Source organism: Streptomyces sp. NPDC050738 (assembly GCF_040654175.1).
In the GTDB taxonomy this organism is placed as follows: Bacteria; Actinomycetota; Actinomycetes; order Streptomycetales; family Streptomycetaceae; genus Streptomyces.
This window is the reverse complement of sequence record NZ_JBFAHN010000021.1, coordinates 56,468-113,220: the sequence shown is the minus strand read 5'-3', so window position 1 is coordinate 113,220 and position 56,753 is coordinate 56,468. Positions and strand designations below refer to the sequence as shown.

Genomic DNA, 56,753 nt, shown 5'->3' with positions numbered 1-56,753 from the left:
TACCGCAGCATCGACACCGCCGCGATCTACGGCAACGAGCGGGGCGTCGGCCAGGCGCTCGCCCAGTCCGGCATCGCCCGCGACGAGCTGTTCATCACCACCAAGCTGTGGAACGCGGACCAGGGTTACGACGCCACCCTCGCCGCCTTCGACGCCTCGCTGGAGAAGCTGGGCCTCGATTACGTCGACCTGTACCTGATCCACTGGCCGACCCCGGCCCGCGACCTGTACCTCGACACCTGGCGCGCCCTGGAGAAGCTCCTCGCCGACGGCCGCACCCGTGCGATCGGCGTCTCCAATTTCCAGCCCGCGCACCTGGAGCGGCTGATCGAGAGCTCCTCGGTCGTCCCGGCCGTCAACCAGATCGAGCTCCACCCGGGCCTCCAGCAGCAGGAGCTGCGCGCGTTCCACGCGAAGCACGGCATCGTCACCGAGGCCTGGAGCCCGCTCGCCCAGGGCGCCGTCCTGGGGGACGAGGCCGTCACCTCCCTCGCCGCCAAGCACGGCAGGAGCCCGGCCCAGGTCGTCCTGCGCTGGCACCTGCAGACCGGCAACGTGGTCATCCCCAAGTCGGTCACCGAGGCCCGTATCCGCGAGAACCTCGACGTTTTCGGCTTCGAGCTGAGCGCCGCGGACCTCGATGCCCTCACGGCACTCGACCGTGGCCTGCGCACCGGCCCGGACCCCGACACCCTCAACTGACCCCACCCCTCCCCCCACGTGATCGAGGCACCACCATGAGCATCCGCAACCTCCTCCCCGGCCGCATCGGCTTCGGCACCGCACCCCTCGGCAACATGTTCCGCGCCATCCCCGACGAAGAGGCCGCTGCCACCGTGCAGGCCGCCTGGGACCAGGGCATCCGCTACTTCGACACCGCCCCGCTGTACGGCGCGGGCCTCGCGGAGATCCGCCTCGGCGACGTACTCGCCGACAAGCCCCGTGACGCGTACGTCCTGTCCAGCAAGGTCGGCCGCGTCATCCTCGACGAGGTCGAGGACCCCGCGGCCCGCCAACTCGGCGAGAAGGGCGCCCTGTTCGAGCACGGCCGCCCCAACAAGATCGTCCACGACTACACCGCCGACGCGACGATGCGCTCCGTCGAGGACAGCCTGAAGCGCCTGCGGACGGACCGTCTCGACATCGTCTACGTCCACGACATCGCCCAGGACTTCTACGGCGACGACTGGGTGGCCAAGTACGAGGAGGCCCGCACCGGCGCCTTCCGTGTCCTGACCCGGCTGCGCGACGAAGGCGTCATCAAGGCGTGGGGCATCGGCGTCAACAAGGTCGAGCCCCTGGAGATGACCCTCGACCTGGACGAGCCGCGCCCCGACGCGTTCCTGCTCGCCGGCCGCTACACGCTCCTCGACCATGCCCGCGCCCTCCAGCGCCTGCTCCCCACGGCGGCCGAGCAGGGCGTCGACATCGTCGTCGGCGGCCCCTACAGCTCCGGCATCCTGGCCGGCGGCAGCCACTTCGAGTACGGCGACGCACCCGCGCACATCGTCGACAAGGTCGGCCGGATCAAGGGCCTGACGCAGGAGCACGGCATCGGCATCAAGTCCGCCGCCCTCCAGTTCGTGCTCGCCCACCCGGCCGTCGCCGCGGCCATCCCCGGCGCGACCCGGCCCAGCCGGATCGCCGAGGACCTCGGCGCCCTCACGGAGGACGTTCCGTACGCCTTCTGGAAGTCCCTGCGCGACCAGAAGATCATCGCCCACGACGCGCCGGTCCCGGTCAAGGACGCCTCATGAGCTCCACCACCGTCACCCTCGACGTCCCGACCCCCGCCGGCCAGGTCTGGCAGCTCATCGGCGGCTTCGGCTCCCTGCCGGACTGGCTGCCGTACATCACGGAGAGCCGGCTCGGCGAGGGCGGCCGGGTGCGCACCCTGACGAACGAGGACGGCGGCGTGATCGTCGAACGCCTGGAGTCCTTCGACGAATCGGCGCACAGCTACGTCTACTCCATCGCCCGTGCGCCCTTCCCGGTCACCGGCTACCGCTCCACGCTCAAGGTCGTCGACCTCGGCGCGGACGGCTCCCGGGTGGAGTGGTCGGGCACGTTCACCCCGGACGGCGTGACCGACGCCGAGGCGACCGCCCTGTTCGAGGGCATCTACCGCGACGGACTCGCCGCGCTGGAGAAGACCCTGGACGTCTGACCGAATGAACCCGGAGCATGCCCGGGTGCCCGCGAAAGGACGACCGCGCTGGTCCGCGACGGCCGGAGCTCATAAGCTCCGGCCGTCGCGCCGTACCGCTGAAAGGAACAACGCCGTGATCGTCGTCGCCGGTGAGGCTCTGATCGACCTGGTGCCACAGGCCCGCGGTGACGTGCTCTCGCCGCTGCTGCCCGCACGCGGCGGCGGCCCGTACAACACCGCCGTCGCGCTCGGCCGGCTCGGAGCGGAGGTCGGCTTCTGCTCGCGTATCTCCTCCGACGGATTCGGCGGCTCCCTCGTCGCGCGGCTGCAGGAGGAGAAGGTCGCGGTGGGGCTCGTACAGCGCGGCCCGGAGCCGACCACGCTGGCCGTCGCGTCGCTCGACGCGGGCGGATCGGCCGCGTACAGCTTCTATGTCGAGGGCAGCGCGGACCGGCTCTTCGAGGTGCCCGGCGAACTGCCGCCCGGGGCGCGGGCCCTGTCGCTCGGCACCTGCTCGCTGGTGCTGGAGCCGGGGGCGAGCGCGTACGAGGAGCTCATGCGGCGAGAGGCGGGGCGCGGCGTGTTCATCGCGCTCGACCCCAATATCCGGGCCGGGCTGATCCCTGACGCGGACGCCTACCGGGCGCGGTTCAGGAGCTGGCTGCGCCATGTCTCGCTGCTGAAGCTCAGCGAGGAGGATGCCGGGTGGCTCGGGACGGATGTCCCCGGATGGCTGGCCGCAGGGCCTGCCGCTGTCGTGATCACCCGCGGCGGCGACGGGCTCACGGTCTTCACCCGGGGCGGCGGGGAGATCTCCGTGCCCGGCGAGAAGGTGGAGATCGTCGACACGATCGGCGCCGGTGACACGGTGAACGCGGCGCTGCTGCACGCCCTCGCCCTGCGCGATCTGCTGGCGCCCGGCGCTCTGGACACCCTGGACGGCGAAGGCTGGTCCGAGGTGCTCGGCTTCGCCGCCCGGGCCGCGGCCGTCACGTGTTCACGCGCGGGCGCCGAGCCGCCGTACGCCGATGAACTGCCACCGCCGACCGCGAAGGGGTGACCCTGAGGCGGCCTTGGGGCCATATGCCCCGCCGGGCTCCCCGGCATCGGCACCCGCCTCAACCCCGACAAGAAGCAGCGGCTCAGACTGACCGCGGGCGACTGCGTCATCGTCCTGGCCGAGAGCTGAACCGCTGCACCGCTTGCGCGGTATCAGCCGTTGGGCAGGATGACCGCCCGGCCGTTGATCTTCCCGGCGTGCAGTCGCTCGTACGCGAGCGGCGCGTCGTCCAGCGAGTACGTCTCCACATGGACGTCGAGGGCCCCGGCGCGCGCCAGGTCGAGCACCTCGGTCAGTTCGGCCCTGGAACCCCAGTAGGGGGCGGTGACGGACACTTCGTACGGCAGTACACCGAAGCCGACGGGAAGGGTGCCCCCGCCGATGCCGACGATGGTGACATCGCCCTCGACTGCCGCACAGGCGCCCGCGATCGCGGTGGTGGGCGGGGCGCCGACGAAGTCGAAGACCGCCTCCGCGCCGCGTCCGCCGGTCAGTTCACGTACCCGGGCCGCCGCCTTTTCGTCGGAGAGGACGGCCTCGTGCGCACCGACCTCGCGGGCCAGGGCGAGCTTCTCCTCGGTGACGTCGAGCGCGATGATCCGCGCCGTGCTCATGGCGCGCAGCAACTGGACGGCGACATGGCCGAGTCCGCCGGTGCCGATGACGACGGCGGTGGATCCGGGCACCAGCTTGGGCAGCGAGCGCTTGATCGCGTGGTACGGGGTGAGCCCGGCGTCCGTGAGCGGCACGCTCTTGACCGGGTCGAGTCCGTTCAGCGGGACCAGGTGGCGCGGGTCGTCGACGATCATGTACTCGGCGATGGCGCCGGGGGCGCCGAGACCGGGCGGGCGGATGGAGAGCTCCTCGGCGCGCAGGCAGTAGTTCTCCTTGCCCTCCGCGCACTTGGCACAACTGCCGCAGCCCCAGGGGCCGTAGACGGCGACCGGGTCGCCGATGGAGAGCCCGGTGACTCCCGCGCCGAGCGCGGCGACGGTGCCTGCGCCCTCGTGGCCGAGGGTCAGGGGCAGCGGGAAGGGCAGCGCTGCGGCGGGCCACGACATCACGGCGATGTCGGAGTGGCAGACGCCTGCCGCTGTCACCTTCAACAGGACCTGTCCGGGGCCCGGTTCGGGGTCGGGGACGGTGACGACCTCGGGGGCCGCGCCCACCTGGCGGTATTGCAGAGCCTTCATGTGATTCGTACCTCCTTGTACGGATGCGGGGCGGCGGGGTCAGCGGGCCGAGTAGCCGCCGTCGACCAGGTGGTAGCTGCCCTGGATGAACGAGGCCTTCTCGGAGAGCAGGAACAGGGTCAGTTCGGCGACCTCATCGGCGCGGCCGAGGCGGCCCTGCGGGTGCAGGGAGACGAGGTGGTCGTGGGACGCGGCGTCGGAGCCCGCGAGCAGCGGGGTCTCGATGAAGCCCGGGCCGACCGCGTTGATCCGTACGCCCTGGGTGGCGTACTCCAGCGCGGCGGTCTTGGTCAGGCCGACGACTCCGTGCTTGGCGGCGACGTACGCGGGAGATCCCGCGAAGCCGTTGGTGCCCAGGATGGAGGCCATGTTGACGACGGCGCCGCCGCCGGAGGCGACGATCGCGGGCAGCTCGTGGCGCAGCGAGTAGAAGACACCGCTGAGGTTGGTGGCGACGACGCGGTCCCAGTCGGCGATCTCGTACGCGCCGGTCGGCTGCGAGGGGCCGCCGATTCCGGCGTTGTTCACGGCGAGGTGCAGGGCGCCGAAGGTGTCGACGGTGAAGCGGACGGCGGCCTCGACGGACGCGGCGTCGGTGACGTCGACTGCGACGGCGGCGGTGCGGGCGCCGGTGGCCGCGAGGCGGTCCGCGGTCTCCTTGGCGCCGGCCTCGTTGTAGTCGGCGATGACGACGGCGGCCCCGCGCTGCGCAAGCCGCTCGGCGATGGCCAGACCGATGCCGGATGCGGCGCCGGTGACGAGGGCGACCTTGCCGTCGAATTCAGGGGTGGTGCTCATGTTCTTCACGACCTTTGGAATTACTTGTGCTGCGTGTGGTGCTGATCGGTGCTCCCGCCGGACAGCAGCCCGGCGAGCGCTCCGAAGTACTGCTCCGCAAGCGCGGAGAGGGCATCGGGGTCACTGCCCCGGGACCAGGCGCGGAGGACCGCGGTGAGGGTGCCTGCCCCGGTGCCCACGGTCACCGCGGGACGGGGGTCGACGGCAGGGTCGACACCGAGCCGGTCCGCGATGATCCGTATGGACTCGGCCTCCGCGTCGATCCGCAGGTGCTGGAAGGCGCCGAAGAGCGCGGGTTCGAGGTCGAGCCTGCGGAACAGTTCGTGGCGGCGCGGCAGCAGCACGGCCGCCTTCTCGCCCCCGAACTCGTCCGCGAGCCAGGTGCAGACCGCCTGCCAGTACGCCATGAGCGGCGATTCGTCGGCGGGGCGGTCGCGCAGTGCGTCGTTGATCAGGTGCCCGCTCATCCCCACTTCGCCGAGGATCGCCTCCTCCTTGCCGGGAAAGTGCCGGCTGAAGGTGCGGCGGGTGACTCCGGCGCGCTCGGCGATCTCCTCGACGGTCACACCGTCGAGCCCCCGCTCGAGCAGCAGGTCCACGGCGGCGGCCACCATGGCCTCACGGCTGCGCTGGGTGCGCTGCCTGCGACCGTCCGGTCCCGTCTTCTCGATGCCCATGCCTCGACCGTAACACTATTGTCCCGATGGGACATAACAGTGACGATCGCGTACGGCAGGATGAATGATCGTTTCGGCCCCGAGAATCGAGCAGGTAAAAGGTGACGACACCTCACATATCGTCCGTCCAGGCTCCGTCGGCGACAGGAGGCGTCCGGTGAACCGGGCCCTGACGCTGCACGATCTGATCGTCGCCGGAATCGCCGTGGCGGCCGGGCTCATGGCGGGGCTGCTGCTGCGGGCCGCACTGCGGTGGCTCGGCGAGCGGGCGAGCAGGACCCGGTGGAGCGGGGACGACGTCATCGTCGACGCGGTACGGACCCTGGTCCCCTGGGCAGCCTTCGCCGCCGGAGCGGCGGTGGCCGCCGCGGCGCTGCCGCTGACCTCGCGGTCCGTGCACAACGTCAACCGGACGCTGACCGTGCTGCTCATCCTGGTGGCCACGCTCACCGCGGCCCGGGTGATCACCGGCCTGGTGAAGTCGCTGGCCCAGTCCAGGTCGGGGGTGGCCGGGTCGGCCACCATCTTCGTCAACATCACCCGCGTCGTGGTGCTGGCGATGGGCTTCCTCGTCGTACTGCAGACCCTGGGCATCTCCGTCGCCCCGCTCCTGACCGCTCTGGGCGTGGGCGGTCTCGCGGTCGCGCTGGCGTTGCAGGACACCCTCGCCAACCTGTTCGCCGGGGTGCACATCCTCGCGTCCAAGACGGTGCAGCCCGGCGACTACATCCGGCTCACCAGCGGGGAGGAGGGCTATGTCGTCGACATCAACTGGCGCAACACCGTGGTGGAGCAGCTGTCGAACAACCTCGTGATCATCCCCAACAACCGGCTCGCGGGCACCAACATGACCAACTTCAACCGCCCCGAGCAGCAGATGTCGGTACTGGTCCAGGTCGGTGTCGGCTACGACAGCGACCTGGAGCACGTCGAGCGGGTGACCTCCGAGGTCGTCGAAAGCGTGATGCGCGACGTCGACGGAGGAGTCCCCGACCATGAACCGGCCGTCCGTTTCCATACGTTCGGGGATTCGCGGATCAACTTCACGGTGATCCTGCGGGCCGGCGAGTTCAGCGACCAGTACCGGATCAAGCACGAGTTCATCAAGCGCCTGCATCAGCGCTACCGCGCCGAGGGGATCAAGATCCCCGCCCCGACGCGGACCGTGTCGGTGCAGCAGTCCGAGGCCGGAACCGGGACCGGGACGGCGACCATGACCGATGTCGGTCTGCCGATCCCGCACCAACGCTCCGTCGGCCCTTGACCGGCCCGGCGGTCACGGGAGGTCCAGGCCGGACGTTCCGTCGCCGACCGCAGGCTGACGGCGGCGCTGGAGGCCTGACTTTCAGGAGAATCTCACCTGGGCCACCGGCGCCTCACAGAACGCCCACATCTGCGCGGAGCACGCTGTTCCGGCAGCAGTCGGACGTACGAAAGGCGTGATGTGGGCACCTCTGAGACCTCCGGTCCTTCCGGGAAAGCAGCCTCGGACCGGAACTGGACACGGCGCGGTGTGCTGGCGGCGCTCGGCGTCGTCCCGCTCGCATCCTTGGCGGGATGCGCCGGGACCGCCGGCGCCTCCGGTACGGCAGGGGGCGGGTCCGCGTCCTCGACGTCCGGCTCGGCGACCGTGACCGTCACACCGGCCGACGGGTCGGGCAAGGCCGACTTCGGTACGCCGGTGACGGTCGCCGTGGCGGGCGGCACCCTGACATCGGTCAAGGTCGCCGACGCGAGCGGCAGCAGCCTGGCCGGGAAGCTCGACGCGGCGCGCACGCTGTGGACGTCCACGGACCACCCGTACTCCGGCACCGCGTACACCGTCACGGCACAACTCGACGGCTCGGGGCAGGGATCCACGCACACCACGTCCTTCACCACCCGCTCCCCCGCCGCCACCTTCGTCGGCTATTTCACGCCCGAAGCAGGCTCGACCTCCGGCGTCGGCATGCCGGTCTCGATCAATTTCACACACGCCGTCACCGACCGCGCCGCCGTCGAGAAGGCCATCACCGTCACCGCGGATCCCCCGGTGGAGGTGGTCGGTCACTGGTTCGGCGACACCCGGCTCGACTTCCGGCCCGAGGAGTACTGGGCTGCGAACACCAAGGTCACGCTGAGCCTGCGGCTGAAGGACATCGAGGGTGCCGACGGGGTGTACGGCAAGCAGTCCAAGGACGTCGTCTTCCACATAGGACGCGAGCAGGTCAGCACGGTCGACCTGTCGTCGAAGAAGATGACGGTCAGACGGGGCGGCAAGGCCGTGGCGACCTATCCGGTCAGCGGCGGGGACTCCGCCCATCCCACCTGGTCGGGGAAGATGGTGATCAGCGAGCGGTTCACGCAGACGAAGATGGACTCCTCGACGGTCGGGCTCGGCGACGAGTACTCCATAGCCGACGTACCGCACGCACAGCGCCTCACCACGTCGGGCACCTTCGTCCACGGCAACTACTGGGCCTCGACGTCGGTCTTCGGCTCCAGCAACACCAGCCACGGCTGTGTCGGCATGCACGACGCGAAGGGCGCGAGGGACAAGTCGACCGCGGGCGCCGAGTTCTACAACAGCTCGATGCTCGGCGACGTCGTGGAGGTCGTCAACTCGGCTGAGGACACGGTGGATCCGTCCAACGGCCTCAATGGCTGGAACCTTTCCTGGGAGAAGTGGAAGGCGGGCAGCGCCCTCTAGTCTGGCGGGGTGGCAACCCGTGTGCTCCGGCTCCTCGCCCTCCTCGCGTCCGTACTTCTGCTGACCGGGTGCGGCGGGACCGTCACGCCCGGCACCGGATCCGGCACCGCTTCGGAGGCTGCGTCCAAGCCTCCCTCCAGGGGCCCCGCCGCCACGGTGAGTCTCACTGTCAGCGGCGGCTTCGCCGGGGTGGGGCGCTCGATCGAGGTCCGCCCCGGCGGGAGGGCCGTCCTCGACGACCGCAAGGACGGCCCTGCTTCCCGCGAGCTGTCGGACGCCGAGCAGAAGCGGCTCGGATCCCTTCTGGACGCGGTCGACTTCTCCGCGCTGCCCGCCCGCAGCGTCTCGGCGAGTGCCCGGGACCTCTTCGAGTACCGGCTGGCGTACGACGGCCACACCCTGGTCACCGACAGGAGCCGGGACCTGGGTGCGGCCGACGATCTCATCACCCACCTGGAGAGCCTGATGGCCGCGCCCAAGTAACCGCCGCCGTCGGCCTGTTCAGGGCCGCAGGGTCACCGCCCTGCCCGGCTTCAGGCGGACCGTGCGCTTCCACGCACCGGCCCGCACCTCGGTGGTGGCGCCGCCGGCGCTGTGGAGCGTCGCCTCGGTGACCTTCCCGTCGCGCCAGGCGAGGTCGACCGTGATGCCTCCCCGGGCACCGATGCCGGTGACGCGTCCCGATGCCGCCCAGGCCGCCGGCAGGGCGGGGAGCAGTTCGACGACGCCGGGGCGGGAGTAGAGCAGCATCTCCAGCATCGCGGTCGGGGTACCGAAGTTGGCGTCGATCTGCAGGGTGGCGCGGGAGCCGAGGTCGTACATGTCGAACAGGTTGGGCGAGGTGCCGTTGCTGGTGTTCAGCGACGGCTTCAGGTTGGTGCGGATCAGCTGGTACGCCTTCTCCCCGTCCTTCAGCCGTGCCCAGCAGGCGGCCCGCCAGGCGCAGGCCCAGCCGTAACTCTCCATGCCGCGGGAGGTGAGCAGGTTCGTGACGCCGGTGAGGAGTTCGGCCGGACTGTCCGCGGGGGTGATCCGGTCGCCGGGGAAGAGACCGATGAGCGGGGAGAGGTGGCGGTGCGTGGTCTCGCCCAGGTCGTCGGGGCTCATCCACTCCTCGAGCCGGCCGGTCGTGGGACTGACCTGGGGCAGGTAGAGGCGTGCCTGGAGCGCGGCGATCGTCTTCGCGTAGCCGGTGTCCCGCGCGAGTGCGGCGGCGGCCGCGCGGTAACTGACGAAGAGGTCGCGGACCAGTTCCTGTGCGTAGGTGATGCCCTTGGCGTCGGTGGGGCCCTGCTCGGGCGACCAGTCGCTGTCGTCGATGAGGACCTCGCGGCTCGCGCCGGTGACCGGGTCGGTGACGGTGGTGGTGATCAGCCGGGCCTCCCAGAACTCACAGGCGCCCTTGAGCAGCGGGTAGATCTTCTTGAGGACGGCACGGTCCTGGGTGAACTCGTAATGCTGCCAGAGGGAGTTGCACAGCCAGGCGTTTCCGGCCGGGTGCCACCACCAGCCCATGCCGCCGTAGATATTGGTGGAGATCGCCGTCGTCCAGCCGGCCACCTTGCCGCTGGAGTTGCGGAATCCGTTGCGGGGATCGTTGAAGACCTTCTGGGTCGTACGGGTCCAGGAGGGGATCTGGGCGACGCAGTAGTCGAGGAAGGCGTCGAAGCAGTCGGGCAGGCCGGCGCGCTCGGCGAGCCAGTAGTTCATCTGGACGTTGATGTCCGTGTGGTAGTCGCCCATCCAGTCGGGATCGGTGCGGTCGATCCACAGACCCTGGAGGTTCAGCGGCACGCTGTCGCGCGAGCCGCTGATCATCAGGTAGCGGCCGAACTGCAGGTAGGCGGCTTCCAGTTCGGGGTCGGCGGGTGCGTTCGGCGCCCCGAGTGCGGTCAGGCGCGCGCCGGTGTCGAGGGAGCGCTGTGCGTCGCTGGAGGGGCCGAGGTCGACCGTCATCCGACCGAAGAGCGCCTGGTAGTCGGCGAGATGGGTACGCAGCAGACCGGCAGCGCCCACCGCGGCGGCGGCCCGGACCCGCCCGGTGGCGACGGCGCGCGGGTCGACGGACGGGTCCTTGAAGGCGGTGGCGTCGTCGGGGGTGTAGTCGGTGCCGCCGGAGAGGACGAGCGTGACGTCCTCGCAGTCGGTGAAGGTGAGCGTGGAGCCTGCCGCCGTGATGTTTCCGGTGGTGCTCACGGCGGTGACCGCGGCCGCGTACTTCAACTGATTGGGGAGCGCGGCGGCGAGCGCGATCGTGGTGGCGTCGGCAGCGGGCGTCTCGCCGTGCCAGCCGGCCAGGGTGAGGGAGCCGGTGTACCGGCCGCCGCCGCTCTGGGTGAGGCGGACGACGATGACGTCGTCGGGGTGGCTCGCGTAGCTCTCGCGGCGGTAGGTGACGCCTTCGTGGTCGTACGAGACCGTGCTGAGGCCGTTGCTCAGATCGAGGGTGCGGGTGTAGCCGGTGACGGCCGATGCGGTGTGGTCCGGCAGGCTGACGGTGGCCTTCGCCAGCAGGGTGAAGGAGCCGAACTGAGTGGTGTCGTACGGGAATTGGCCGTCGTCCTGCAGCGCGTCGTTCAGCCCGCCGGTCCACAGGGTGGCATCGGTGAGATAGAGGACGTCGCTCGCCGGTCCTCCGGTGGCCAGCGCCCCGATGCGGCCGTTGCCGAGCGGCAGCCCCTGCTCGATGATCTTCGCTTCGTCGGCGGGCGTGGGATAGCGCAGCGTCACGGCACGCGCCTCGGGCACCTGGTGCACCGTGGACGCCTTCGGTCGGCGGACGGCGGCGGCCGCCGCGAAGGGCCGCATCCCCCCGCCGAACGCGAGCCCCGCTCCCAGGGCTCCTCCCGCCGCACGCAGAACGGTGCGGCGCGAGGTCGAGGACTGCTCGGCGGGGCTCGTCATCTTCCGGTCCCTTCGACGTGGGTGCGCCGCAGCAGTGCGGCGACAGGCGTCGGAAACGTACGAGCTCTGTGGTGCCACGTCAACGTTCTGCGCTGAATACACCCCCGTGGGGCGGGAATTGGGCACGATAGCTCCGATGTATCAGCACTTTCTCCGTGCCGCTGCTCACCGGCCGACCGCCGCGTACGTCCGAACACTTGTCGGTGTTCACTCCCGCCACACAGGTACATCGTCCATAATGCGCACCGTGGAACAGCCCATAAGCCCCAGCAGCCCGCCCGTGCCCGCCGCCGCGATCGATCCGTCGTTCGTCCCCGGGTTCATGCCCGCGCGCGCCGGCACGCCCGCCCGCGAGGGCGCCGAGCCCGAGGACGTATCGGCCGACCCTGTGGAGGTCGCGCCGGAGGACGGCACTTCGGACGACAGCGCTCCCGAGAACGAGGCGCCGGTGTCGGCGCCCGGCGACGAGGACGAGGACGAAGGCCCCGCCTTCGAGGCCGCCGACCGCCGGGCCTCGGCCATCGCGGACCGCTCCGGCGTCCGGCTCCGCCAGGACGATCTGGAGGTCGACTTCGACTGGAAGGAGATCGGCGCGGTCGAGTACGACACGTCCCGCTTCGGACGCCGTCTCACCGTGACCGTCCATATGCCCAACCGGCACCAGTACTGGGTCGAGGTCACGGCCGCCGACAAGGAAAGCCTCGAGGGGTGGACGAAACAGCTCGACGCGGTCCTCGACTCCCACTTCCAGGACTGACCCGGCGCCTACGCCGGATCCGCGGCGACCCGGAACCCGATGTTCCCGGCCGAGCTGTCGGGGGTGTTGGAGCTCCGGGCCGCGACCCGGTAGCGGAAGCAGTACGAGTCGTGGCACATGTGGGAGCCGCCGCGCATCACCCGGGCCGAGCCGGCGCCCGGCCCCTTGGGGTCAGCGCGCTCGCCGGTCAGGTGGTGGTCGCGGCTGAACCAGTCCGCGGTCCACTCCCAGACGTTGCCGACCATGTTGTGGAGCCCGAAGCCGTTGGGCTTGAAGGAGTTGGCCGGGGCCGTCGCACGGAATCCGTCCGCCGCGGTGTTGACCGTGGGGAAGATGCCGCGCCAGATATTGCACCGGGGACGGCCGTCGGGCGCGAGCTCGTCGCCCCAGGGGTAGCGCTTCTGGACCAGCCCGCCGCGGGCCGCGTACTCCCACTCGGCCTCGGTGGGCAGCCGGGTGCCCGACCAGGCGCAGTACGCGAGCGCGTCGTGGTGGCTGATGTGGGTGGCCGGGTGGTTCTGGCGCGCGTCGATGGACGTGCCGGGTCCCTCGGGCCGCCGCCAGGTCGCACCCTGTACGCCGCGCCACCACGGGGTGGCGGGGACGCGGGGTGCGCGGGCGGCCTGTTCGCGGCCGAGGAAGCCCTCGAAGACGTAGGAGAAGCCGAACTTCTCGGCGTCCGTGACGTACCCGGTCGCTTTCACGAAGGTGGCGAACTGGGCGTTGGTCACGGTGGTCGGGGAGATCCGGAAGGCGCTCAGCCCGATCTCCCTGACCGGCCCCTCGCCGTCCGCCCGGTAGCCGGCCGCGTCGTCCGTGCCCATCAGGAAGCTGCCGCCGGGCAGTTCGAGCAGACGCCTGGTCAGACGTGCCGCCACCTCGGGCGACGCGGTCATCCGGGCGGCGGGTGCGCCGAGCGGGATCGTGCCGGGGCCGCGGCCCGGAGTGCAGCAGGCCTTCTGCTCGTGGCTCATGCACGGACCGTACATCGGGGCCCTGAGCGCCTGCCCGAGGGGCGGGCGGGCGGAAAATCCGGTGGATCGCGAGCGACCGTACATGCCAGGCTTGCGGACACGAGGGGGTGTAGCTCAGCCCGGCCAGAGCAGCGGACTCCAAACCCGCACGCCGCAGGTTCAAATCCTGCCGCCCCTGCCACGATCCGACACCGGACGCGTCACCAGGTGTAGGACGGATTGACCTTCATGCACGCTGTCTCGTCCGAGGCGCTGACCGCGGCGGCCTCCTTCAGCGTCTGCCGCGCATCGCTGCCGTCGGTCTTCGGATACGTGGTTCCCGTGGTCCAGTCGGCGCCGACGATCAGCCGGATCCCCTGGGCGGACGACGACTTCTTCACCGCGTTGGCCGGCAGGCCGAGCGAGGCGGCGACCGCCTGGGCGTTCGCCTTCTGGCCGTCGGTGGCGTACTCCACGGTGCTGCCCGACCGGGAGAGCGCGGTGTCGTCGACCGCGGCCCGGGAGTAGCCGAGGGAGGTCAGCTTCTCCGCGATGTCGCCGGCGCGGCCCTCGACGGCTGCACGGGTGTCGGTGGAGGTGCCGTTCTGGACGGTGAGCGCGATGTCGGCCTTGGGTGCGGCGCTCGCGGAGGGTGAGGGTGAGGGCGACGAGGTGGACTCTGCGCTCTTCCCGTCCACCGACTGGTCGTTGCGCAGCAGCGTGAACAGCCCGGCGGCTGCCGCGGACGGCACCACATGGGCGGTCGGGTTCTGCGGGTCGGCTCCCCAGGGCATGGTCGTCATGGTGATCCCGCCGGTCGGGACCTTCTTGAGGTCCACCGCCAGGTCGTAGAGCTTCTTGACCGAGCCGAGGCCGTCGTCGACGGTGAGCGCCGAGGTCGCCGTCTCGGCGAGGTCCATCAGCTTTCCGGGGTCGGTGAGCTTGGTGCCCGACTTGAGCTGGCGCACCATCGCGTTCATGTAGAGGTGCTGGGCGTGGGTGCGGCCGATGTCGCTGCCGTCCTCGAAGCCGTGGCGGGTGCGCAGCCACTGCAGGGCCTGCTGCCCCTTGACGGTGTGTGTGCCCTTGGCGAGCCTGAGGCCCGACAGTTTGTCGTAGACATTGCTCTTCACGCACACCGGGACACCGCCCACGGCGTCCGCCATCGACACCACACCGGAGAAGTCGATCATCATGAAGTGGTCGACGGATATCCCGGTCAGCTTCTCCCAGGTGGCCACGGTGCAGCCCGGACCGCCGTGCTGGAGGCTCGTGTTGATGGTCTGCGCGGTGGTCTCGGGGTAGACCGTGCCGTCGCTGCCGGTGCACTTCGGAATCGTGACGCGGGTGTCGCGCGGGACGCTCACGACGGTCATGCTCTTCCGGTCGGCGGAGACGTGCAGCAGCATCTGTACGTCGGCGAGCGGCTTGCGGGTCGCGTCGCCCTTCGCCCCGCCCAGCTTCTGGTTCGCCTTGGAGGCGCGGCTGTCGGACCCGAGCAGCAGAATGTTGAGCGGGGTCTGGCCCGCGGCGTTGGCCTTGGTCTTCGCGGCCTTCGCGGCGGACAGATTGAGCGTGTCCTTCTTCAGGTTGCCGTTCAGGTGCGCGTAGTACGCCCAGCCCGCCCCTGCCGCACCCATCACGCACAGCGAGGTGCCGACGGCGATCCAGCGCCCGATGCGCCGCTTGCGCTTCTTGCGCCGACCGCCCTTCGTCCGCCTCGTCCGCGATTCACCGCTCGGCCGCATCGGCCCTCCCGCTTCTCCACTCTGTCCGCGGGAGAGTCTTGGTCATCCACCTGTCGATGGGCTGTGGATCCGATGCGGCCGGCGCTCCGCCTCAGCGTTCGTCGAAGACCAGGTCCTCGGGCGGGTGGAGCATCCGTACGGTCTGGTCGGCGACCTCCACCACCGTCGACAGACCGGTGAACTGCCCCTTGGAGATGATGAGGACACGGTCGGCACGCTGCTCCAGGAAGGCGCCGAACCCGGCGAGCGAGGGGTCCCCTCCCCCGAGCGCCAGATAGTCCGCGAGGCGGCGGAACAGCTTGGGGAGCAGCACCACGTTCTCCGTGAGGGAGGCCAGTCCGTCGATCTTCCCGCCGGTGGTCGTGGTGTCGGCGGGCCACAGCCCTTTGGCGGTGGTCCTGGCTTCCTGGACCACGGTGGTCAGCGCCGCGCGCAGCTCGACGTACAGCTTGGTGTAGTACGTCGGGTAGGCCAGCCCCTCGGCCAGCTGACTGTGGTTCGCGGTCCGCCGGAGCAGCGCGGTGTCGACGTGCAGCTGCCCTCCGTCCGGTCCCGGAGCCGTGCCGCGGCCCACGAGGGCCACGCAGCGTCCGTATACGTCCGCGCCCCTGGTCAGGATGTACCCGGGTGCCTGTGCGGGCTCGGCAGCGGTGATCGTGGAGCGGTTGTCGCGCTGGACGGCGGTGAATCCGAGCCAGGCCGTCAGGGCGTCCGCGGCCTGCTCGGCGCAGGGCGGCGGCTGGTGGAGTTCGTGGCCGTGCGCCGGTATGTAGTGCGTCTCCAGCGCGTCGATCGCGTCCAGCCGTAACTGCGCCCCGCCGGACTTGTTGCGGCGCACCTTGTGGGGTCCTGGAACCAGATCCCAGTGGGCGGGATCGGTGGGGTAGAAGCGGACGGAGTCGCCGTCCGGCCGGGCACCGATCACCCGGTACGTTCCCTCGATCACGAGCATCGGCATGACGGCCTCCGTGAGTTGACTGGGCTGTCCACCAGCTCTCCCAGCATCCTCGGACCGGGGTGCCGCGAGAAGGCGGCGGCAAGAGATCCTTCCCCGGCTCACGGCTCACGGCTCACGGCTCACGGCGACGCGGTCGTCGGCCTCGCCCGCTCACGCAACGCCGCGGGAGGCGCCGGCCGGGAGTACCGCCCCGGAGCCGAACCGGCTCCGGGCCCGGTCGGAGACCGCCTCGATGAGACGGGCCTTCTCGTCGGCCGGATCGAAAGCCAGTTGGCAGGAGGCCAGTTCGGCGCCGATCAGGCCCTCCGCCCGCAGGGAGAGTGCGCGGACGCGGGCGCGCTGCAGAGCGAGCCGGTCGTGGAGTTCATGGGCGAGTGCGGTCAGGGAGCGTGTGTGGGCCGTGGGTTCGCGCAGGGTGCGGGTACGGGTGGTCGTCGAACGGTCCGCGTAACGGACGGTGAGAGCAAGGGTGTGGGCCACCTGGGCCTCGGCGCGCAACTGCAGTCCGAGGCGGTCGGTGAGCGCGAGCAGGGCGGCGCGCTGCCGGTCCCGGTCCAACTCGTCCTGGTCGAAGCGGTGTTCGGCGCTGATCGAGCGGGGCGGGGCCAGGGGGACCACCGGCGTCGGGTCCAGACCCTGGGCCGCTTCCTGGAGGCGGCGGCCCGCGGTGGCACCCAGGATGCGCTGCAGCGTGCCCAGCGGCGCGGTGGTGATCTTCCCGATGCTGTCCAGGCCGTACGAGGCCAGCAGGCGGGAGGTCGCGGGCCCTACTCCGTGCAGGGCGGCGGGGGGCTTCCCGGCGAGGAAGGCGGTGACCGCGTCGAGGTCGTCGGGCAGGACGCGGACGGCCGAGGGCGGGCCGTCGGCCGCGACCATGCGGGCGAGCAGCGGGTTCGCGGCGATGCCGACCGTGGAGTGGAGCCCGTACAGTCCCCCGGTCCGCGCCCGGATGCGCTCGGCCAGTGCGGCGGCGTCCGTACCGAAGTAGCGCAGGCTGCCGGAGACGTCCGCGAGTGCGGCGTCCGGTGGCAGCGCCTGGACCAGGGGGGTGTACTCGGCCAGCAGGGCGAGGAGATGGCGGTAGAGCCCCTCGTCCGACAGTCCGTGGAAGTGGATGTAGAGGATGTTCATCCCGCACTCCCCGGACTCTGGTGCCACAGCTTGCGGTTCTGCTTGACGGACTCGCCCGGCGGCTGCAGATCCGCCCACGGATGCAGCGTGTAGCCGGTCTCCAGCTGGATGCTGCGGCTGTCCGCGGCCCTGTCCTGCCGCGGTCCGCTCTCGGTGAGCCGCTCCGTCACCGCCGACAGGCCGCCCGTACGGCGCAGTTCGGCCAGTTCGGTGAGGTCCCAGGCGGCGGAGCCGGTCACCGAAAGCGCCTTGCCGCTGCCCTCGCCGCGGCGCTGCACCACTCCGCGGACGAGCAGCAGCCAGGAGTGGAAGACGGTGTGCGCGCTGGCGTCATGGCTGTCCTCGAAGAACGCGCAGTCGACCAGCCCCGTCGTGTCGTCGAGCGTCGTGAAGATGACACGCCGGCCGGAACGGACCGGCGGTGTCTGAACGGCTCCCTTCGCGCCGGCGACGAGCACCACCTGTCCGTGCCGCAGGTCCTTCAGCCGCTTCGCGGTGACCACACCGAGCTCGTCGAGCAACTCCTTTTGTTCGTCCATGAGATGGCGGGAGGTGTCCATGCCGAGCACTCCGAGCTCGGCGCCGAGCCGCTCCGCGTCGTCCAGGTCGGGCAGATGGGCGGGGGCCACCGCGCTCCCGGCCCCTCCGGTGTCTCCGAGCACCAACTGGCCGTTCGGGGAATGGCGTTGGCCCCGGTGCAGCTCGCCGAGGTGCAGCAGCAGATCGCGGCGGTTGCGGCCGAAGGCGTCCAGCGCACCGACCTGGGCGAGACGTTCGGCGACCGGCCTGGACGGCCGGGCCCGGGAGACGAAGTCCTGGAGCGTGGCATACGGCCGCCCCGCGACGATCCGCTCCGCCTCGCTCCCGCTCAATCCGCGTACGTCGCACAGGGCGAGCCGGACCCCATGGAGGGGCCGACCATCCCGCTCATCAGACACCAGTTCGATTTTATAGGCGGAGTCCGACGCATTCACATCCAGCGGAAGGATCGGCACTCCCCACCTCCGCGCGTCCGCGAGCAGCAGCCGCTTCGGATACATCCCCGGGTCGTGGGTGAGCAGCCCGGCATAGAAGGCGGCCGGGTGGTGCGCCTTCAGCCATGCCGACTGGTACGAGGGCACGGCGAAGGCGACGGCGTGTGCCTTGCAGAATCCGTACGCCCCGAACGCCTCGATGATCTCCCAGGTCCGCTCGACGACCTCTTCCTCGTACCCTCGCCCGCGCGCCTCCTGCGCGAACCACGCCCGCACCCGGCCGAGTTGATCGGCGCGCGACAGCGCCCGTCGCGTGTAGTCGCCGAAGGCCAGGGAGCATCCGGTCATCACCTTCAGGATCTGGATGATCTGCTCATGGAAGACCACCACGCCGTGCGTCTCGCGCAGCGCGTCCTCCAGATCCCGGTGCGGATAGTGGGGCGCCTGCTGCCCGTGCCTGGCCTTGATGAACGGCTCCACCATGTTGGCCGCGACCGGACCCGGCCGGAACAGCGAGATGTCGACGACGAGATCGTGGAAGTTCTCGGGCTGCAGCCGGGCGATGAGGTCGCGCTGGCCCGGCGACTCGGTCTGGAAACAGCCAAGGGTCTGGGAGGACTTGATCAGCCGGTACGTCTTCGGGTCGTCGGGCGGCACCTGCGCGGGATCGTCCAGGTCGATGTGGCGCCCGGTGGCCCGTTCGACCTCGGCGACGGCATGCGCCATCGCGGACTGCATCCGTACCCCGAGCACGTCGAGCTTGAGCAGCCCGAGGTCCTCCACGTCCTCCTTGTCGAACTGGGACATGGGGAGCCCCTCGCCGCTGGTCGGCACGGTGGGGGTGCGGTGCAGCAGCGTCGCGTCGGAGAGCAGCACCCCGCACGGGTGCATGGCGATACCGCGCGGGAGGGCGTCCAGGGCCTCGACCAGCTCCCACAGCTGCGGGTCGTACGCCTCCGGGTCGATGGAGCGCAGTTCGGGGAGTTCCCGCAGAGCGGCGCGGGCGTCGCGGGCCCGGATGTGCGGGAACGACTTCGCGAGCCGGTCGACCTCGGCCGGGTCCATACCGAGCGCAAGGCCGGCGTCGCGCACCGCGTGCCGTACGCGATAGGTCTCGGGCATGGACAAGGTGGCCACCCGCTCCGGGCCGAAGCGGTCGAAGATCGCCCGGTAGACCTCGAGGCGGCGCGCGGACTCCACGTCGATGTCGATGTCGGGCAGCTCCTTGCGCTGGCCGGACAGGAAACGCTCCATGAGCAGGCCGTGTTCGACCGGGTCGGCGGTGGCGATGCCCAGGAGGTGGTTGACCAGGGAACCGGCACCGGATCCTCGGGCGGCGACCCGGATGCCGAGCTCCCGGACGTCGTCGACGACTTGGGCGATGGTGAGGAAGTACGAGGCGTAGCCCTGCTGTTCGATCAGGCGCAGTTCGTCCTCGAGGCGGTCCCAGTGCGGGCGGTCCCTGTCGTAGCGGCGCAGCAGCATGGCGGCGTCGCACTTCGAACGCAGTACGCGCTCGGGGGCACGCCGATGCGCGCCGACGAGTTCCGGTTCGGGGAAGTGCACACGGCCGATCCCCAGGTCGTCCTCGGGGTCCACGCGGCAGGCCGCGGCGGTCTCCTCGGTGACTTCGAGCAGTCTGCGGGCGGTGTTCGCGCGATAGCCGGCGGCCTCGGCCACCTGCTCGGCGATGCGCGCCATGTCCGCGGCGGGCTTGAGCCACCGCTCTCCGCTGTCGCGTACGCCGCGCGGGTCGATCGGCACCAGGCGGCGCGCGGAGTCCAGGACGTCGGCGACCGGCCCCTGGCCGGGGTCGGCGTAGCGCACGGCATTGCTCAGTACGGGAGCGATCCCCTGGTCGGCGGCGAAGCCGAGGGAGCGGGCCGCCAGCCGCAGCGAGCCGAAGCCGGTACCGCTGCGGCCGTGGCTGACGACCTCGATGCGCAGCGCCGTGTCCCCGTACCGCTCCCGCCAGGGCGCGAGCAGTCCGGCGGCACGGTCGGGACGGCCCGCCGCCAGAGCGCGGCCGACGTCCGAACCGGGGCCGAGCAGCACGATGAGGTGGTCACCGCCGAGGGCGTCCCACGGCAGCAGGGGGCGCTTCCCGGCCGTCGCATCCGCATGCGCGGCACTGACGAGCCGGCACAGTTCGGCCCAGCCCCGGGCCCCGTCCCTGGCGAGGAAGACCACGCGCTGCGCCGACTCGTCGACGAAGGCGCCGCCGCGGGCCGGGGTGCGCTGCCTCTCGGTGCGCCCGGCCGCTTCGGGGGGTGCCTGCAGCGCGAGATCCACCCCGAACAGGGGGCGGACACCGGCGCGCCCTGCGGCCTTGGCGAAACGGACAGCGCCGCCGAGGGTGTCCCGGTCGGTCAGGGCGACAGCGTCCATCCCGCGCTCGACAGCCCGCTCCGCGAGCTGCCCGGGGTGCGAGGCGCCGTACCGCAGGGAAAACCCCGAGACGGCATGCAGATGCGTAAATCCGCGCACCTGGACCACCTCGCCACTACGGCCCCCTGCCTCTGTCCTGCCACACCCGCCTCTTTGGGCTGGTCACCCCACCATAGACCAATATCGAACGTGTATGCGATTCGGAAGCCGGGGTGCGCCTGCACAGCGGAGAACGGGTCAGCCGCGTGCCGCCCGTACGCCGTCCAGGGCGATGGAGACGACGCGGTCGCGCTGCTCCGTGGTGGGAAACACGGTCGCGGCGATGCCCGAGATCATCCGCAGCAGGTCGTCGAAGTCGACGTCCTGCCGGGCCTCGCCGGACTCCTGGGCGCGCTGCAGCAGCGGGGCCCCGGCGGCCATCATGGAGATGCGGCAGGAGACGAAGATGTCGGATTCGCCGTTCAGGCCCTCGCGGACGGCGCGCTTGGTGACGGTGTACTCGACGAAGCGGTCGATCCAGGTGGTGAGGGCTTCCCAGGCCGGCCTGTCGGCGAGTTCGTCGGCGAGGACGCAGAGCGCGTCGACCTCCTCGGCGTAGACCGTCTCGAAGAGATGCCTGCGGGTGGGGAAGTTCCGGTAGAGGGTGCCGATCCCCACTCCCGCGCGGCGGGCGATGTCCTCGAGGGACGCGTCGGCCCCCTGCTCGGCGAAGGCCTCGCGCGCGGCTGCCAGGAGCGCGTCGAAATTGCGCCGGGCGTCCGCGCGGCGCGGGCGCTGTGCCGCCACGAACTCCTCGACGGAAGCCCTGTCCTGGACTGCTTCTTCCCTCACTGCTTCCTCCCTCGACGCCCCGGGGTTGAACCGGAGGCTAGCCTCCGCTAAGGTGGAGGTATGCCTCCACTTTAACAGTCGAGCCATCTCCGCGTACCGGTCGCGCATCTCGCGCCACCCCCACCTCAGCCCCCTCAGCACACCCAGTGCCCGCCCCGTGGCGTTTCCCGCACGGCCCGGCACCGGCTCCGTACTGCCTCACGCCCTGACAGAGAGTCCTGAAATGAACCGGAGCTCCAACCGCCTCACCTTCGCGGTCCTCGCGACCGGTGCGGGCGTGTTCTCGATGATGCAGTCCCTGATTGCGCCCGCCCTGCCCACCGTCCAGCAGGCGCTGGGCACTTCACAGGCCACCGTCACCTGGGTGATGACCGCCTATCTGCTCTCCGCGTCGATCTTCACCCCGATCCTCGGCAGGGTGGGCGACCTCTTCGGCAAGAAGCGCACCCTCGTCGGGGCGCTGTTCGCACTGATCGTGGGATGCGTGCTGGCCGCCCTGGCCCCGAACATCGCCACGCTGATCGTCGCCCGCGCGATCCAGGGCATCGGCGGGGCCCTGTTCCCGCTGTCGTTCGGCATCATCCGCGACGAGTTCCCCGCCTCCCGGGTCAGCCCCAGCATCAGCAATCTCTCGGCCGTCATCGCGGCCGGCGGCGGCTTCGGCATGGTGCTCGCCGGTCCGGTCGTCGGGGCGCTCGACTACCGGTGGCTGTTCTGGCTGCCGACGGCCGTCGTCGCCCTGACGGCGCTGCTCGCCCTGCGCTGGATCCCCGAGTCCCCGAGCCGCTCCACCGGACAGGTCAACTGGCTTGCCGCCGTGCTGCTTTCGGGGTGGCTGGTCGCTCTGCTGCTGCCCATCAGCCAGGCCACCACGTGGGGCTGGGGCTCCGCCAAGGTGACCGGTCTGCTCATCACGGCCGTCGTACTGTTCGCCCTGTGGGCGCTGGCCGAAGCGCGGTCCGCCAGCCCGCTCATCGACCTGCGCATCATGCGGCTGCCCGCGGTCTGGACGACCAACACCGCGGCCCTGCTCTTCGGCGCCGGGATGTACGCGGTCTGGTCCTTCCTCCCCGCCTTCGCCCAGACGCCCACGTCCGCGGGGTACGGATTCGGGTCGACCGTGACCGGCGCCGGGCTGCTGATGCTGCCCATGCTGGTGGCGATGTTCTGCTCGGGCATCGTCAGCGGGCGCCTGGAGCCGGTGTTCGGCGCCAAGCCCCTGCTCGCCATCGGCGCCGCACTCGGTGCCATCTCCTGCACGATGCTCGCCGCCTGGCACGGACAGCAGTGGCAAGTGGCCTTCGCCGCAGGCGTGTTCGGCCTCGGGATCGGGCTCGCCTTCGCCTCCATGGCCAACCTCATCGTGCAGAGCGTCCCGGCCGCACAGACCGGAGCCGCCACCGGCATGAACGCCAACATCCGTACCATCGGCGGCTCGATCGGCGCGGCCGTGATGAGCTCCATGGTCACCGGCCACGTCCAGGCCAGTGGGCTTCCGTACGCCTCCGGCTACACCCACGGCTTCACCCTGCTGGCCGTGCTGTGCCTGGCCGCCACCGGAGCAGCCCTGCTCGTCCCCGCCACCAGGCGCGGACCGCGGGCCGTCGCCACGGGCCACCCCGCGGCGGCGAGCGAGGCGAAGCCCCTGGAGACGACCCGCGGCTGATCCTGGCCGAGCGCTGCTCCCCTCGTCCCGTACGGCATGGTGAGGGGGCGAACACTCCAGGCAGCCCGACCCTGAAGGAGCACGACGCATGTCTCCACTCTTCCCCGCACTCGCCGCCGGCTCGGCCCGCAGGGCGCTGCGCTTCGGCGACCGGTCGCTCGGCTACGACGAACTGGCGGCAGTGGCAGGGACGTTGGCCGCCCGGCTCCAGGGAGCCGGGCGGGTGGCCGTATGGGCCACACCCACGCTGGAGACCGCGGTCGGTGTGGTCGCCGCCCTGCTGGCCGGGGTGCCCGCCGTACCGCTCAACCCGAAGACCGGCGGACGCGAGCTGGAGCACATCCTGTCCGACAGCGCACCGTCGCTCGTCCTTGCGGCGCCCGGTGACGAACTCCCTCCGGCGCTCGGCGCGTTGCACCGCCTCGACATCGGCGTACGGGTGCCGGAAGCGCCCCTCCCCCTCCCCGGCGAACCGTCGCCCGAGGCTCCGGCCCTGGTCGTCTACACCTCGGGAACCACCGGGCCGCCCAAGGGCGTCGTACTGCCCCGCCGGGCGATCACCGCCACCCTGGACGCGCTGGCCGACGCCTGGCAGTGGACCGGCGAGGACGTCCTGGTCCACGCACTGCCCCTCTTCCATGTGCACGGACTGATCCTGGGCATCCTCGGCCCGCTGCGCAGGGGCGGCACCGTGCACCACCTGGGCCGCTTCGAGACGGACGCGGTGGCCCGTGAACTGGCCGCCCACGGAACGATGTTCTTCGGCGTCCCGACCATGTACCACCGCATCGCCGAGGCACTCCCCGGCAATCCCGCGCTCGCCAAGGCCCTCTCGGGCGCGCGGCTGCTGGTCTCCGGGTCGGCCGCACTGCCCGTGCACGACCATGAGCGCATCGCCGCCGCGACAGGACGGCGGGTCGTCGAGCGGTACGGCATGACCGAGACCCTGATGAACACGAGCGTCCGCGCGGACGGCGAACCCCGTCCCGGCACGGTCGGCCTGCCGCTGGACGGGGTCGAACTGCGGCTGGTGGAGGAGTCGGGCGAGGAGATCACCGCGTACGACGGCGAGAGTGTCGGCGAGATCCAGGTGCGCGGCCCGAACCTGTTCACCGCGTACCTGAACCGCCCCGACGCGACCGCCGAGGCCTTCGACGGCACCTGGTTCCGTACCGGCGACATGGCGACCCGGGACCCGGACGGCTATGTCCGTATCGTCGGCCGCAAGACCACCGACCTCATCAAGAGCGGCGGCTACAAGATCGGTGCGGGCGAGATCGAGAACGCCCTCCTCGACCACCCCGCGGTGCGCGAGGCGGCGGTCACCGGGGAGCCCGACGCCGACCTGGGCGAGCGGATCATCGCCTGGATCGTCCCGGCCGACGCGGGACAGCCGCCCACCGTCGAGGAGTTGGCCGCGCACGTCGCCCGACAGCTGGCGCCGCACAAGCGGCCCCGCGAGGTACGGCTGCTCGACGCGCTGCCCCGCAACGACATGGGCAAGATCATGAAGCGCGCCCTGCACGGCTGAGACCGCCGCCGGTCCGGTCAGTGCGGGCTGCGCAGCCCCTCGACAAGGATCCCGACCAGCAGGCGTGCGTCGTAGCGCGGGTCGCTCTCGGCGCTGATGCAGAGGTTTCCGACGCCGCGCATGAGCTGGTAGGCGGTCACGTCTGAGCGGATCTCGCCGGCGGCGGTCGCGGCGTCGATGAGCTGGGTGCAGACCGGCAGGAGGCGGTCGAGGAAGTAGGCGTGCAGGGCCTCGAAACCGGTGTTGCCGGTCTGCAGCACGGAGGCGAGGCCGTGCTTGGTGACCAGGAAGTCGACGAAGAGGTCCATCCACTGCGCGAGGGCGCGATGGGGGGCCTGCCCGGCCGCCAGCAGGGTCGGTCCCGCCTCGGCGCAGGCTTCGATCTGGTGGCGGTAGACGGCGATCACGAGGTCCGCCCGGGTGGGGAAGTGGCGGTACACCGTGCCCATTCCGACGCCGGCCTTGGCCGCGATGTCACGCACCGGAGCCTCCACGCCCGAGGTGACGAAGACCGCTGCGGCCGCGTCGAGGAGGGTCTGCTGATTGCGGCGGACGTCCTTGCGTTGGGCCGCGTCTCCCGCGCCCTGCCCACTGTCGTTCACCGCAGCACTCCTCTTCCCTGACGCTCCTTGCGAAACGGAACACAGCTCCGTATTGTTTGCGGAGCGAGGTTCCGTTTTGGTCATGATGCCAGAACAGGGACTCCATTCCAACCGAGCGGAAGCACTGTCATGCCTGACTCGAACATCACCGGCCTGCCCACCACGATCGTCTCCGCGAAGCCGGTCGTCCTGCCCGCCCCGGGCCGCGGCGAGGACCTCCAGGTCCGCGTGTCCGCCCCCGCGACCGGCGGCGACCTGCCCGTCGTCGTGTTCTCGCACGGCCACGGCCAGTCGATGGACGGGTACGCCCCGCTGGCCGACCACTGGGCGGCCCAGGGCTTCGTGGTCCTGCAGCCCACCCACCTCGACTCCCGGACGCTCGGCCTGCCTCCCGAGGACCCGCGTACGCCGAAGATCTGGCGCATCCGCGTCGAGGACCTCTCGCGCGCACTGGACGGGCTCGACGTCCTGGAGGCCGCCGTGCCCGGTCTCGCCGGGCGCGTCGACCACAGTCGTATCGCCGTGGCCGGACACTCTTGGGGAGCCCAGACGGCGAGCACCCTGCTCGGCGCACGCGTCCTGGACGCCGACGGCGTTCCCGGCGAGGACATGACCGACCCCCGGGTGAAGGCGGGTGTGCTGCTCGCCCTGGTCGGCCTGGGCGACGACCTGACCCCCTTCGCCCGCGAGCACCTCCCCTTCCTGAGGCCGTCGTTCGACGCCATGACCACGCCGGCCCTCATCGTGGCCGGGGACCACGACCAGTCGGCGCTGTCCACCCGCGGGCCGGACTGGTTCACCGACCCGTACACCTACAGCCCGGGCGAGAAGAGCCTGCTCACGCTGTTCGGCGCGGAGCACTCGCTCGGCGGCATCGCGGGACACGAGGCCGCCGAGACGACGGACGAGAACCCCGCGCGCGTCGCTCTGCTCCAGCAGGTCAGCACCGCCTTCCTGCGCGGCGCCCTCTGCGGCGACGAGGTCGGCTTCAAGACGGCGACAGCCGAACTCGCCTCAGGACAGAGCCCGTTGGGGATGCTGCAGAGCAGGCAGGCGGCTCAGTAGAGCGTCGGCAGGCTGCTGCGCGGCCAGGCGAGCACCGCGAAGATCTGCGCGGCGGCGGCCTGTTCGATGGCCTGGGTGGTGCCGGCGCTGCCGAAGCGCATCAGGCCGGTGGCGCTGTCGCGCTGCTGCGACCAGATGTGGTCCGCGTAATCGGCCATCGCCTGCTGGTAGGTGCGTCCGCCGGTCACCGATTCGAGCAGCAGGAGGTTCTTGAAGAAGATGGAGTTGAAGAAGACGGGCTGGTCCAGCAGCCGGCCTTCGGTGACGTAGTAGGTGTACGCGGCCTCCGCCGTGCGCCGGGCGTTGCGGAGGTGGTCGCGGTCGTGGGTCGCCTCGTACAGCAGGACGCCAACGCCGACCGGGACACCCTGGTTGTACGACCAGAGGGTTCTGTCGACCGTGCTCGTCAGGCCGAGGTGGTCCCAGTAGAGGCCCTCGGGGCTCAGCAGGTGGCGGTTGGTCCAGTCGTAGAACCTTCTGGCCGCCTCCAGGTAGGAGGCCCGTCCGGTGATCCGGTGTAGGCGCAGGCCCAGTTGGGCGCCCGGCATGTTGGAGACGGTGTTGCGGTCCTGGCTCCAGTCGGCCTGCGTCCAGAACACTCCGCCGGGGGCCGCGTGGTCCTGGTCGGTGTCCCAGCCCGACGCGATCAGCGCGAAGATCTCCTCGGCGCGCCGCAGGGCGGCTTTCTCCCCGGTCTGGAGGTGGCGCTGGATCTTGGCGAGGCCGACCCACTCGTTGTCGTCGTAGAACATGTCGCCGCCCGCACCGTGGGGTGCGACCGGATAGGAGGCGTAGCCGGGCAGGCCGGTCGTGCCGCCCGCCGCGTTCCAGTAGTGCTCCTGGGCCCGGGCGCGCCGGGCCAGTTCCGGCGCGTAGCGGGGGTCCGCGTGGGCCAGGTCGAGGGCGGCGATGTGGACCTGGGAGTACGGCCATTCGTAGGAGTACGGGCGGTCGTCGGCGGCGGCCGGGTACTGCTCGCGGACGAGTCCGGTGCCGTCCGCCGCGTCGAGGTACGTCCCGAGTGCGTCGTACGTGGCTCTCGCACGGCCCAGGGAGCGGGATGCGTACGAGGCCGGGGCGGCTGCGGCGGCAGTGGTCGCCGGGGCCGCGGCCAGCGCGGCCAGGCCGGCGCCGAGCACCAGACGGCGTGAGGGGGATCTGCGCATACGGGCGTCTCCATTCGAGGCGGTGGACGGAGGACGGGCTGTTGGACAACGTTGTCAGCAGCCCGTGAGGGCGTCAACGGGCCGTACGGAAAAGGATGTTGGCGACACGCCGATACGGGCGAGCGACGGCCGGGCGGCGCCCCGGTGCCCCCACCGGGTGGACAGAATCGCAGGCCGGGCTATTCTTTCGGCCGAACCGGACACGGGGTGCCCCGCACGAGGGCTGAGAACACACCCGTCGAACCTGATCCAGTTAAAACTGGCGGAGGGATGTCTTCCATGTCGTTGCCGTATGCCCAGGGTGAGCGCACCGTCACCGATCCGCAGCCTGCTTTCGGCGGGCGCATGCCCACCGCTCCGGGCGATCTCCGTGTCGAGGCGCACGGCATAGCCCCCGTTCCCGAGGACCGCCGCTATGGCGGCCCCGGCCGGCTGTTCACCGTCTGGTTCGCCCCGAACCTGACGATGACCGGTGTGTTCACCGGCACCGTCGGCATCGCCCTGGGTCTGGACTTCGCCACGGCGCTCGCCGCCGTCGTGCTCGGGACCCTGCTCGGCGCCGCGCCCACCGCGTATCTCGGCACGTGGGGAAGCCAGACCGGTACCGGTCAACTCCCGCTCGCCAAGCTGGCGTTCGGCCGGGGTGTCGTTCTGCCGGGAGCTCTGCAGTGGCTGTCGTCCATCGCCTGGGACGCGCTGATCGGGCTCTTCGGCGGCGACGCGCTCGCCCAGCTGTGCGGCTGGCCGTTCTGGCTGGGCGTGCTGGTCATGATGGCCGCCCAGGGTGCGCTCGGCGTCCTGGGGTACGAGGCGATCCACCGGCTCCAGACCGTGATGACCTTCGTGCTCGCCGCGGCCTTCGCCGTACTCGCCACGAAGCTCCTGCACGGCGTCCATCCGGCGGCCACCGGAAGCGCGCACGGCGCGGACAGGGCCGGTGCGTTCGTCCTGACCTGCACCATCGCCCTGAGCCTGGCACTGTCCTGGGCTCCGTACGCCAGCGACTTCAGCCGCTATCTGCCGCGCACCACCTCCCGCCCGCGGATGTTCGTCTTCACGCTGCTCGGCATCAGCGTGTCCTTCGTGGCGGTCCAGACCCTCGGTCTGTGGGGCGCCTCGGTCTTCACCGACCAGACCGCCCGCGGCATCGACGGCCTGCTGGGCGGCGGCGCGCTCGGTGCGTTCGGGCTGCTCGCCGTGGCGCTCGCCGCGCTGTGCAGCAACGCGATGAACGACTACAGCGGTTCGCTGGCGCTGCAGACCCTCGGCCTCCGTGTACCGCGTCCGCTCGCCGCGGCACTCGCCGCCGCGCTCGGCTTCCCGCTCGTGCTGTGGATGCACGCGGCGGACACCACGACCCGCTTCCAGAACGTGCTGCTGCTCGTCGGCTACTGGATCCCCGGGTTCGTCGCGATCGTGGCGGTCGACTGGATCGTCCGCGCGAGGACCCGCGGCGGCGCCCCGGTCGATCTGGCCGCCGAGAGCGCCCGCCGGCAGCCCTGGTGGCCTGCGGTCACCGCGTTCGCCGTCGCGTTCGCCGCCGCGGTGCCGTTCATGAGCACCAGCCTGTACGTGGGCCCGGTGGCCGAGGCGCTGCACGGCGCCGACCTCGCCTACGGCGTGGCGTTCCTCGTGGCACTCGTGGTCTACACCCCGCTGCGGCTGCGCCTGCGAGACTGACCTGTCCGCTTCGCCCCTTTTCCCTCCCTCGTCCCGTACGGAGTGACCGCACATGCCCCCGACAGCGCCCGACCATGCCGCCTTCACGCCGCACGCCCTGGACCGGGTGCGCGCGGAAGCTCCCCTGGTGCAGTGCCTGACGAACGCGGTCGTCACCGGCTTCACGGCGAACGTACTGCTCGCCCTGGGTGCGGCCCCCGCGATGGTCGACATCCCCGACGAGGCCGGCCCGTTCGCGCGGCTCGCCTCCGGCGTCCTGGTCAACCTCGGTACGCCGCACGCCGATCAGCGCACGGCGATGTTCGAGGCCGCACGCGCGGCCGCGGACTCCGGGACGCCCTGGGTGCTCGACCCGGTGGCCGTCGGCGGTCTTCCCGTACGGACGAAGCTCGCGCATGAACTCCTGGCGCTGCGGCCGACGGTGATCCGGGGCAACCCCTCGGAGATCATCGCCCTGTCCGGTGCGGGCGGGGGCGGTCGCGGGGTGGACTCCACCCATGAGGTCGAGGCCGCTGGGCACGCGGCGCGCACGCTGGCCGCCGACACCGGGTGCGTCGTCGCCGTATCGGGTCCGGTGGACCTGGTCACCGACGGCCGGCGGGACGCCCGTATCGCCAACGGGGACATTCTGCTGACCCGGGTGACCGGTGGCGGATGCGCGCTCGGCGCGGTGCTTGCAGCCTTCGCCGCCGTGGACGAGGACCGCTTCATGACGTCCGTCGCCGCGGTCACCGCGTACACCGTGGCGGCCGAACTCGCCGCGCGCGGGGCGAGCGGACCGGGCAGCTTCGCCGTCGCCTTCCTGGACGCGCTCGACGCGCTGGACGGAGCCGAACTGGCCGGGCGGGCGGCCGTCTCGTGATCGGTGCGTACGCGGCCGGACTGGTCCGCCCCGTCGACCTGTCGGTCTACCTGGTCACGGACGCCGGACTGTGTGCCGCGCACGGCCGCAGCGTCGCGGCGACGGTCGCCGAAGCGGTGGCCGGCGGGGTGACGGCCGTACAGATCCGCGAGAAGCACGCGGACGGACGGGCGTTCCTGCGCACCGTCATGGAAGTGGCCGAGGTGCTGCCCGAGACGGTCGCCCTGATCGTCAACGACCGGGTGGACGTCTTCCTGGCGGCACGCGCGGCCGGGGCGGGGGTGGCGGGTGTCCATGTGGGTCAGTCGGACCTTCCGCCGGGCGCGGTACGGGAGTTGATCGGCGAGCGGGCCGTCCTCGGGCTGAGCGCGGCGACCCCCGCCGAACTGCGGGCCGCCGCACAGGATCCGGCGCGCGTCGACCACGTGGGGATCGGCGCCCTGCACGCGACAGGCACCAAGGCAGACGCCCCGCCCGCCCTAGGACACCCGGAGTTCGCCCGTCTCGCCGCACTCGGCGCGCTCCCCGCCGTCGCCATCGGCGGCATCACCCCGGCCGACCTGCCACGCCTCAGGGCGGCGGGCGCCGCGGGCGCGGCCGTGGTCTCCGGCATCTGCGCGGCCGACGACCCGCGTGCGGCGGCCCTGGAGTACGCCCGCGCCTGGGCCTCCGTACCGCCGGCGCCGTTCACCGTCTGACCCGGCCGCGGGTCGGACCGGCCCAGGGACCAACGACCCGCCCGGGCGGACCATCGGCGTCAGTCGCACCCCTCGCCGCGTGTCAGCCTGATTGAAGCGTTGTACGCAGCCGGTAGCGCTCGCCGCTGTACTCGACGGTCGACAGCAGCACGGGGCGCCGACCGTTTCCGAAAATGGTCTGGTCGAGCACCAGGACGGGCGATCCGGGCTCGATGTCGAGATGCCCGGCGAGCGTCCCATCCGCGCTGCGCGCCTCGATCGTCGTCTCGGAACGGTCGAGTTCCACGCCGCGTCGGCGCAGTTCGTCGAAGAGGGAGGTGCCGGTGGAGAAGTCGACGTCCTCGATACCCGGCGCGAGACCGGTGACGAGCAAGGTCCGGTCCACGGCGATGCGGACGTCGTTGAGGAGACGTACGCGCGCGAGTCGGAGCAGGGGCGTCCCGGCGGGAACGTCGAGCCGTTCGGCCTCGTCCAGTGAGGCGACGCCCAGCTCATGACCGAGCACCAGCGAGCCGGCCCTCATGTTCTTGCGCCGGGCCGTGGCGGTGAAGGACTCCAGATCCTTGGGCCACTCGCGCGGCGCGACCACCGCGGCGACGAACCAGCCGCGGCCGTGCGACGCGGTCACGATACCCAGCTCCACGAGGTGCGTGAGCGCCTTGCGCAACGTGACCCGGGAGATGCCGAGCCGGGTGCACAGCTCGCGCTCGGGCGGCAGCTTCGCACCGGGCTGCAGACCCCGGCGGGTGATCTCCGCCCGGATCAGGCCGGCGGCCTGGGACCACAGCGGGTCGGGGCCGTTCTCGCGCTCGGGTACGCGGACGTGGGTGCCGTCGTCAGGCATGGATGGAACCTCCGAGGATCACCATGGAGCATACCAGTGCCTACCACTTGCCGCCCCGACCGGTACGGAATGGGACTTATGGCGTCTCGGATGTGGCCCTTGGTCATCAATTCGACCCGCAAAGGTCAGACCACAGAAGACCACTATTGACCACACGCTTACCACTACGTACCTTTACTGATGCAGCGGCCCGCCGGACACCTTCCGCGAGGCCCGCTCCCCCGGCGGCCCCGTCCCTGTGACGCCACCGGTCCCCCTGCGTGATGGAGGAAGACGGATGAGTACGGCCACCGCAAAGAAGCGTGGCGGCAGCGGAGTGATGGCTGTCATGCAACGCATCGGCCGCAGCCTGATGCTGCCGGTCGCGACCCTGCCCGCCGCAGCACTTTTGGTCCGCCTCGGCGGATCGGATCTGCTGGGCCGCGAGTCGTTCCCGGAGATCATCCGGAAGTTCGGCATCATCCTGGCCGCCGGCGGCCAGACCGTCTTCGACAATCTGCCGCTGCTGTTCGCCATCGGTGTGGCCATCGGCTTCGCGAAGAAGGCCGACGGCTCCACGGCGCTCGCGGCCGCGGTCGGCTATCTCGTCTTCAAGGCCGTCCTGGCCAGCCCCGCCTTCCCCAAGGGCGTGGACGGCGAACCGCTCGATGCCAAGGTGCTCGGCGGCATCGTGATGGGTCTGGTCGCCGCCCTCCTCTACCAGCGCTTCAGCCGCACCAAACTCCCCGAGTGGCTGGGCTTCTTCGGCGGCCGCCGCCTCGTCCCCATCCTCAGCGCCTTCGCGGGCGTCGGCATGGGCACCCTCTTCGGTCTGATCTGGCCGCACGTGGGCAGCTGGTTCTTCCACTTCGGTGAGTGGCTGATCGGCACCGGTGCCTGGGGCGCGGGCATCTTCGGTGTGGTCGTCCGGGCGCTGATCCCCATCGGGATGCACCACTTCTTCTCGTTCTTCCCCTGGTTCGAGGCCGGCACGTACGTCAACCCGGCCACCGGCGCCGAGGTCCACGGCGACATCGCACGCTTCCTCGCGGGCGACCCGAGCGCCGGACAGTTCATGACCGGCGGCTTCCCGATCTACATGTTCGCCCTCCCCGCCGCGGCCATGGCCATCGCGCACACCGCCCGCCCCGAGAACCGCAAGATGGTCAAGGGCATGATGATCTCGGTCGCGCTGACCGCCTTCGTCACGGGCGTCACCGAACCCATCGAGTTCAGCTTCATGTTCGTCGCGCCGGTGCTGTACGCGATCCACTCACTGCTCTTCGGTGTCTCGATGGCCGTCTGTTACGCCCTCGGCATCCGCGACGGCTTCGGCTTCTCGTCCGGCGCGATCGACTACGTCGTCAACTACGGCATCGCCACCAAGCCCTGGCTGCTCATACCCATCGGCCTGGCCTTCGCCGCCCTCTACTACACGATCTTCCGGTTCGCGATCGTCAAGTTCAATCTGCCGACTCCGGGCCGGGAACCGGTGGAAGAGGACGAGGGAACTCCCGCCACCGGGACACCCGTTGAGATCCCGGCGCCCTCGACCGCACCGGACGACACCACCGTCTCCAAGACCTGACCGGTCCGGGCCGCGCAACCGCACACTTCTCGCTCGCCCGCTCCCCCTGTGCCGTGGGAGCGCACGAAAGGAACCACCACGATGTCCGGATCCCGTATCACCTTCATCGAGGGACAGGCCGACCAGCCGCAGGCGCTGGAGCGCGTCATCGCCCACGTACGCCGCCAGCTCACCGGTGCCGGCCACGACCGGCTGCGTACGGCCAAGCGCCCCCTGTTCGCGGGAATCGGCGCGTCCTACGCCGCGCTGGCGGTGCCCGTCGACGTGCTGCGCGCCCACGGTGTGGTCAGTCAGCGCGTGCTGTCCAGCGAGATAGAAGAGGGCACGTACGGCTTCGACACCGACCTGCTGATCGGCATCTCGCAGGGCGGCCGCAGTTCGGAGACCATCGCCGCGTTCAAGGAGGCGGGCGACGTGCCGAACGTCGCCGTCCTCAACGTGCTCGACTCCCCGCTCGGCACGCTCGCCGACATGACCGTGGATCTCGGCAACGAACCCGACTCGTACGCCTCCACCATCGGATTCACCGGCACGATCGTCGCCCTCGACCTGATCGCGGGCGCGATCGCGGGCCGCGCCGCCTCGTACGACCCCTGGCACGGCATGGCCGCACAGCTCACCGCGGTACGTGAGCAGGCGGCACAGGTGATCGGCGGTCTGCAGGCGCGCGCCGCGCGGTGCATCGCCGCGGACGTGGTCGCGGCCGGAGCCTCGCGGGCCTCCGCGGAGGAAGGCGCCCTGCTGCTGCGGGAGGTCGTCCGGATGCCGGCCGCCGCCTCCGTCACCCGCAACTACCTGCACGGCGAGATGGAGTCGGCGGGCAACACCCTGCACATCGTGTTCGGCGACGGCCGGGAGATCGAGCTGGCCCGCTCGCTCGCCGCGGCGGGCCACTGCACCCTGCTGGTCACGTCCCAGCAGGTCGCATCCACCGGCTCTCTCGGCGTGGTGTGTCTGCCGGACGTCGCGACGGGCCCGCGTGTCGTACTGGAGACCGTCGTACTGCAGGAGCTGGTGGCGGCCCTGAGCACCGAACGGGACATCCCCATCGAGTCGTTCGTCTTCGCCAACGACGACACCAAGGAGGGTGGCGTGAACCCGGAGGACTTCGCCATCGCCTCCCCGGTCGTCGCGTAGGGGCGCCCTGCAGGATCAGTGCGCGGCGGCCGCCTTGCGCAGTGCCGCGATGCAGGTGTCGAGGGCCTTCTGGAGGTCTTCGAGGCGCTGGACCATGTCGTCCTCGTAGTAGTCGTCGGCGTCGTCCAGGGTCAGCTCCTCGAAGACCTTCGTCGCCTTCTGCAGACTGCTGTAGAACTTGGTCCGGCGCTCCTGCACGCGCAGTTCGGGGTCGGCCTCCACGGCCTGGGCGACGAGGCCCTTGACCGTGTCGTACGCCTCGCTCGCCCACTCGCCCGCGTCCTCGCCCTCTTCCAGCTCGTCGATGAGCGAGAGGTGCCGCACGGCTTCGGCGCGCAGCTCGGCCGGGGCATCGACGGTCTGCCCGGCCGGCGTCTTGATCTGTCCGTTGTCGACGATCTGGCGTACGTAACCGATCCGGTCGGCCGCCCTGGTCTCGCTCGCCACGGCCTTCTTCAGCTCGTCCGTGCGCGCGATGTCGCGGGCGAGGTCGCTCTGCAGGGCCGGGTCCTCCTTGATCCGGTCGAGGAGCGCGGACCTTGCGGCCTGGGCGGTGGAGGGATCGGCGAGGATCGCGGCCCGCAGCGCGGTGGGGTTCTCGGCGACTTCGAGGGCCTTGGTCGGCCTGATCCCCTCGGCCTCTGCCGCCGCGGTGATCGCGGTTCCGCGTACGGACGTGGCGCTGGAGCGCGAGGAGTAGTACGCGAGCCATGCGTCGGCGTCGGGGAGTTCGATGTCCGCCCCCGGCACCAGTGCCTCGAACTGGGGCACCAGGCCGTCGTCGGCGGCCAGGTCCCAGGCCTTGTAGTAGCGCAGAACCCGCTCGGCCGAGCAGCCGGCAAGTTCGCTGAACTCCTTCGCGGAGACCTTCAGCGACTCACCGGCCGGCTGCCCGCCGGGCCGTACGCTGCGCGCCACCTTCAGGGCGAAGGCCCAGCCGCCGGTCCGCGCGTAGGCACCGAACTCCCGGGCGTCCCGTGCCACCAGGTCCTGGCCCTCGGCGGACGGGACTGCTGTTTCGGATGGAGCGAAGGCTACGGACACAGAAGATCTCCTGGTTCCAGCTGAGAACAAAAGGACGAAGCACCCATCCTATATGGGACAGTTGACGAGGTATTGCGACCCGGCTTTCCGCCCCGCACACCCTTGACTTCGAGTGCGGACGAAGAACTAGCGTCCCGCTCATGACGACACCTCAGCACACGATCGGATCGGGTTTCGGCTACCGGAGCACCGTGGACGACGTCCTGTCCGGGATCGACCTTTCGGGGAAGACCGCCGTGGTCACCGGCGGAGGTTCGGGCCTCGGCCTGGCGACGACCAGGGCTCTGGCACGCGCCGGAGCGCAGGTGCTCGTCCCTGCCCGGCGGCAGGCAGCGGCGAAGGAGGCGCTCGACGGCATCGACGGTGTCGGGACCGATGATCTCGATCTCGCCGATCTCGACAGCGTCCGCGCCTTCGCCGACCGGTTCCTGGCATCCGGCCGCACCATCGACATCATGATCAACAACGCCGGGGTCATGGCGTGCCCGGAGACCCGGGTCGGCCCGGGCTGGGAGGCCCAGTTCGCGACCAACCACCTCGGCCACTTCGCTCTGGTGAACCGCCTCTGGCCGGCGATCGCCGCGGGCGGCGGGCGTGTCGTGGCCGTCTCGTCGGGCGCCCATGGGATGGGCATGCACTGGGACGACATCCACTTCGCGCACGGCTATGACAAGTGGCAGGCGTACGGGCAGGCGAAGGCGGCGAACGTGCTCTTCGCCGTACACCTGGACGCACTGGCGAGCAAGGACGGCGTACGGGCGTTCTCGGTGCACCCCGGGAGCATCCTCACCCCGCTGCAGCGCCACCTCCCGAAGGAGGACATGATCGAGGCCGGCTGGATCGACGAGAGCGGCCGCCCGGCCGATCCCACGTTCAAGACGCCCGAGCAGGGCGCGGCAACCGCGGTGTGGGCGGCGACGTCCCCCCGGCTGGCGGGCATGGGCGGCGTGTACTGCGAGGACGGTGACATCGCGGGGCCGGCCGTCGAGGGCGGGGAGGGCGGCGTACACGCACATGCGACGGACCCTGTGCAGGCCGCGCGGCTGTGGGCCCTGTCGGCGGAACTGACCGGAGTCGATGCGTTCGCTGCCGCTCGCTGACGCCCCGGCTGCCGGGGGCGCGCCGTCACCGCTTCTCCGCCCCCTTCTGCACCTCCCGGACGACTTCGTAGATCCGACTGTGCAAGGTGACGAAGAGCGCGTCCGCGCGTGTCGTCAACTGGTCGCTTTCCACCGGGAGTTCGACGACGACCTCCTCCCGCACGACAGTCGGCGAGGCACTGAGCACCAGCACCCGCTCCCCCAGATAGACCGCCTCGTCGATGTCGTGCGTGACGAACAGCACGGTCATCCCCGCTGCCGCCAGAGGCGGCGCTCCCGCTCCCGCGGGGCCCGGACCACCCCGACGCTGTGCGCGGCAAAGGTCATCACCGGTCGCTCGGCGCTCCATTGGTCCCAACCGGGGTCGCCCTTGGCGGCGAAGGAGACCCAGGCCGCGTGCATGGCCGTGGCCAGGTCGCCGGGTGCGGCACCGCCGGTGAGAGCACGGGTCGCGGGTGCGTCGAGGGTGTCGAAGACGAATCCGATCTCCAGGGCGTGGCAGGCGCCCAGCGCCTGCACCGGGGAGGGCCAGGCGAACTCGTAGAAGAAGGTGCGGCCGGGGCGTCCGGTGCGCGCATCGGCGAGGTCGTTGAGCGGGATGCGCAGCAGCTTGTCGGTGGCGATGGCTCCCAGGATCTCGCCGGGTGAGCTGCCCGGGCGCTCCGCGCCGTAGACACGGGGCGCCCTCCACGGGGCCCGTTGTTTCAGTACGGCGGCCCGCAGCGTGAGGCGGCCGATACGGTCCACCAGGCCGCCGGGGACGAACCACAGCCGGTATTCGTCGGTGTTGCTGCCCAGCAGCAGGTCGATCCCGTCAGCGGCGCCCTGCGCCAGGGCGGTGGCCGGGTCGCGGGGCACCACGTCGCCGTCGACGACGATGTGGAAGCCGGCCCCGCCGGTGATCGGATTCCCCCGGCGGGTGGCTGCCGTCTGCGCATCGAGCAGGGCGGCACGGTCCACCTGGGCGAGGGCTTCGGCCGTGGGGGCGACACCGAGATGGCGGGCGATGGCCGTGGTGGTGGAGCGGGCGGTGGCCGGTTCGACGGCCGCGGGAAAGCCGCTTTGGAGTACGGCCCGGTGGAAGAGGCCTTCGGCATGCGGGCTGGTCAGCAGTGCGGCAATGCTGATGGCGCCTGCGGACTCGCCGAAAACGGTGACCTGCGCCGGGTCGCCGCCGAAGGCCTGGATGTTGTCCTGCACCCAGCGCAGCGCGGCCAGTTGGTCGCGCAGGCCCAGGTTGGCCGGGGCGTCGGGGAAGTGCCCGAACCCTTCGATGCCGAGGCGGTAGTTGATCGAGACGAGGACGACGCCGTCGCGGGCGAAGGCACTGCCGTCGTATGTGGGCACGGCGGAGGAGCCGTTGCGCAGGGATCCGCCGTGGATCCACACCATGACGGGCAGCCGCCCCTCGCCGGGGGCCGGTGTCCAGACGTTGAGGTTGAGGCAGGCGTCGCCCGGGATCTCAGGCTCGGCGAGCAGTTCGTCCAGAGGGGCGGTATACGGATTCTTGGGCGCGGTGGGGCCGAAGGCTCCGGCATCGCGCACGTCGTCCCAGGGGGTGACGGGTGCCGGCGGGCGGAACCGCAGGGGGCCCACCGGGGCGGCCGCGTAGGGGATGCCCCGGAAGACCTCGGCACCGTTCTCGGTGGTCCCGCGGAGCATGCCCTGTCCGGTGCGTACGAGCGTCATGCGCACACCTCCTGGAGTTCACGCTTGAGGATCTTGCCGCTGGGGCCGAGCGGCAGCTCGGTCAACATCCGCACGACACGCGGGTACTTGTGCCTGCCGAGCCGCTCGCGCGACCACGCGACGATCTCCTCCGGGGTCGGTGCGACGCCCGGCCGCAGGACGACCGCGGCGCAGATCTCCTCTCCCCTCGCCTCGTCGGGCAGGCCGATCACCGAGACCTGGGCGATGGCGGGGTGCCGGGCCAGCACCTCTTCCACTTCGCGCGGGTAGACGTTGAAGCCGCCGCGGATGATGAGGTCCTTCTTGCGGTCGACGATGGTGAGGAACCCGTCCGCGTCGCGCGTGCCCAGGTCACCGGTGCGGAACCAGCCGTCGACGAGAGCGGCGGCCGTGGCCTCGGGGTCGTCGAGATAACCGGCGAAGATGTTGTGCCCGCGCAGCACCACCTCCCCGACCTCACCGTCCTCGACCAGCACGATCCGACGGTCCGTGTCGGCGTCGGCGATGCCGGCCTCCACACCCCAGACGGGGTGTCCGACCGTTCCCGGACGGCGGCGGTCGCGATGGTTGAAGGTCGCGGCGGGGGAGGTCTCGGTGAGCCCGTACCCCTCCAGGATCACCGTGTCGAAGGTGGTCTCGAACCGCTCCAGGAGCGCGCCGGGCAGGGCCGCACCACCCGAGACCGCGATCCGCAGCGCGGCAGGCCGCCGGGGGTCGTGGACGGCTGCCTCGACCAGTGCGTGGTACATGGTCGGCACGCCCATGAAGACGGTGACCCCTTCGGCGATCAGCAGCTCCAAGACGCCGGGTCCGGTGAAGCGCGGAGCCAGCACCAGGGTGGCTCCGGCGCGCAAGGCGGAGTTCATCGCGCAGGACTGGCCGAAGCTGTGGAAGAGGGGCAGGCAGCCCAGGACGACGTCGTCGGGCGTGAGACCGAGCAGATCCTGGGCGCACACGGCGGAGTTCATGACCAGATTGAGATGGGTGAGCAGGGCGCCTTTCGGCCGTCCGGTGGTGCCGCTCGTATAGAGGATCACGGCGGTGTCGTCCGCGCCGCGCGGTGCGGGCCGTGCCAGCGGCTCGCGTCCGGTGCTCACGCCGATCACCTCGATGCCGACGGCGGCCGCGGCGGATTCGGCCACCGGGTACAAGGGACCGCCGCTCACCAGCGCGCGGCAGGAGCTGTGCCGCAGTACGTAGGCGATCTCGTCGGCGACCAGCAGGGCGTGCACCGGTACGACCGTGGCGCCGACCGCGGCCACGGCGTAGTACGCACGCGGGAAGTCGGCCGTGTTGGGCAGCAGCACCGCGACCCGGTCCCCGGGACCGATCCCCCGATCCTGCAGCTCGGCCGCGAAGCCGAGCACCTCGTGCCACAGCGTGCGGTAGCTGATCCGCACCCCGTCCTCGACGATCGCGGTCCGATCGGGATGGCGGGCTGCGGAATCCTGCAAGATGGTGGCGACGCTCAGCTGCATGGCGGCTCCCCTGCGCGGTCAACGGTTACGGAATGCCGACCCAGCATCCGCCGCCGCCCGGCCGAGAGCCATGTGCAGCCGCCCAGTATCGGCCGTCGCGACCTGGGCAGCAGCCTCCCGTGTCTACCCGTATCCGGTGCAGACGCCTACTCTGCGCGGCATGACCGAAGGTGAACTGGAGCTGCGCCGCCACTTGGCGCGGACACTGCTGAGCGACGTCGACACACTCACCGGCCGCGTCGTGTCTGACATCTGCGTACACAGTCCCGTCTATGCCTCGGGGCGTCCCGTCGCCCTGTCCGATCTGCGCGCGATCTGCCGCGACAATCTGGTCCTCGCGCTGGAGGAATTCGGCGGACTGCCGGTCAGCGTCGGTGACTTCACCACGGCCGCCACCGAGACCGGCCGGCGGCGGGCGCGGCAGGGAATGCCGCTGGACACCGTGCTGATGGCGTACCGCCGTGGCGGCCGCGTGCTGTGGCAGGCCATGACCGAGCCGTTGCGCGGCCGTCCGGCCGCCGAGCAGGACCTGGGGCTCGAGGTGGCCGGGGCGCTGTGGGAGACCATCGACCGCTTCTCGACGGTCATGTCGGACGCGTACTGCCTCGCTCAGCTGGAGCTGAATCACCGTCAGAACTCCCGGCGCGGCGCCCTCTTCGAGGCTCTCCTGGAGGGACGCGGCAGCGACCCCGCCATTTCCGCGGCCGCCGCCACGGCGCTGGGTGTTCCCGTACGGGACCGCTTCGCGGTCGTCGTCATCGCCCAGGATCCCTCGGCGCCCCCCGCCCCCGAGTCCGCCCTGCAGGCGGTCGGCCTGTGGTCCTTCTGGCGGCCCCGGGGCGAGCGCTACGCAGGGATCGTGCGCCTGGGTCCGGCCGAACCGGCGGAACTCACCGCGGTGCTGCGCGGCGAAGTCGTCGGGACCGCCGGGATCTCGCCGCCCTTTCAGGAGCTGGCGCACGCGGACACCGCGCTGCGGCTGGCCGAGCGCTCGCTGCGCACGCTGTGGCCCGGCAGCAAGGAGGTGGCAGAACTCGACGACCGCCTGGTGGAGGCGGTCCTCACCGGCGACCCGGAGATCACCGACCGGCTGTTCGCCCGCTATCTGAACCGCATCCACGACTGCGGGTCCGACAGCCCCGTCCTGCTGGAGACCCTGCGGATCTGGCTGGACACCGGAGGCTCGGCCTCACGTACCGCCGAGCAGCTGTACTGCCACCGCAACACGATCCTGAACCGGATGACCCGGATCTCCGAGCTCACCGGCTGGTCCATGGATTCGGGCGAGGCCCGCCTCGGCTGGGCACTGGCCCTGCGCGCGGCCCGGCTTCCCCGCTAAGGGCCCCCGGCGCGGAAGGGCGCCCCGGTCCCGGTGTGCGAATGCCCAGGCACACGGGGCCAAGCCAGGGCGGCTGCCAGCAGACACGGCGGGGCGGGGACTCCACCATGGGCGCGCAGTCACGTTCATGACGAGCCGCAACATGCCTGCCCCACAAGGAGACTTGATGCCCAGCAGAACCCTCCGGTCGATCCGCGCCCTCACGGTCACCGGGCTCCTCACCGGCCTGACCGTCCTTGCCTCCCCCGCCGCGCCTGCGGCCCCCGCACCGGCGCACGCGGCCGCGCAGGACGCGGCCTCCGCCATCCCCTCGGTCGGTACGGACTTCGGGGAGCCCGGCCCGTACGCGGTGAGCGTCGACATCGAAGCGGTCCACACCTTCTACCACCCCACGGACATGGGCCGGTCCGGTGAACGGCATCCCGTCGTCATCTGGGGCAACGGCACGGGCGCCGTGCCCGGCGTCTACAGCGGCCTGCTCCGCCACCTCGCCAGTCACGGGTTCATCGTCGCCGCCGCCAACACCCCCACGTCCAACTTCGCGATCACCATGCGCGCCGGAATCGACGTGCTGGAGAAGCGCAATGCCGACAGCGGCAGCGCCTATTACCAGAAGGTCGACCTCGATCACATCGCGTCCGCCGGGCACTCCCAGGGCGGCGCCGCGGCGATCAACGCCGCCATCGATCCTCGGGTGGACACCGCCGTGCCCATTCAGCCCGGCCCCCTCGCCGACGCCGACACCATGGACGAGCCCGTCTTCTACCTCGCCGGACAGCGGGACCTGATCGTCCTGCCGTTCCTGGTCAAGGCCTTCTACAACGACTCCGACCACGTCCCGGCCGTCTACGGCGAGGTACGTGGCGCAGGACACCTGAGCTCCATCGCCGACGGCGGTGCGTTCCGCGCTCCCGTCACCGCCTGGCTGCGCTACTGGCTGATGGGCGACGCGAACGCACGCGGCATGTTCTTCGGACCGGACTGTGGCTACTGCACGGACACGGCTCTGTGGTCGGACTGGAAGCGCAATGCCAAGGCCGAGCAGCTCGGATAAATGACGAAAAGGCCGTATTGGATTGCTCCAATACGGCCTCCGACCTGCGTAAAACGCTGGTCGGGACGACAGGATTTGAACCTGCGACCCCTTGACCCCCAGTCAAGTGCGCTACCAAGCTGCGCCACGTCCCGGTGCCCGTGTGACCTGGGGTTTCCCCCTGGCCGAACGCGCATGAGAACGATACCGCACTTCAGGCCGTGCTCACGAACCCCTTTCCCGCTCCGCCGCCGGCCGGGTGACTTCCGGGTTCGGCCGGGGATGGCCGGGGGACTCTCAGCGTCGATCTTGATCCATAGGGATCGGGACCCGACCGGAGAGGAACGACAAGACCGTGAAGAGGATGCTCGGGCGGACCGTGGTCGCGGCCGCCGTCATGGCGGTCGCCGCCGTCGCGGTGGCCGCACCGCAGGCCGGCGCGACGGACAACGTGCCCTGCCACAGCCCGCGGGACAAAGTCCTGGTCAATCCGAAGGACGGGCGGCAGTGGCCGTCCACCGTCCTGACCTGCAATCTCACGCGCGGGCACGTCCCCGTGTACGAGAGCCGGAGCCCCGGCAGCAGGGTTGTCGGCGAGCTGGTCCAGGGCGGCGGCGCGAACTGGTTCGTCTTCGAGAACAAGGGCGCGACCTTCAAGGACGGATCGGCCGAGAACAACTGGTGGGGCTCGACCCAGGCCGACAACGGCGCCTGGGGCTGGGTCCCCGAGGTGTACTTCGCCGGGGGCGACAACTACGAGGACGACGCCGGCCTGCTGATGCCCGGCGGATACACCTGCGCCAATGTCTGCCCGCCGGCGCCGCCCTGGATGTGGTGACCCGCTAGCCCTCCGGGTTCGCCCGCACGGTGATCGTGAAGACCGCGGGCCCGGCTGCCGAACCCGACAGCCGCAGCCGGTGGACCGGCCCCAGGGATCCGCGGTGACCGGTCGAAGAGATCTCTTCGGTACGGGCCTGCCAGCGGCCGGCGTCGTAGTGCAGTACGGCGGCGGCCGCCGATCCCTGCCACCGCACAGTGCCCTCGCCGAGCTCGGGGGCGATGCGGCTGATGAAGAGCTCCTCGGCGCTCGTCACGCCCTCGAACGTGTCGGTGAGGGTCAGCGTCCCGTCGGCGCTCCAGTCGAAGGTGCGGCGCAGACCCGCGCCGCCCTCGTAGGCCGACGAGAGGTCGAGGGCGAGACGCGCGCCGGTCTCGCCCGTACGTACGGAGAGGACCGACGCCTCCGCGTCCCGGCCCGCGCGCTGCGGCCGGCCGTCGAGGATCGGGAGGGAGTGGCCTTCGGCGGAGGGGTTGAGGTAGGCGGTGTAGCGCTCGGGGCCGAAGTAGCCCTCGCGGTACTCCCCCGCTCCGAGGTCGGCGAGGAGCTGTTCACCGCCTGCGGCCAGGACGAAGTGGCCGAGGTCGTTGTGGTTGTGCGGTTCGTCGTTGTGGCCTCCCTTCGCGGCGAAGGCGACGGGGAGTCCGCCGAGGCTGCGGCGGTCGGTGAGCCAGGCCAGGGCCGGGAGCCAGTCGGCGCCCAGCGGCGGGTGCGCGCCCAGGACTGCCGGGTCGGTCCAGGCCAGCGTGCGGGAGAGGTGGCCCCAGCGGTAGCAGTGTTCGGCGTCCAGCGCGGGAACGGCGGACAGCGGCGGAAGGTCGGCGGGGAAGCGTGCGAAGAGGCGGGAGAGGAGACCGGTGGGCAGGGCCGCGTGCTCGTCGGCGTCCGAGAAGGGGACCCAGTGGTCGCGGCCGATCGACACCGCGGCCGGGAATGCGGCGGCTGCCGCCGCGAGAGGCTCCGTGGCGAGGAGGTCGTGGCCGGTGCGGGCGTTCAGCGCTTCGGCGAAGTAGGTGAAGTAGCCGAATCCATAGACCCAGTAGTCCAGGCCCTCGGCGCACCCGCCGTCGGAGCCCAGGCTGCTGAGGAAGACGTCCATCGCGCGCAGGCAGCGGTCCGTGGCCGCGGCCAGGCGCGCCGGGTCGTCCTCCAGCAGGAGAGCGGCCATGCCGGCCGCGCCCGCGCAGACCGCTGCCCAGTTGGAGCGGTAGGACTCCCATGCCCAGGGACGCGGGTCCCCGAAGAGGGGGTCGAGGACCCGGCCGCGGACCTCGGTGCGGATGCGCGTGCGCACGGGAGCCGGGATCCGGTCTCCCAGTACGGCGTCGATCTCGGCCAGGGCGTGTGCGGTCTCGGCGGCGAAGAGGTCCACGCATTCGTTCGCCGGCCTGCCGAGGGCGGTGGCGTGCGAGAGGTGCGCGGGCAGCGCCCAGGTGAACTCGGAGCACACCGACCAGAGTTGGTCGGCGAGTGCGGCGTCCACGGCCGGGTCGTCGCCGGTGAGGGCGGCGAGGGCCAGGCAGTGGAGCCTGCGGCGGACCGCGAAGTAGGCGTGCTCATAGGCGAGGCGGTCGCCCGACTCCTCGTGGAGGCGGAACAGCGCGTAGGGCGGCTGCGGGAGCGGCCCTTCGGCGACGGCTTCCGCCGCCGCCTGCCGTATCTCCTCGGCCAGGGGCGCGAGGTGCGGTTCCTGCGCCGCCTTGCGCAGCGACTCGGCGGTGAAGGGGAGCACGGCCGGCGTGGCGGCCAGCCGGCTCTGCAGCTCCGCCAGGGTGGGGCGGGTCATGAGGCGCGCACCTGTCCTCGCTCGAAGTAGGCGATCAACTCGGGGTCGAGCGGCTCCACTTGGCGGGGGGTCCCGCCGTCGCGGAGCGACTCGGTCGCCCGTACGCCTGCTGCCACGGCCATCCGGGCCGCGACCGGCGACGTGTCGGTCGGGCCGCCCTCGCGGGCGAAGCGTACGAACTCGTCCATGAGGAGCGGGTCCGCGCCGCCGTGGCCCGCGTTGTCCTGCGCCTCGGGCACGGGGTGGATCTCGTCGGCCTCGCGATGGACCGAGCGGTGGGTGTTCCAGACCTTGACGTGACTTCCGGGGCCGTCGCCGAAGTTCTCCAGGCGGCCCGCGTCGCCGATGACCGTGTAGTTGCGCCAGTAGTCGGGGGTGAAGTGGCACTGCTGGTAGGAGGCCAACACCCCGTTGTCCAGGCGCATGTTGAGGAGCGAGACGTCCTCGATGTCGATGACCGGATTGAGGTCGCGCTGGGTGTGCGGCGGCCAGTGGCCGTCCTTGGTGTACCAGTCGGCGGACTTGGGCTCGCCGCTCTCACGGCGGTGCGGGTTGTCGCCGTAGACCATCAGGTCGCCCATGGCCTGCACGTCACGGGCGTAGCCGCCGGCCAGCCAGTGCAGGACATCGATGTCATGCGCGCCCTTCTGGAGGAGCAGACCGGTGGTGTGGCGGCGCTCGGCGTGCCAGTCCTTGAAGTACCAGTCGCCGCCGTACGCGACGAAGTGCCGCACCCAGACGGTCTTGACCTCGCCGATCGTGCCCTTGGCGATGAGGTCGCGCATCAGGCGGACCACCGGCATGTGGCGCATGTTGTGGCCGATGTAGAGGCGGGTGCCGGTCTCGTAGGCGGTGCGCAGGATCTCGTCGCAGCGCTCGACCGTGATGTCGAGGGGCTTCTCGACGAAGACCGGTTTGCCCGCGCGCAGGGCCTCGCAGGCGAGTTCGGCGTGGGTGTGGTCGGGGGTGAGGACGAGGATCGCGTCGATGTCCGGGGCTTCGACGACCTTGCGGTGGTCGGTGGATATCAGTGCGCCGGGGAAGGCCAGGGCCGCCTCCGTACGGGCTGCCGGGTCCAGGTCCGCGAGAGCGCTGATACGCGAGCCCGCCCCGGGTCGGTGGGCGGTGCGCGCGAGGCTGCCGCGCAGGCCGTAACCGAGGACGCCGATACGGAGGTCGGTCATGGATCTTCCTTAGTTCGTACGGGTGTTACGGGTGCTTCGGGTGTGGCGGGTGGCGCTGATCTTGTGGACTCTACGGGTGGACGTTCACCTGGGCCAGAGCCACGCGACCTGTCCCGGTGAGCTTGATCCGTACGAACCGGGCATGGGTGCCGGTGTTCACCAGGCTCGGCCCCTGGGCCTTGCCGGTGATGTGCACGGTCGTGGCGTCCGCGTAGTCGGCCGTGTCCGCGAACTGCACGTCGAAGTCCGCGGTGGGCATCCCCGACGCGTTCCAGATCTCGGTCTGGCCGATGTGCCGGACGCTGCCGAGGTCGACCTGCCACCAGGCGCCCGGCTCCGAGAGCGTCTTGGTGGCGGTGTTGGTGATGTTCCCGTCGAGGGCGAGGTCCGCGGTGTTGGCGCCGTCCGTGGAGGACTGGGTGGCTGTTCCCGTACGGGCGAGATCGCGGCGCAATTGCTCGACGGGCCCGCCGTGGGGGCCGGCCGCCGCGGCGACCTGGAGTGCCTCGGCGGGGAGGCGGTCCAGGCCCTCGTGGTTGTCGATCAGCTGGGATCCTGTGCCGGACATGGGCGGGACGACGGTCTCGGCCCAGTTGGCGCGGGCGGTGTTCTGGATGCCGTAGTCGGCCCAGTTGGAGACCCACTTGCCGCCGGTGCGCGTGATCACGTTGTTCGCCACGAGGATGTGCGAGGACTGCTCGTCGAGGTAGATGCCGTTGCCGTCGCGCTCGGTGTTCTCGTACGCGCTGCGGTTGATGTAGTTGCCTGAGATCACCGTGCCGGGCTGGGAGCCCTGGGTGTAGATCGCGCCGCCGTCGTGCTGGGCGTCCTTGACCTGCATGACGTGGGTGATGCGGTTGTCGGTGATCTTGTTGTCGCGCAGGACGGACTTCTGGGCCTCGGGCTGGTTCCAGCCCCAGCCGACGGAGATCCCGGCGTACGGAAGCTGGTCGAGGCTGTTGTGGTCGAGGGTGAGACCGGCTTCGTAGCCCGCCCAGATGCCGACCGCGTCGGTGTACTCGACGCCCGTGCGCAGGATCGTGTTGTACGCGAACGTGTTGTCCACGCCCGCGAGTTCGGGTGCGGGGTTCGGCTCCGTGTCGCCGATGTAGGCGGCGCCCGAGGAGAGATCGGTGAACGACGAGCGGGTGACCCCCGACTCCTGGGTGCCGGCTTCGAGGATCACCCCCGCCCCACCGAGGTGGGTGAACGTCGCCCGGTCGACGGCGACGTGGCGACCGCCGCGCACGGTGAGCGCTGCGGAAGGCTTGGTGTAGTAGCGGCCCGCGTGGTCGACGGGCCCGGTGGTGCCGGTGAGGGTGAGACCGGACTGCATGCCGGCGTAGCCCTCGTCGGTGCCCGGCTGGCGGTAGGCGGAGTAGGCGAAGCCGATGGAGCGGACGCTGACGTCGTGGGCGCCGTCGATGGTGAGGAGCTGTTCGGTGGAGGGCGTGACGGCGTCCGCGCGGCGCATGTTCTCGCCCTTGCGCGGGAGGTAGGTGACCGTGCGCGCGGCCGAGTCGTAGGCGAACTCCCCTGGCTGGTCGAGGAGTTCGGGTGCGTTCTCGAAGAAGGCGACGCCCGAGTAGCGCGTGGAGTCGACGGTCGTGGTGTCCCAGGCCGGGCCTGTGCGGTCGGTGCCGCCCGAGGAGTTGGTCCAGCAGGGCTGGGCGAATGTCATGAGGTCGCCGGTGACCGCTGCGATACGGCAGTGGTAGTTGCGCCAGCGGACCTTGATGACGGCTTCGGCGTCGGTGGGGCGCTTCCAGTCGGCGATGCCGGTGGCCGTGGCTCCGGTCATCCCGCTCTTGGTCGCGTCGCAGACCGCGGCGGCGCAGGCCTCGCCGCGGGCCGGGGTGGCGCGCTGTCCGTCGACGAAGAGCTGACGCGGGGTGACGCCTTCGGGGGCTTGGGCACTCCAGGTGCCGTCGGCCGCTTCGGTCCAGCCGGTGAGCGCGGCGCCGCCGGAAAGGACCGGGTGGGCGCCGGGTGCCGCCGTCCAGGTGGTGCCGGAGTCGGCGGTGGTGAGGTGCAGGGCTTCGGTGCGGGCGTACGTGCCGCCTGCGAGCTCGATGCGTACGCCGCCGCCCTGGAGGGTGCGCGCCTTGTCGCGGGCGGCGTCCAGGGAGCAGGGCCGGCTGTGGGTGCAGCTGGTGCCCGTGCCGTACGGAGAGGCGTGCAGGACCGGGGAGTTGGCGGCGTGGGCGGCCACCGGCACCGTCGCCAGGAGGGCGGCGGCAGCGGTGAGCGCGGTGGCGAGACGGCGGTTCACACGGTGGCCTTCCAGTCGGGGTGACCGGGCATCGGCGGGTTCACGGCGCCGAAGAGCCAGTCGCGCAGGAAGGGGTCGAGGCTTCGGTCGCCGGTGACGTCGACGGCGTGCCGGATGAAGAGTTCGCTGGTGTACGTCGAGTCCTTGTGGCGCTTGACCCACTCGCGCATGATCCGGTCGAACGCCCGCTGTCCGGCCTGGATGTTGAGGGCGTAGAGGACGAGTGCTCCGCCGTCGTAGATGTTGGTGCCGCCGAGCGACTTGGGCAGTCCGGGAGGGCCGTCGGCGGCCCGGACCGCGTCGAGCTTCTCGTACGTCGCCTTCATCTTGTCCTCGACGACGGACCAGCCGCGTTCCTGGCTGTAGAGGGCGGCGTAGTAGGTGGCGGGACCTTCGTTGAGCCAGGCCTGCTGCCAGTCGTTCGGGGTGACGGAGTCGCCGAACCACTGGTGGGTGAGCTCGTGGACCATGGTGTTCTCGTACGTCGGGTTGCCGGCGGCGTTGAGCTTGAACCAGTTGGTGCCCATGAGGGTGAGGGTCTGGTTCTCGAGCGCGTCGGTGTAGCCGCCGTAGATGTGGATGCCGTACGTGGAGAAGGGGTAGCGCCCGAACTTCGCCTCCAGCCATGCCAGATGGTCGGCGGTGCGGGCGACGATCGGTGCGTACTTCTCCTCCTCGCCCTGCGGGACGATGTGGCGCAGCGGGAGGCCGGTGTGGCTGGTGCCGTACAGATAGGTGCCCTTGACGACCGCGATGCCCAGGAGCTCGGAGGCCATGCGCTCGCGGAGTGCGAAGTGCCAGACGGTGGAGCCGTCGGGGCGGGGCGTCTTGTACAGGAGCTCGCCGTTGGCGGCGGCGACGTAGCCCTCGGGTGCGCTGATGTGGAAGGTCCACGTCGCTTTGTCGGAGGGGGTGTCGTTGCACGGGAGGAAGGTGTCGGCGCGGGAGGACTGGGCGGCGCTGGCGAAGCCGCCGTCGGCGCCGAAGCGCCAGCCGGGGGCGCTGATGGGCTTGGTCCTGCCGTTGCCGTGGTAGGCGACTTCGACGGTGAAGGGGGCGCCCTCGTGGAGGGGGCGGGCCGGGGTGACGGTGAGTTCCTGGCCCGACTGGCCGAGGGAGAGGGCGAATGGGGCCGGGCGGCCGTTGACGGTGACGGCGTCGATGAGGAGGCTGTCGGTGTCCAGGTTGAAGGCGGAGAGGTCCTGGGTGGCGCGGGCGGAGAGCTTGACCGCACCGGTGAAGTCGTACGTCACCGGGGTGAAGTCGAAGGTCAGGTCGTAGTGGGTGACCTGGTAGCCGCCGTTGCCTAGGGTCGGGTAGAGCGGGTCGCCGACGCCGGGGGTGCCGGGGCGGGGGTCGATGCCGTGGGCCTGGGCAGGCGTGGAGAGGGCCGGGACCGCCACGGCCGCGGCGATCGCCGCGCCGCCCGTCCGCTTGAGAAGCGTTCTCCTGGAGGTGCCGTGCGTCGGTGTCACTTCTTCCCCTTCTGAGATGCCTGCTCGAACTCGGCGCGGCAGGCGTCGCCGCCCGCGTTGCGCCACTTCTTGACCAGCGCGTCGTAGGACGACATCGGCTTTCGGCCGGTGACCAGGTCCTTCATGCCGTCGAGGTGGATGGTGTAGAGGCTGCCGTAGCCCCTGGAGTCCCAGGTGGGTGAGGAGTACTCCTGGGTCGGGTCCTCGATCATCATCGGGATGATCTTCGTGTACGCCTCGTGGACGTACTTGGCCGCGCCGGGGTTCGTGGCGCTGAAGAACGCGGGCATCGCGGAGGCGATCTTTCCCCAGGGAACGGTGACGTCCTGGGCTCCCTGCTTGGTGAGGACGGGGGTGCCGTTCGCGTCGCGCTGGTAGTCGGTGCCCTCGACGCCGTAGGTGATGAGCGTGTACTCGGCCGAACCGAAGGGCGATGCGGTGAAGTCCGCGAGCCGCAGGATCTCCTTCACCCGCTCATCGCTCGCCTTGGTGATGAAGCAGTTCTGCAGGGAGGTGTTGTCGGTCCAGGCGACCGCGTCCTTGCCGACAGGGGTGATCGGGCGTACGTCGAAGGACTTGTCGATCCCGGCCATGGTGTCGACGTAGCCGGAGCCGGCCCCCAGGTAGGAGGGCATGCCGTCGTAGACGTAGGCGGCCTTGCCGTTCTTGAAGAGGTTGGTGTACTCGGCCTTCTGCGCCCCGGACATCTGGACCGTGCCCGGGTAGAAGCAGCCCGCCTTGTAGAGCTTGGCTGCGGTCTCGATGGCGGACCGGTACTTGTCGTCCTCGAGCTGGTACGTCCACTTCCCTGTCGTGTGGTCCATCTTCCAGAGGTGCTGGGCGCCGGACGACATGGCCAGCAGGTTCACCGAGCCGCCGCTGAAGAAGTACTGCTTCTTCTTGACGTCGGTGAGGGACTTGGCCAGCTCGACGAGGCGGTCGATGGAGTCGATCTGGTCGAGGCTGGTGACGCCGGCCTGCTTGAACAGGTCGGCGCGGTAGAAGCCCGCACCGCCGCTGCCGCTGCGGGTGATCGGGATGCCGTAGAGCTTGCCGCCGAAGATCGCGGGCTGCCAGGCGTACGCGGGGATGGCGGCCAGGTTCGGGTAGTCCTTGACCTTGTCGCCGGAGAGGAACGGCGTGAGGTCCGCGCACTTGGCCGCCAGGAAAGACGCCTTGTTGTCGACGCCACCGGTCTCCGGGTACATGAAGAGGTCCGGAAGCTGGTCGCCCGCGACCATGGTCGAGAACTTCGCCGGGTAGTCGTCGGCGGGCACCGCCGTGATCTCCACCTCGGCCCCGAGCATCTTCTCGATCGCCTGCCATGCGGCGTTCTTGTTGCGCTCGGGCGGCAGCGACGCGAAGGTCTCCGCGACGGCCTTGATCTTCTTGGCGCCCTTGAGGGGGGTGCCCTTGGTGGCGCGGACCAGCTCGGCCGGGTACTTGAGGAAGGCGTTGGGGACGCCGGCGGCTGTGCCCGGCAGGTCGGCGGCGATGCCGATGTTGCGCACGGTCGTCGTCGGCAGCAGCTTGGCGCTCTTGGCCTCGGCCTTCGCCGCGGTGCCGCCGTCGCCACAGGCGGCCAGCAGCGGGGCGGCTGCCACGCCGAGGCCGACGCCCGCGCCCCAGCGGAAGAGCGTGCGGCGGTTGATCGGGGTGGAACTGGACATCGAGGATCTCCTCAGCAACAGACAGGACGGGAGGTGAGGGGGCGGCAGGGTGTGGTGCGGGGCGGTCAGCCCTTGACGGCTCCGGTGAGCACGCCCTTGGTGAAGTAGCGCTGGAGGAAGGGATAGACGAGCAGGATCGGCACGACGGCGATCACCAGGACGGCCATCTGCACGGCCTGTTGCGGGGCGACGGCTTCGGCCGCCCCGCCACCGTCGAGGGACTGTCCCTGGAGGATGAACGTCCGCAGGACCATGGGCAGCGGCCACTTGTCGTTGTCGCCGAGGTAGAGCAGCGCGTTGAAGTACGCGTTCCAGTAGGCGACCGCGTAGAAGAGGCCGACCACGGCGACGACCGCCTTGGACAGCGGCAGGACGACCTGGATCAGGGTGCGGAAGTCGCCGGCGCCGTCCACCTTCGCGGCGTCGTACAGCTCCTCGGGCAGGTTCATGAAGAACGCCCGCATGACGACCAGGTTGAAGGCGCTGACCATGGTGGGCAGGACCAGGGCGGCGAAGGTGTTGTAGAGGCCGAGCTCCTTCACCAGAAGGAAGTTGGGGATCACACCCGCGTTGAAGAGCATCGTGATCAGGGCGGTCATCAGGAAGAAGCGGCCGCCCATGACACCGCGGCGGGAGAGACCGAAGGCCATGCCGATGGTGGCGAGCAGGCTCAGTCCCGTACCGAGGATGGTGACGCCGAGGCTCACGAACAGGGCGCGGGTGACGCGGCCGCCGGTGAAGGCGGTGCGGTAGGCGTCCAGGTTCGGGTGGTCAGGCCACAGGACCAGGCCCGGCGACTTGATGATGTCGGTCTGCGAGGCGAAGCTCGTGCCGATCACACCGAGCAGCGGATACGCCACCAGTGCGACGACCAGGACGAGGACGAACCCCTTGAGGGTGAGGCCGAGCCTGGTCGGCTTCTCCATCCACGGGGGCCTGGCCCCGGAGGGACGTATCTCCTGTCCCGCGCCGGGCTGCACCGTGGCGGCCATGACCTTCAACTCCTCCTGTGCTGCTCGGTCTTGTGCGTGCGGTGTCTTCTCAGCGGTCGGCACCTCGGTACACCCCTTCATGTCCGAGCCGGTGGGCGAACTTGTTGGCGCCGATGACGAGGGCGGTGCCGATCACGGCCTTGACCATGCCGACCGCGGCCGCGGTGCCCCACTGGTTGTCCCTGATGCCGTGGAAGTAGACGTAGGTGTCCAGGACTTCGCCGGACCCGGCGCCGACGGCGTCGCGCTGGAGCAGGATCTGTTCGAAGCCGACGGTGAGGATGTTGCCGAGGTTGAGGATCAGCAGCAGCACCAGGACCGGGGCGAGACCGGGCAGTGTGACGTGCCACAGGCGGCGCCAGGGTCCCGCGCCGTCCATGGCCGCGGCCTCGTACAGGCCACGGTCGATGGAGATCAGTGCGGCGAGCACGATGATGGTGCCCCAGCCGGCGTCCTTCCACATGACCTGGAGTGCCAGCAGCCAGGGGAAGGCGTTGGGGTCGGTCATCATGTCGTAGCGGGGAAGACCGATGGAGTCCAGGAGATCGGGCACCACGCCTGCGCCGCCGAGGATCTGCTGGAAGATCGAGACGATGATGACCCAGCCGATGAAGTGCGGCAGGTACACCACACTCTGTACGAAGCGGCGCAGCTTGTCGCTGACGATGCTGTTGAGCAGCAGCGCGAGGGCGATCGGTACGGGGAAGAACATCACCAGCTGGACGAGCGCGATCTTCAGGGTGTTGCCGGTCGCCGACCAGAAGTCCGGGTCGGCGAAGGCGGCGGTGAAGTTGGCGAAGCCGGTCCAGGTGCTGTGCATGTAGCCGAGATAGGGCTGGTAGTCCTGGAAGGCCACCATGTAGCCGATCAGCGGTACGTAGTGGAAGACCACGAAGTACAGGAAGCCCGGCAGGACGAGCAGCAGCATGACTTTGTCGCGCTTGATCCGCTGCCAGAGGCTCAGCTTGCGCTGGACGACGACGGGCGGATCGGGCGCTTTGGTCTGCTTGCGCCGCTTTTCGAGCGGCAGCGGTGGTGCTGTTTCAGCCATGGTGCTGTCCTGTTCGGCTGGGTGGCGCATGGTGGTCCTTCTGCCGCCGCAACGTAGTAAGCGGTTAACCCCAGCGTCAAGAGATCGGAGGGAACGTCTGCGTTACGCGATGTTTCTATGGCCGTGTTCTGTCCGCCAGATCATCAAATAGCCTCTAAAAGCGGGCAGATGAGAGGCAGCATCGCTTGACGTCCGCCCATTGGGCTCCCTAGCGTGCGGGCCATCCATAGAACGCGTTTACTGTCCGGAGGCAGGGTGCGCACCACCGACGAGGCGCCGGTCGCGACCGGTACGGAATCCGCAGAGTCGCCCCCGCGGCGGCCGCGCACCGTACTGGCCATGACACCGGCTCTGCTCGACGACGTCTTTCCGCCGCCGGTACGGGTACGGCTCGAGGAATCGGCCGATCTCCAACCGCCTTATGTCATCAGCGAGTTCCACTCCCCCGAGGCGGCCGAGGCACTCGCCCGGGCCGAAGTGCTCCTCACCGGCTGGGGCTGCCCGCCCATCGACGCGGAGCTGCTGCACCGGGCGCCCCGGCTGCGCGCGGTCATCCACGCGGCCGGCACCGTCAAGACCTTCCTGGCCACCGAGGCGTACGAACGCGGTGTGGCCGTCTCCTCGGCGGCGGAGGCCAACGCCGTGCCCGTCGCCGAGTTCACGCTCGCGGCGATCATCATGGGTGCCAAGCGGGCCTTCCCGCTGTCCCAGCTCTTCCGCACCCGGCGCACCCACCGCACCGCGGCCGACCTCGACCGCCAGCACTGGCTGGGCACCCACGGGCTGACCGTCGGCGTGATCGGCGCCTCGCGGATCGGACGCCGGGTCATCGATCTGCTGCGGGTGATCGACGCCGAGGTACTGCTCCACGACCCGTATGTGAGCGCCTCCGAGGCCGAACTGCTCGGCGTGGAGCTCGTCGATCTCGACACCCTGGTCGCCACCAGCGACGTGGTGAGCGTGCACGCACCCGAGACCGCGGCGACCCGGCACCTCCTCGACGCGCGGACGATCGGTCTGATGCGCCCCGGCACTCTGCTGGTCAACACCGCGCGGGGGCGGCTCGTGGACACGGAGGCGCTGACGGAACACCTGGTCAGCGGCCGGATCGACGCCGTACTCGATGTGACGGATCCGGAGCCGCTACCGCACGGGCATCCACTGTGGGAGCTGCCCAATGTCTTCATCACCCCCCATATGGCCGGGGCCCAGGGCAATGAGGTCGGGCGGCTCGGCGCGCTCGCCGTGGACGAGCTGAGCCGGTACGCCCGCGGGCTGCCCTTCCACCACCCCGTCCACCTCGCCGACCTGGACCACATCGCATGAACGACACCAGCGCACAGGCCATAAACTCGGCGTCACCACACAGCCAGAACCAGGGGGTGGGCCGGATGCGCCGCCAGAGCTCGGCCACGGACGGCCAGCGCCGTGCGACCGTCACGGACGTGGCACGGCTCGCGGAGGTCTCGACGGCCACCGTCTCGCGCGTGCTCAACCGCAACTATCCGGTCGCCACCGCGACCCGTGAGCGGGTCGAGGAGGCGATGCGCGAGCTGGGTTACGTGGTCAACGCGCACGCCCGCGCTCTGGCCGGGGTCTCGGGCCGCACCGTCGGGATCATCGTCAACGAGGTCATCGACCCCTTCTACGCCTACATCGCGCGCGGCGTGGAGCGGGAGGCGGCGCTGGGCAACCGGCTCTGCCTGGTCTGCTGCACCCAGGGCGACCCGCAGCGCGAGCTGGCCTTCATCGAGCTGATGCACGAGCGGCGGGCGGATGCGGTGATCGTGGTCGGCGGCAGCGTCGCCGACCGTACGTACACGGCCGAACTCGCCAGGCGGGCCCGGGAGTTGGAGGCCGGTGGATCGAAGCTGGTGCTGTGCGGCCGGCCCCCGCTCGGCGAGGAGTCGCTGAGCGCGTCCGTCGAGTACGACAACGAGGGCGGCGCCTTCGCCCTCACCGACCACCTGCTGACCCAGGGCCACGAGCGGATCCTGTTCCTCGGCGGCCCGCCCGGACTCTCCACCACCCGGGACCGGCTCGCCGGGCACCGGCGCGCACTGGAGCTGCGCGGTATCGCGCACGACCCCGCCCTGGAGCAGCTCGGCACCTTCAGCCGCGCCTTCGGCTGGCGGCGCATGACCGAACTCCTCAAGGACGGGCCCGAGTTCACGGCCGTCTTCGCGGCCAACGACATCGTCGCGGCCGGCGCGTCCCAGGCCCTGGAGGAGGCCGGACTGCGGGTGCCGCAGGACATGTCCCTGGTCGGGTACGACGACATCCCGGTCGCCCAGGAGCTGCGGCCCCGGCTGACGACCGTGCACATTCCGCTGGAGGAGATGGGGCGCCAGGCCGTGCGGCTGGCCGTTTCGGGCGGGGACGACGACGACTGGCGCGAGCAGAGCACGGGCGCGGTGCGGCTCGGCACGCACATCGTCGTACGCGATTCGGTGGCCCCTCCGGCCAAGCGCGCGCGTCGGGTGTGAGCGATTACTGCCCGCTCAACCCGTACCGGCCATAGTAAAAGACAGTAACTTCCCGGACCCCCTTGCGGTCCGATAGCAACCGCTTACATGCTGGCGCGCATCCCTTACGCCTCTCCATCGCCCTTTGTCTCCGGGAGTTACGGATGCGCTCTGTGAACACGCCCTCCACCACCGCCTTCAGCCGGCGCACCGCACTCGCCGCGCTGGCGGGTGCGGGAGCCGCCGCCCTGATCGGTGCCGCTCCCGCCTCCGCCCACGGCCGGGGCGACACCCAGCTGATCACGGCCTTCCCCGGCGCGGAGACCGAGCGGCTGCGCCTCGACCGCTCGCTGCGCGCAAGCGAGTTCATCCCCACCGGCCGATACGCCGCGCCCGGTGCCGCGGTCACCGTGGACGTCCGGGCCGCACACGGCGTCCTGCCGGTACTGCACATCGGCACCTTCGACGACTACAACACCGACGTCGCGCTCAAGACCCCGCGCGTCTTCCCCCTGCGTCCCGGCCGCAACACCGTCACCGACGTCTACGGCGGACCGCTCTACCTGAGCTTCGCGGGCCACGGTCGGCACGCCTCGGTCCGGTACGTGGCGGGCACCGCCCCGATGGCCGTCTTCGATCTCGGACGCACCACCGAGGCCGAGTTCCAGACCCAGCTGGACACGATCACCGACGTGCCCTGGGTGGAGCTGACCACCGAGCGGGCGATCCTCACCCTCACCCGCGAGGGCGCGCTGCTCTACCGCGGCGAGGACCACACCGCGCTGATGCGCCTGTTCGACACGGTCATCGGCTCGCACGACCGGGTCAGCGGCCTCGACGGCAGGACCCGCCTGGACCGCCCCAAGGCCGGGCGCTACCACTTCAACGAGGTCAGCGTGGTCCCCAAGGGGGTCGGCGCCTACGCCTGGCACGGCTTCAACGGGTTCCCCCGCGCGTACATGGACCGGCTCTGCACCGTCCAGGGGCTGACGACCCGCGGCTGGGGTCTGTACCACGAGCTCGGTCACCTCAACCAGCAGGCCGCCTACCAGGCCGGCACCCTCACCGAGGTCACCGTCAACATCTACTCGCTCGCCGCCCAGCGCACCCTCGGCCAGCCCTCGAACCTGCTGACCAGGAACGCGACCACCGGCCTCAACTGGTTCCAGTCCGCGGCCCCCAAGCTGGGCACCCCGGGCCTCGCCTACACGACGTCCTTCGGGGCGTACGAACAGCTCGTCCCGATGCGTCAGCTCGAACTCGCCTTCGGCGAGGACTTCTGGCCGCGCCTGCACCAGCTGGTCCGCGC

The 56,753-nt window shown here is 70.7% G+C and carries 47 protein-coding genes, 2 tRNA genes and 1 riboswitch (2 of these 50 running past the window's edge); of the genes, 24 read left to right on the top strand and 25 right to left on the bottom strand.

The window, feature by feature from the left end; translation table 11 throughout:
• From AB0H78_RS35330 to AB0H78_RS35315, 4 genes are all read left to right on the top strand, one after another.
• A protein-coding gene (locus AB0H78_RS35330) for an aldo/keto reductase (RefSeq protein WP_363238903.1) crosses the window boundary here: on the top strand, positions 1 to 702 show its 3' portion. The gene continues 123 nt to the left of window position 1, outside the view; 702 of the gene's 825 nt are visible here — the last part of the coding sequence; the start codon falls outside the window, past its left edge; it ends in the stop codon at positions 700 to 702.
• Positions 703 to 737: 35 nt separating this feature from the next.
• Entirely contained in the window at positions 738 to 1,757 is a 1,020-nt protein-coding gene (locus tag AB0H78_RS35325) for an aldo/keto reductase (protein WP_363238902.1), read from the top strand.
• Entirely contained in the window at positions 1,754 to 2,167 is a 414-nt protein-coding gene (locus tag AB0H78_RS35320) for an SRPBCC family protein (RefSeq protein WP_363238901.1), read from the top strand. Before AB0H78_RS35325 ends, AB0H78_RS35320 begins: the two co-directional genes overlap by 4 nt.
• A gap of 115 nt (positions 2,168 to 2,282) precedes the next feature.
• Positions 2,283 to 3,209 (top strand): carbohydrate kinase, encoded by a 927-nt coding sequence (locus tag AB0H78_RS35315; RefSeq protein WP_363238900.1) that lies wholly within the window; start codon positions 2,283 to 2,285, stop codon positions 3,207 to 3,209.
• A 152-nt stretch (positions 3,210 to 3,361) separates the two neighbouring features.
• On the opposite strand, the gene AB0H78_RS35310 is transcribed toward AB0H78_RS35315, so the two are convergent.
• The 3 genes from AB0H78_RS35310 to AB0H78_RS35300 are packed head-to-tail and all read right to left on the bottom strand — an operon-like array spanning position 3,362 to position 5,877.
• Positions 3,362 to 4,402, bottom strand: coding sequence for an NAD(P)-dependent alcohol dehydrogenase (locus AB0H78_RS35310; RefSeq protein ID WP_363238899.1), 1,041 nt, complete (start codon positions 4,400 to 4,402; stop codon positions 3,362 to 3,364).
• A gap of 39 nt (positions 4,403 to 4,441) precedes the next feature.
• Positions 4,442 to 5,200, bottom strand: a complete 759-nt coding sequence (locus AB0H78_RS35305) for an SDR family NAD(P)-dependent oxidoreductase (protein WP_363238898.1) — start codon at positions 5,198 to 5,200, stop codon at positions 4,442 to 4,444.
• Positions 5,201 to 5,220: 20 nt separating this feature from the next.
• The gene (locus tag AB0H78_RS35300; protein WP_363238897.1) at positions 5,221 to 5,877 is read right to left on the bottom strand and encodes a TetR/AcrR family transcriptional regulator; all 657 of its coding nucleotides are present in this window, start codon (positions 5,875 to 5,877) and stop codon (positions 5,221 to 5,223) included.
• Positions 5,878 to 6,034: 157 nt separating this feature from the next.
• On the opposite strand from AB0H78_RS35300, the gene AB0H78_RS35295 reads away from it, so the two are divergent.
• The 3 genes from AB0H78_RS35295 (at position 6,035) to AB0H78_RS35285 (ending at position 9,049) form a co-directional block, all read left to right on the top strand.
• Positions 6,035 to 7,141 (top strand): mechanosensitive ion channel family protein, encoded by a 1,107-nt coding sequence (locus AB0H78_RS35295; RefSeq protein WP_363238896.1) that lies wholly within the window; start codon positions 6,035 to 6,037, stop codon positions 7,139 to 7,141.
• 180 nt (positions 7,142 to 7,321) lie between these two features.
• Positions 7,322 to 8,566, top strand: a complete 1,245-nt coding sequence (locus AB0H78_RS35290; RefSeq protein WP_363238895.1) for an Ig-like domain-containing protein — start codon at positions 7,322 to 7,324, stop codon at positions 8,564 to 8,566.
• Between the two features lie 9 nt (positions 8,567 to 8,575).
• A complete protein-coding gene (locus AB0H78_RS35285) occupies positions 8,576 to 9,049 on the top strand; it encodes a hypothetical protein (RefSeq protein ID WP_363238894.1) in 474 nt (157 codons plus the stop codon).
• 18 nt (positions 9,050 to 9,067) lie between these two features.
• On the opposite strand, the gene AB0H78_RS35280 is transcribed toward AB0H78_RS35285, so the two are convergent.
• Complete coding sequence (locus AB0H78_RS35280) at positions 9,068 to 11,470, bottom strand: glycoside hydrolase N-terminal domain-containing protein (protein ID WP_363238893.1); 2,403 nt, start codon at positions 11,468 to 11,470, stop codon at positions 9,068 to 9,070.
• A 247-nt stretch (positions 11,471 to 11,717) separates the two neighbouring features.
• Here AB0H78_RS35280 and AB0H78_RS35275 point away from each other — a divergent pair, with 247 nt between their 5' ends.
• Positions 11,718 to 12,227 (top strand): hypothetical protein, encoded by a 510-nt coding sequence (locus AB0H78_RS35275; RefSeq protein ID WP_363238892.1) that lies wholly within the window; start codon positions 11,718 to 11,720, stop codon positions 12,225 to 12,227.
• An 8-nt stretch (positions 12,228 to 12,235) separates the two neighbouring features.
• On the opposite strand, the gene AB0H78_RS35270 is transcribed toward AB0H78_RS35275, so the two are convergent.
• Positions 12,236 to 13,123: a formylglycine-generating enzyme family protein gene (locus tag AB0H78_RS35270; RefSeq protein WP_363238927.1), complete on the bottom strand. Its 888-nt coding sequence runs from the start codon at positions 13,121 to 13,123 to the stop codon at positions 12,236 to 12,238.
• Between the two features lie 181 nt (positions 13,124 to 13,304).
• Between AB0H78_RS35270 and AB0H78_RS35265 the strand changes: the two genes are divergently transcribed.
• Positions 13,305 to 13,382, top strand: a tRNA-Trp gene (locus AB0H78_RS35265).
• 19 nt (positions 13,383 to 13,401) lie between these two features.
• Here the strand turns inward: AB0H78_RS35265 and AB0H78_RS35260 are convergent.
• The 5 genes from AB0H78_RS35260 to AB0H78_RS35240 form a co-directional block, all read right to left on the bottom strand.
• Positions 13,402 to 14,928, bottom strand: coding sequence for an LCP family protein (locus AB0H78_RS35260; RefSeq protein ID WP_363238891.1), 1,527 nt, complete (start codon positions 14,926 to 14,928; stop codon positions 13,402 to 13,404).
• A gap of 91 nt (positions 14,929 to 15,019) precedes the next feature.
• A complete protein-coding gene (locus AB0H78_RS35255) occupies positions 15,020 to 15,886 on the bottom strand; it encodes a nuclease (RefSeq protein WP_363238890.1) in 867 nt (288 codons plus the stop codon).
• A gap of 150 nt (positions 15,887 to 16,036) precedes the next feature.
• A complete protein-coding gene (locus tag AB0H78_RS35250; protein ID WP_363238889.1) occupies positions 16,037 to 17,017 on the bottom strand; it encodes a hypothetical protein in 981 nt (326 codons plus the stop codon).
• Positions 17,014 to 20,478, bottom strand: coding sequence for a DNA polymerase III subunit alpha (locus AB0H78_RS35245; protein ID WP_363238888.1), 3,465 nt, complete (start codon positions 20,476 to 20,478; stop codon positions 17,014 to 17,016). Before AB0H78_RS35245 ends, AB0H78_RS35250 begins: the two co-directional genes overlap by 4 nt.
• A gap of 138 nt (positions 20,479 to 20,616) precedes the next feature.
• On the bottom strand, positions 20,617 to 21,210 hold the full coding sequence (locus AB0H78_RS35240; RefSeq protein ID WP_363238887.1) for a helix-turn-helix domain-containing protein: 594 nt from the start codon (positions 21,208 to 21,210) through the stop codon (positions 20,617 to 20,619).
• A 223-nt stretch (positions 21,211 to 21,433) separates the two neighbouring features.
• Here AB0H78_RS35240 and AB0H78_RS35235 point away from each other — a divergent pair, with 223 nt between their 5' ends.
• Together AB0H78_RS35235 and AB0H78_RS35230 are read left to right on the top strand one after the other, a co-directional pair.
• Entirely contained in the window at positions 21,434 to 22,876 is a 1,443-nt protein-coding gene (locus AB0H78_RS35235; protein ID WP_363238886.1) for an MFS transporter, read from the top strand.
• Between the two features lie 88 nt (positions 22,877 to 22,964).
• Positions 22,965 to 24,407, top strand: a complete 1,443-nt coding sequence (locus AB0H78_RS35230) for an acyl-CoA synthetase (protein WP_363238885.1) — start codon at positions 22,965 to 22,967, stop codon at positions 24,405 to 24,407.
• Between the two features lie 17 nt (positions 24,408 to 24,424).
• On the opposite strand, the gene AB0H78_RS35225 is transcribed toward AB0H78_RS35230, so the two are convergent.
• Complete coding sequence (locus AB0H78_RS35225) at positions 24,425 to 25,009, bottom strand: helix-turn-helix domain-containing protein (RefSeq protein WP_363238884.1); 585 nt, start codon at positions 25,007 to 25,009, stop codon at positions 24,425 to 24,427.
• 129 nt (positions 25,010 to 25,138) lie between these two features.
• On the opposite strand from AB0H78_RS35225, the gene AB0H78_RS35220 reads away from it, so the two are divergent.
• Entirely contained in the window at positions 25,139 to 26,074 is a 936-nt protein-coding gene (locus tag AB0H78_RS35220; protein ID WP_363238883.1) for a chlorophyllase, read from the top strand.
• On the opposite strand, the gene AB0H78_RS35215 is transcribed toward AB0H78_RS35220, so the two are convergent.
• Entirely contained in the window at positions 26,068 to 27,240 is a 1,173-nt protein-coding gene (locus AB0H78_RS35215) for a glycoside hydrolase family 76 protein (protein ID WP_363238882.1), read from the bottom strand. The two genes, AB0H78_RS35220 and AB0H78_RS35215, sit on opposite strands and share 7 nt — an antisense overlap.
• Before the next feature lie 193 nt (positions 27,241 to 27,433).
• Positions 27,434 to 27,528, top strand: a riboswitch (TPP riboswitch).
• On the opposite strand from AB0H78_RS35215, the gene AB0H78_RS35210 reads away from it, so the two are divergent.
• From AB0H78_RS35210 to thiE, 3 genes are all read left to right on the top strand, one after another.
• The gene (locus AB0H78_RS35210) at positions 27,520 to 28,920 is read left to right on the top strand and encodes a cytosine permease (RefSeq protein WP_363238881.1); all 1,401 of its coding nucleotides are present in this window, start codon (positions 27,520 to 27,522) and stop codon (positions 28,918 to 28,920) included. Its footprint overlaps the riboswitch before it by 9 nt.
• Positions 28,921 to 28,972: 52 nt before the next feature.
• Entirely contained in the window at positions 28,973 to 29,782 is an 810-nt protein-coding gene (thiM, locus tag AB0H78_RS35205) for a hydroxyethylthiazole kinase (RefSeq protein WP_363238879.1), read from the top strand.
• Positions 29,779 to 30,480: a thiamine phosphate synthase gene (gene thiE / locus AB0H78_RS35200; RefSeq protein ID WP_363238878.1), complete on the top strand. Its 702-nt coding sequence runs from the start codon at positions 29,779 to 29,781 to the stop codon at positions 30,478 to 30,480. The genes thiM and thiE overlap by 4 nt, the downstream gene beginning before the upstream one ends.
• A gap of 82 nt (positions 30,481 to 30,562) precedes the next feature.
• Here the strand turns inward: thiE and AB0H78_RS35195 are convergent, their stop codons facing one another.
• Positions 30,563 to 31,324 (bottom strand): GntR family transcriptional regulator, encoded by a 762-nt coding sequence (locus AB0H78_RS35195; protein WP_363238877.1) that lies wholly within the window; start codon positions 31,322 to 31,324, stop codon positions 30,563 to 30,565.
• Positions 31,325 to 31,601: 277 nt separating this feature from the next.
• Between AB0H78_RS35195 and AB0H78_RS35190 the strand changes: the two genes are divergently transcribed.
• On the top strand, positions 31,602 to 32,891 hold the full coding sequence (locus AB0H78_RS35190) for a PTS transporter subunit EIIC (protein ID WP_363238876.1): 1,290 nt from the start codon (positions 31,602 to 31,604) through the stop codon (positions 32,889 to 32,891).
• An 81-nt stretch (positions 32,892 to 32,972) separates the two neighbouring features.
• Entirely contained in the window at positions 32,973 to 34,028 is a 1,056-nt protein-coding gene (locus AB0H78_RS35185) for an SIS domain-containing protein (RefSeq protein WP_363238875.1), read from the top strand.
• A gap of 15 nt (positions 34,029 to 34,043) precedes the next feature.
• Here the strand turns inward: AB0H78_RS35185 and AB0H78_RS35180 are convergent, their stop codons facing one another.
• Complete coding sequence (locus AB0H78_RS35180) at positions 34,044 to 35,072, bottom strand: hypothetical protein (protein WP_363238874.1); 1,029 nt, start codon at positions 35,070 to 35,072, stop codon at positions 34,044 to 34,046.
• A 140-nt stretch (positions 35,073 to 35,212) separates the two neighbouring features.
• Between AB0H78_RS35180 and AB0H78_RS35175 the strand changes: the two genes are divergently transcribed.
• A complete protein-coding gene (locus tag AB0H78_RS35175; RefSeq protein ID WP_363238873.1) occupies positions 35,213 to 36,172 on the top strand; it encodes an SDR family NAD(P)-dependent oxidoreductase in 960 nt (319 codons plus the stop codon).
• A gap of 25 nt (positions 36,173 to 36,197) precedes the next feature.
• Here AB0H78_RS35175 and AB0H78_RS35170 read toward each other — a convergent pair whose 3' ends face one another.
• From AB0H78_RS35170 to AB0H78_RS35160, 3 genes are read right to left on the bottom strand one after another with little or no spacing between them, the layout of a single operon-like run.
• On the bottom strand, positions 36,198 to 36,422 hold the full coding sequence (locus AB0H78_RS35170; protein WP_363238872.1) for a hypothetical protein: 225 nt from the start codon (positions 36,420 to 36,422) through the stop codon (positions 36,198 to 36,200).
• Positions 36,419 to 37,861 carry a carboxylesterase family protein gene (locus tag AB0H78_RS35165; protein ID WP_363238871.1) on the bottom strand — a complete coding sequence of 481 codons (1,443 nt, stop codon included), beginning with the start codon at positions 37,859 to 37,861 and terminating at the stop codon, positions 36,419 to 36,421. The genes AB0H78_RS35170 and AB0H78_RS35165 overlap by 4 nt, the downstream gene beginning before the upstream one ends.
• Positions 37,858 to 39,339: a long-chain fatty acid--CoA ligase gene (locus AB0H78_RS35160; protein ID WP_363238869.1), complete on the bottom strand. Its 1,482-nt coding sequence runs from the start codon at positions 39,337 to 39,339 to the stop codon at positions 37,858 to 37,860. The genes AB0H78_RS35165 and AB0H78_RS35160 overlap by 4 nt, the downstream gene beginning before the upstream one ends.
• 160 nt (positions 39,340 to 39,499) lie before the next feature.
• Between AB0H78_RS35160 and AB0H78_RS35155 the strand changes: the two genes are divergently transcribed.
• Together AB0H78_RS35155 and AB0H78_RS35150 are read left to right on the top strand one after the other, a co-directional pair.
• Positions 39,500 to 40,678 (top strand): helix-turn-helix domain-containing protein, encoded by a 1,179-nt coding sequence (locus AB0H78_RS35155; RefSeq protein WP_363238867.1) that lies wholly within the window; start codon positions 39,500 to 39,502, stop codon positions 40,676 to 40,678.
• A 166-nt stretch (positions 40,679 to 40,844) separates the two neighbouring features.
• Complete coding sequence (locus AB0H78_RS35150) at positions 40,845 to 41,732, top strand: acetylxylan esterase (RefSeq protein ID WP_363238865.1); 888 nt, start codon at positions 40,845 to 40,847, stop codon at positions 41,730 to 41,732.
• Between the two features lie 57 nt (positions 41,733 to 41,789).
• Here the strand turns inward: AB0H78_RS35150 and AB0H78_RS35145 are convergent.
• Positions 41,790 to 41,866 (bottom strand) — tRNA-Pro (locus AB0H78_RS35145).
• A gap of 200 nt (positions 41,867 to 42,066) precedes the next feature.
• Here AB0H78_RS35145 and AB0H78_RS35140 point away from each other — a divergent pair.
• A complete protein-coding gene (locus AB0H78_RS35140) occupies positions 42,067 to 42,549 on the top strand; it encodes a hypothetical protein (protein ID WP_363238864.1) in 483 nt (160 codons plus the stop codon).
• 4 nt (positions 42,550 to 42,553) lie between these two features.
• On the opposite strand, the gene AB0H78_RS35135 is transcribed toward AB0H78_RS35140, so the two are convergent.
• From AB0H78_RS35135 to AB0H78_RS35105, 7 genes are all read right to left on the bottom strand, one after another.
• Entirely contained in the window at positions 42,554 to 44,335 is a 1,782-nt protein-coding gene (locus AB0H78_RS35135; protein WP_363238863.1) for a heparinase II/III family protein, read from the bottom strand.
• Positions 44,332 to 45,519 (bottom strand): Gfo/Idh/MocA family oxidoreductase, encoded by a 1,188-nt coding sequence (locus AB0H78_RS35130; RefSeq protein ID WP_363238862.1) that lies wholly within the window; start codon positions 45,517 to 45,519, stop codon positions 44,332 to 44,334. Before AB0H78_RS35130 ends, AB0H78_RS35135 begins: the two co-directional genes overlap by 4 nt.
• A gap of 70 nt (positions 45,520 to 45,589) precedes the next feature.
• Complete coding sequence (locus tag AB0H78_RS35125; RefSeq protein WP_363238861.1) at positions 45,590 to 47,791, bottom strand: right-handed parallel beta-helix repeat-containing protein; 2,202 nt, start codon at positions 47,789 to 47,791, stop codon at positions 45,590 to 45,592.
• Positions 47,788 to 49,266, bottom strand: a complete 1,479-nt coding sequence (locus AB0H78_RS35120) for a M1 family metallopeptidase (RefSeq protein ID WP_363238860.1) — start codon at positions 49,264 to 49,266, stop codon at positions 47,788 to 47,790. The genes AB0H78_RS35125 and AB0H78_RS35120 overlap by 4 nt, the downstream gene beginning before the upstream one ends.
• Positions 49,263 to 50,936 (bottom strand): extracellular solute-binding protein, encoded by a 1,674-nt coding sequence (locus tag AB0H78_RS35115; RefSeq protein ID WP_363238859.1) that lies wholly within the window; start codon positions 50,934 to 50,936, stop codon positions 49,263 to 49,265. Before AB0H78_RS35115 ends, AB0H78_RS35120 begins: the two co-directional genes overlap by 4 nt.
• Before the next feature lie 65 nt (positions 50,937 to 51,001).
• Positions 51,002 to 51,862 (bottom strand): carbohydrate ABC transporter permease, encoded by an 861-nt coding sequence (locus AB0H78_RS35110; RefSeq protein ID WP_363238926.1) that lies wholly within the window; start codon positions 51,860 to 51,862, stop codon positions 51,002 to 51,004.
• Between the two features lie 115 nt (positions 51,863 to 51,977).
• Positions 51,978 to 52,979 (bottom strand): ABC transporter permease subunit, encoded by a 1,002-nt coding sequence (locus AB0H78_RS35105; RefSeq protein ID WP_363238858.1) that lies wholly within the window; start codon positions 52,977 to 52,979, stop codon positions 51,978 to 51,980.
• A 339-nt stretch (positions 52,980 to 53,318) separates the two neighbouring features.
• Between AB0H78_RS35105 and AB0H78_RS35100 the strand changes: the two genes are divergently transcribed.
• The 3 genes from AB0H78_RS35100 to AB0H78_RS35090 form a co-directional block, all read left to right on the top strand.
• Positions 53,319 to 54,305 (top strand): hydroxyacid dehydrogenase, encoded by a 987-nt coding sequence (locus tag AB0H78_RS35100; RefSeq protein ID WP_363238925.1) that lies wholly within the window; start codon positions 53,319 to 53,321, stop codon positions 54,303 to 54,305.
• A gap of 65 nt (positions 54,306 to 54,370) precedes the next feature.
• A complete protein-coding gene (locus tag AB0H78_RS35095; protein ID WP_363238924.1) occupies positions 54,371 to 55,465 on the top strand; it encodes a LacI family DNA-binding transcriptional regulator in 1,095 nt (364 codons plus the stop codon).
• Positions 55,466 to 55,608: 143 nt separating this feature from the next.
• Positions 55,609 to 56,753: the 5' portion of a M60 family metallopeptidase gene (locus tag AB0H78_RS35090; RefSeq protein WP_363238857.1), read on the top strand. It continues 226 nt past the right edge of the window; 1,145 of the gene's 1,371 nt are visible here — the first part of the coding sequence; it begins with the start codon at positions 55,609 to 55,611; its stop codon lies off the right edge, out of view.

What these genes read in the sequence shown, in the direction of transcription:
- AB0H78_RS35160 (WP_363238869.1), bottom strand. Translation starts at nt 39,339, where the DNA reads ATGCAGCTGAGCGTCGCCACCATCTTGCAGGATTCCGCAGCCCGCCAT.
- AB0H78_RS35095 (WP_363238924.1), top strand. Translation starts at nt 54,371, where the DNA reads ATGCGCCGCCAGAGCTCGGCCACGGACGGCCAGCGCCGTGCGACCGTC.
- AB0H78_RS35150 (WP_363238865.1), top strand. Translation starts at nt 40,845, where the DNA reads ATGCCCAGCAGAACCCTCCGGTCGATCCGCGCCCTCACGGTCACCGGG.
- AB0H78_RS35280 (WP_363238893.1), bottom strand. Translation starts at nt 11,470, where the DNA reads ATGACGAGCCCCGCCGAGCAGTCCTCGACCTCGCGCCGCACCGTTCTG.
- AB0H78_RS35300 (WP_363238897.1), bottom strand. Translation starts at nt 5,877, where the DNA reads ATGGGCATCGAGAAGACGGGACCGGACGGTCGCAGGCAGCGCACCCAG.
- AB0H78_RS35105 (WP_363238858.1), bottom strand. Translation starts at nt 52,979, where the DNA reads ATGGCTGAAACAGCACCACCGCTGCCGCTCGAAAAGCGGCGCAAGCAG.
- AB0H78_RS35185 (WP_363238875.1), top strand. Translation starts at nt 32,973, where the DNA reads ATGTCCGGATCCCGTATCACCTTCATCGAGGGACAGGCCGACCAGCCG.
- AB0H78_RS35270 (WP_363238927.1), bottom strand. Translation starts at nt 13,123, where the DNA reads ATGACCGCGTCGCCCGAGGTGGCGGCACGTCTGACCAGGCGTCTGCTC.
- AB0H78_RS35195 (WP_363238877.1), bottom strand. Translation starts at nt 31,324, where the DNA reads ATGCCTGACGACGGCACCCACGTCCGCGTACCCGAGCGCGAGAACGGC.
- AB0H78_RS35130 (WP_363238862.1), bottom strand. Translation starts at nt 45,519, where the DNA reads ATGACCGACCTCCGTATCGGCGTCCTCGGTTACGGCCTGCGCGGCAGC.
- AB0H78_RS35110 (WP_363238926.1), bottom strand. Translation starts at nt 51,862, where the DNA reads ATGGAGAAGCCGACCAGGCTCGGCCTCACCCTCAAGGGGTTCGTCCTC.
- AB0H78_RS35175 (WP_363238873.1), top strand. Translation starts at nt 35,213, where the DNA reads ATGACGACACCTCAGCACACGATCGGATCGGGTTTCGGCTACCGGAGC.
- AB0H78_RS35100 (WP_363238925.1), top strand. Translation starts at nt 53,319, where the DNA reads ATGACACCGGCTCTGCTCGACGACGTCTTTCCGCCGCCGGTACGGGTA.
- AB0H78_RS35325 (WP_363238902.1), top strand. Translation starts at nt 738, where the DNA reads ATGAGCATCCGCAACCTCCTCCCCGGCCGCATCGGCTTCGGCACCGCA.
- AB0H78_RS35320 (WP_363238901.1), top strand. Translation starts at nt 1,754, where the DNA reads ATGAGCTCCACCACCGTCACCCTCGACGTCCCGACCCCCGCCGGCCAG.
- AB0H78_RS35255 (WP_363238890.1), bottom strand. Translation starts at nt 15,886, where the DNA reads ATGCCGATGCTCGTGATCGAGGGAACGTACCGGGTGATCGGTGCCCGG.
- AB0H78_RS35190 (WP_363238876.1), top strand. Translation starts at nt 31,602, where the DNA reads ATGAGTACGGCCACCGCAAAGAAGCGTGGCGGCAGCGGAGTGATGGCT.
- AB0H78_RS35305 (WP_363238898.1), bottom strand. Translation starts at nt 5,200, where the DNA reads ATGAGCACCACCCCTGAATTCGACGGCAAGGTCGCCCTCGTCACCGGC.
- AB0H78_RS35215 (WP_363238882.1), bottom strand. Translation starts at nt 27,240, where the DNA reads ATGCGCAGATCCCCCTCACGCCGTCTGGTGCTCGGCGCCGGCCTGGCC.
- AB0H78_RS35260 (WP_363238891.1), bottom strand. Translation starts at nt 14,928, where the DNA reads ATGCGGCCGAGCGGTGAATCGCGGACGAGGCGGACGAAGGGCGGTCGG.
- AB0H78_RS35210 (WP_363238881.1), top strand. Translation starts at nt 27,520, where the DNA reads ATGTCGTTGCCGTATGCCCAGGGTGAGCGCACCGTCACCGATCCGCAG.
- AB0H78_RS35250 (WP_363238889.1), bottom strand. Translation starts at nt 17,017, where the DNA reads ATGAACATCCTCTACATCCACTTCCACGGACTGTCGGACGAGGGGCTC.
- AB0H78_RS35230 (WP_363238885.1), top strand. Translation starts at nt 22,965, where the DNA reads ATGTCTCCACTCTTCCCCGCACTCGCCGCCGGCTCGGCCCGCAGGGCG.
- AB0H78_RS35170 (WP_363238872.1), bottom strand. Translation starts at nt 36,422, where the DNA reads ATGACCGTGCTGTTCGTCACGCACGACATCGACGAGGCGGTCTATCTG.
- AB0H78_RS35235 (WP_363238886.1), top strand. Translation starts at nt 21,434, where the DNA reads ATGAACCGGAGCTCCAACCGCCTCACCTTCGCGGTCCTCGCGACCGGT.
- AB0H78_RS35155 (WP_363238867.1), top strand. Translation starts at nt 39,500, where the DNA reads ATGACCGAAGGTGAACTGGAGCTGCGCCGCCACTTGGCGCGGACACTG.
- AB0H78_RS35135 (WP_363238863.1), bottom strand. Translation starts at nt 44,335, where the DNA reads ATGACCCGCCCCACCCTGGCGGAGCTGCAGAGCCGGCTGGCCGCCACG.
- AB0H78_RS35165 (WP_363238871.1), bottom strand. Translation starts at nt 37,861, where the DNA reads ATGACGCTCGTACGCACCGGACAGGGCATGCTCCGCGGGACCACCGAG.
- AB0H78_RS35115 (WP_363238859.1), bottom strand. Translation starts at nt 50,936, where the DNA reads ATGTCCAGTTCCACCCCGATCAACCGCCGCACGCTCTTCCGCTGGGGC.
- thiM (WP_363238879.1), top strand. Translation starts at nt 28,973, where the DNA reads ATGCCCCCGACAGCGCCCGACCATGCCGCCTTCACGCCGCACGCCCTG.
- AB0H78_RS35310 (WP_363238899.1), bottom strand. Translation starts at nt 4,402, where the DNA reads ATGAAGGCTCTGCAATACCGCCAGGTGGGCGCGGCCCCCGAGGTCGTC.
- AB0H78_RS35220 (WP_363238883.1), top strand. Translation starts at nt 25,139, where the DNA reads ATGCCTGACTCGAACATCACCGGCCTGCCCACCACGATCGTCTCCGCG.